We start from the raw sequence: 57,168 nt of genomic DNA, 5'->3' as shown, positions 1-57,168 counted from the left end.
CGACGTGGAAGCCGACGGCACCTACACATCGCCCATCGAGAACCCGAACCGTCGGTTCTTCACGATGCTGGGCACGCTCATCCGTGGCCGGGTGAGCGTGGCCGCCACCGCAGGCGCCGCCGGCCGCAAGGCGCTGACCCTGGCCGGCCGGTACGGACTGATCCGCAAACAGTTCGAGGCACCCGATGCCGACAACGAGATCCTCGTGATGGACTATCTCGGCCATCAGCGAAAGCTGTTGCCGCTCATAGCGAAATCGTACGCGATAGCCTTCGCGCAGAACGAGCTCACCGAAGAGCTGCACGAGCTGCAGTCGGTGCGCGACGACGCCTCAGACGACGAGGTGGACGACGGCCGGCAGCGTGAGTTGGAAAGCGCCGCAGCGGGTTTGAAGGCCTATGCGACGTGGCATGCCTCCCAGGCGATCAACGTCAGTCGCGAGGCATGCGGTGGTGCAGGCTATCTCGACGAGAACCAGATCTCACTCATCCGTGGCGACATCGATGTGTTCACCACCTTCGAGGGCGACAACACGGTGTTGACCCAGCTCGTGGCCAAGGAGTTGTTGTCGGCGTACGCCGAGGACGTGCGCGGGCTCTCGGCAGGTGGGTGGGTACGTTTCATCGCGACCATGGCCCGTGACGTCGTCGTCGAGAAGACCGCGGTGCGCCAGGTGGTGCAGACGCTTCTCGAGGGTTCCGACGAGGACACCGAGAAGTCGAATCTCACCGATCGCGGCACGCAGCTGCGACTGTTCCGCAATCGCGAGGACCATCTCATCCGGACCTGCGCCCAACGACTACGCCGCGCGAACGACGACGACAACGACCCGTTCGAGGTGTTCAACAACGCACAGGACCACCTGCTCAAGGTCGGCCGGGTCCACACCGAGCGAATCGTGCTGGAGGCATTCGTCCAGGCGATCGACGAGTGCGATTCACGGTCGGCGGCACAGCTGCTGGGCAAGGTGTGCGATCTGTTCGTGTACTCCGCACTCGAGGACGACCTCGCGTGGTTCCTGATGCATCGCCACGTATCGGTGGAGCGGGCCAAGGCGATTCGCCGGGGAGTCAACGAACTGTGCCTCGAATTGCGCCCTCATCTGCGCAGCCTGGTCGATGCGTTCGGCATCCCGGAAGAGCTCTTGGCCGCGCCGATGCTCGAACACGGCTGACCTGTCACCGGCGACCGCATCGGGACCGTCGATCGTGCGTGCGACGGTCGGCGGGTGCGGTCGCCGACGCTCAGCTGTCGCGGTTGATGTGGGCGGCGAGATGGGCTTCGGAGAGTTCGGTGCGGAACCGGTCGACATTGCGGGCCCATGCCTGGGCCAACGTCCCGTCGACCATCTTCACGCCGACACCCTTGCGTCGCCGGGGAACGGCGGGCAGCTCACCGAGGGCCCGGGCACTCTCCCACTTCTCCGGTTCGGCACCGTTGTTGACCGGATAGATCTCGGCGATCTTCTCCAGCGGAACACTACGGGTGCCCTGATGCAACGTCGTCTCGGTGAGCCGCACGCTCACGTGCGTGCGCGCCGCGAAGACCTGGACGAGTGAGAAGCCGATCAGGATGACCGCGAAGATGATCAGCACCGGCCAGTGCACCTGTCCGGGTCCGGCGATCTCCAGCGCGAGCACCGCACCGATCAGCACGGGCCCGATCGCGACCACCCACCAGCTCCCACCGGGCTCGTAGAACAGGACCTCCCCCTCGTCGACGGGCTCGTCCTGCGCATCGTCGGCCGCATCGTCGGTGGTCTCGTCGTCGGCCGCATCGTCGTCGGCCGTTTCGTCGGTGGTCTTCTCGACGTCGGTCGTCTCGTCGGCCGCTGTTGTGGCGTCCGGGGTCGTGACGTCCGGCGCGTCGTCGGACAGATTCTGGTCCGCGGCATCGCCCGTGTCGGAGGAGTCGGAATCAGCGGCGTCGGAATCACTGGCGTCGGGTTCAGCGGTGTCGGGGGTTGCCGCGGCCTCCGATGCTGCCGCGGTGCCCGACGTGTCGTCGGCGGCCACCGCCGTCTCCTCCTCGGGACGTAGATCGTCGGTCATCGCGAACGACGCACCTGGTCGCCGTCGTGGCCGGTGTACCAGGTCTCCGATTCGGGACGGAATGCCAGCAGCGAGCCGAGCAGTCCGATCAACGACACCAGCAGCGCCAACGCGAGGATCGGGATGAAGAAGCTGCAGATCAGCAGCATGATCACCACGACGAGTGTGAGCGCCGCGAGCGACGAGCGCCAGCGCGCGTCGCCGACGAAGGACTTGCTGCCCAACAGGATGTAGGCCGCGCCGACCACCGCGACGATGAATCCGACCCCGACGGGACCCAGCGTGGAGCCCGACAGGACGAGTCCCAGCACGATGAACAGCACTCCGAGAGCGACGAGCAGCACGCCCGATGCGGTCCAGCAGCGGTAGGCCCAGACGACGAGTTTCGGTCGCTGCGCAGGATCAGGACTCACCACGTGATTCGTTTCCTTCATTCGGGCGGGTGCGGTCGGGGCCCTGGGCCCCCGGTGGAGACTGCTGACCGACACCATACGGCCAATTCGGCGCGTTGCCGGGTCCGTATCCCGAGCCCGGCCCGGGGAACGGCCCACCGGGCGGTGGACCGGGTGGGAATCGTGGTCGCCGACGATGCTCGGCCATCGCGCGACAGTATTGCTCCGACTCGCGTCGCAACAGCAGGACCGATGAGCCGATGGCGGCGACACCGCTGAGCACCATCGGGATCATCACCCACTGAGGTGAGACGTCACCGAACAAGGTGAACACGAGATTCACGGCGAGGAACACACCGACGGCCGCGATGATCACGCGTGCCCAGTTGTGGCCGTTGCGGGTGAGCAGGACCAGCATGACCGAGACGGCCGTCAGAGCCAGGCCGAGGAGGGCGAGGACCGTGATGAGCGTTCCCGACGACGTGAGGAGGTCGACCTCTTCGCGAGGTGTGTCCTCGGGCAGCGAGCGGACCTGACGATCCCAGGAGTCCCGCAGCGCGGGGTACTGCCCGATCAATGCGACGATCTGACCGAGAATCACCACCACCCACAACTCGGTGGCGATGGATATCGCGTCGGGACGTTTGGGCCGCTCGCCACGGTCGGTCTGGACACCGGGCTGCGGTGCCGGGTGGATCGGTGCGGACATGATTCCAGCCTAATGAATCATCGGCGGCCTGGTCGGCGCGAGTTCGCGTGGCCCATCCGCCGACGGTCGGCGCGAGCCCACCGATGACCTCGGTGGTCCGCCGACAGGGCCTATGCCAACCGGTCGGCCACTTCTGTAGCCCAATACGTGAGGATGATCGAGGCGCCGGCGCGCTTGATCGATGTGAGGGATTCGAGGATGGCGGCGTCACGGTCGATCCAGCCGCGTTCGGCGGCCGCCGTGATCATCGCGTACTCACCACTGATCTGATACGCCGCGACGGGCACATCGGCGATCTCGGCGGCGTCACGCACGATGTCGAGATAGCTCATCGCGGGCTTCACCATCACCAGATCGGCGCCCTCCTCGAGGTCCAACCGGATCTCACGGAGTGCCTCGATCCGATTGGACGCGTCCTGCTGGTAGGTACGCCGGTCCCCCTCCAGCGACGACCCGACCGCCTCGCGGAACGGCCCGTAGAACGCCGACGCGTACTTGGCCGCGTAGGCGAGAATGCCGGTGTCGGTGAATCCTTCGGCGTCGAGTCCAGCCCGGATGGCGGCCACCTGGCCGTCCATCATGCCGCTCGGTCCGAGCAGGTGGGCGCCCGCGCGGGCCTGGGCCAACGACATGGACACGTACCGGTCCAGCGTCGCGTCGTTGTCGATGCGGCCCTGGCCGTCGACGACTCCGCAGTGCCCGTGATCGGTGAACTCGTCGAGGCAGGTGTCGGCCATCAGGACCGTCTGGTCGCCGAGGTCGTCGCGCAGCAGTCGCAACGCACGATTCAGCACCCCGTCGTCGGCATCGGCGCCCGAGCCGACGGCATCCTTGTCCTCCGGGGTCGGCACGCCGAACAACATCAGCCCACCGACACCCGCACGCACCGCCTCCTCGGCCGCCGCGCGCAGCGAGTCCGACGTGTGCTGCACGACACCCGGCATCGACGAGATCGGCCGCGGCTCGTCGATGCCGTCCGCGACGAACATCGGCAACACCAGATCTTGCGGTGCGACCACGGTTTCGGCCACCAGTCGGCGCATCGCGCGAGTCGACCTCAGGCGGCGTGGGCGGATCACCGGAGCCATGGCAGTAATCTCCTTCGCTTGATCGCCCCTCGCGACCCCGCCGGTTTCTCGCGGGTGCTCAGGGAGCGGTGGTGAAGCTCGATGATCGCAGCTCCTCAGCGGTGATGGATCTCGTTGCGTCACAGGGGCCGGCGAACCGGGCCTTGCGGGGACCGGCAGTGAGCGCCACTCGATCGTCGCGGTCGACGAACGTGTGGATGCTCACCTGTCGGACACCCGTTCTCACGACCGCGAGCGGCGAGACTTCTTCCGCGGTGGCGGCAGCGCACCTTCGGCGCGCAGTCGCGCAGCGTGTTCGGCGAGAGCATCGATCAGCTCCGGCACCGAGGCGTTCTCCGGCTGCACGTCCACCCGCAGGCCGAACTCCGTTGCGGTCTCGGCGGTCTTGGGCCCGATGCACGCAACGATGGTGCGCGCGTGCGGTTTCCCGGCGATACCGACCAGGTTGCGCACCGTGGAGCTCGAGGTGAAGCAGACCGCGTCGAAACCGCCGGTCTTGATCATCTCGCGGGTCTCGGCGGGCGGCGGGGCGGCCCGCACGGTGCGGTACGCGGTCACGTCGTCGATCTCCCAGCCGCGCTCACGCAGCCCCTCGGACAGGGTCTCGGTGGCGATGTCCGCACGGGGCAACAGGATTCGGTTCACCGGGTCGAACACGTCGTCGTAGGGAGGGAAGTCCTCGAGGAGCCCGAGCGAACTCTGCTCACCCGACGGCACCAACTCCGGCTGGATACCGAGCGTGCGCACCTTGTCGGCTGTGGCCTCACCCACGCAGGCGATCTTGACACCCGAGAAGGCGCGGGCGTCGAGTCCGAACTCGGCGAACTTCTCCCACACCGCGCGCACCGCGTTGGTGGAGGTGAACACCACCCACTGGTAGCGGCCGTCTACCAAACCCTTGACGGCCCTTTCCATCTGGGCCGGGCTACGCGGAGGCTCGACGGCGATGGTCGGCACCTCCTTGGGGATGGCGCCGTGGGTGCGCAGGCGCTCACTCATGTCGCCGGCCTGGTCCTTCGTACGCGGCACCAGGACGGTCCAGCCGTAGAGTGCCCGCGATTCCCACCAGGAGAGCTTGCCGCGGTTGCTGACGACCTTGCCGATGGTCAGGATCAGCGGCCCGACCAGGGCGTTGCCCTGCTCGTTGAGAGTGGCCAATGTCGCCTCGATGGTCCGCTGCGCGCAGGTGGTGCCGTTCACGGTGATCGCGACCGGGGTCTGCGCGGCCATCCCGTGCTCGGTCAGCGCGCTCGCCGTCTCCGCGAGGTGACCGGCGGTGGCGTGCAGCACGAGGGGTCCGGGCGCAGCCGCCAGGGCCGCCCAGTCGACGCCCTCTGCACGGACATCGGCCTCGGTGTGGCTGGCGCCGAGCGGCATGCCCGCGTAGCTCGGCACCACCGACGCCGAGGGCAGACCGGGCAGCACCTCGAACTGGATCGACGACCGGGCCACCGCATTGACCTCGGTGAGCACCGAGTCGGTGGTCAGCGGATCACCGGAGACCACACGGACCACGTCGGTGCCGTTCTTGGCGGCGGCGACGAGGGTCTTGGCCACCTCGGCCGGATCGCCGAGCGCCGGATGTACGACGGATGTCTCGGACTCCTCCTCGGCGGGCTTGTCCGCGGGAGTCGTGTCGGCGTCCTGGGCAGCGGTGTCCTTGGCTGCCGGGGAGCTCTTCTTGTTGCGCGCCGCCTTCTCGGCCGCCTCGCGACCGGCCGCGCCGATCATCGCGACGACGCCGGCCGGGACGTCGGGATCGATGTAGGCCATCTCGGCCCCTTCGATCACGTTGCGGGCACGCACGGTCAACAGGTCGGGGTCACCCGGACCCGACCCCACGAACAGGATCCGTCCCGGATTGACCTTCTTCGTACGGCTCATGAGTTCGCACTCTCCTGCCCCGTTCGGGGCTGCAGTTCCTTCTGCTACCGGAGTTGCGAATGAGTGGGCCCGTGGATCCGCGACCCGCTCACCAGCGACGCCCGCGGCGCCGCTAGGCTTGCGAACCGCGGCCGACGAGCGCGCCCGCTCCCAGCTCCAGCAGTTCGGCGGCGAGATCCTTACCGAGTTGCTCCGCACGTTCGACGGGTCCCACCACCGAAGCGCGGATCACGTCCGATCCGTCCTCGGCCGCCACCGCCGCGCGCAGCGACAGTTCGGCGAAGATGCGTCCGTCGTCGTCGATCGACTCGACCACCTCGGCGATCGCACCGACCGGGGCGGTGCACCCGGCCTCCAGGGCCGCGAGCACTCCGCGTTCGGCGTCGATCGACGCCCGGGTGGACGGGTCGTCCAACTCGGCGAGTATTCTCACCAGTTCGGCATCGTCGGAGCGGCACTCCACGGCCAAGGCCCCCTGCGCCGGCGCCGGTAACAGCACCACCGGGTCGAATGCCTCGGTGACGGCATCGGCCCTGCCGATGCGTACCAGACCGGCCCTGGCGACCACGACTGCGTCGAGTTCACCGCTGGCGACTTTGCCCAACCGAGAGTCAAGGTTGCCTCTTAGGGGGCGGATTTCCAAACCGAGACCTAATGCTCTAAGCTGTGCCGCCCTGCGTGGGGCGGAAGTCCCCACCGTGGACCCCGGCGGCAGCTCGCCGAGCACCATGTCACCCCTGCTGACCAGCGCATCTCGCGGATCCTCGCGCGGCGGGACCGCGGGGATGACCAGGCCCGGCTCGGGTGCGGTGGGCAGATCCTTGTAGGAGTGGATCGCGACGTCGACCTCGTTGTTGGTCAACGCCTGCCGGATCGCGGTGGTGAACACCCCGACCCCGATCTCGGCCACCGGCTTCTGGGATGCGTCCCCGGCCGTCTTGATGATGACCAACTCGGCGGGATGCCCGGCCTGTGTCAGGGCGTCCGCGACGGTCTGTGCCTGTGTCCGCGCCAGCAGCGATCCGCGCGTGCCGATGCGGATCACGTTGTCCGGGGCGCTCACTTCTCGACGCCGTCGGCCGCAGGGCCACCGAGCCCGGACACTTCGGGAGCCGAAACCGATTCGGTGGCGCCGGGCTTGAGTTCGAAGAGTTCTCGGAGCGCTTCGGCGTAGTGGTCGCCGTTGGGTGTCGACGCCAACTGCTTGACGCGCACCGTCGGCGCATGCAGCAGCTTGTCGACGACCCGGCGCACCGTCTTGGCGACCTCGTCGCGCTGCGGATCGTCGAGATCGGGCAGTCGGGTCTCCAGCCGCAGGATCTCCGCCTCGACCACGTCGGCCGCGCGCTGGCGCAGCGCGGCGACGGTCGGGGTGACCTCGGCCTGACGCTGGTGGGTCAGATAGTCGGCCAGCTCGCCGGCGACGATGGTCCGGGCCGCGATGGCATCGTTCTCCGCGGCCTGGGTCTCCGAATCGCCGCGCAGACCCTCGATGTCGACGACGTGCACGTCGGGCAGGCGTCCGGCGGCAGCATCGACGTTGCGCGGCAGACCGAGATCACAGATCACCAGCGGACGGCCGTTGGTGCGGGCGGCCAGTGCCGAGTGCACATCCCCCACACCCACGACGACGCCGACCGAACCGGTGCAGCTCACCACCACGTCGGCGGCGGCCATCACCGCAGGCAGTTCGTCGAGTCCGGCGCCACGCACCCGGATACCGTGATTCGCGGCGATGTTGGTCGCCAGATGTTCGGCATTGGCCACCGTGCGGTTCACCACGACGAGATCGGTGACGCCCTCACGGGCGAGCTGAGCCGTTGCCAGGCCGCCCATGGCGCCCGCGCCGACGACGACCGCCGACCGCAGGCGCGCGTCCCCGCCCGCCGAGGTCAGCACTGACTGTGCGCGATGGAGCGCGACCGACACCACGGACGCACCGGCGCGATCGATCCCGGTCTCCGTGTGGACCCGCTTGCCCACCCGCAGCGCCTGCTGAGCGAGTTCGTGCAGGACACGTCCGGCCGACTGGTTCGCGTCCGCGTCGAGGTAGGCGTTGCGCAGCTGACCGAGGATCTGCTGTTCACCGACGACGAGGGAGTCCAGACCTGCCGCGACGGTGAACAGATGCTCGACGGCCGCCTCCGAGTAACGCACGTAGGCGTGCCGGGTCATCTCGTTGACGGTCATTCCCGAGTGATCGCCGAGAACGGCTCCGACGGCTTCGAGAGCGGGGTGGAAGGCGTCGACGACGGCGTAGATCTCGACCCGGTTGCACGTCGACACGAGCATCGCCTCGGAGACCGACCGCGACGACAACAGCTTGTCGATGATCTTGGGTCGATCGTGATCGGACACCGCCAACCGTTCGAGCACCTCAACGGGTGCGCTCCGGTGCGAGACCCCGAACAACAAAACACTCACGCCGTCACCGTTTCCTCACCCGTTCGAGACCATCGTCGGGCCCATCGCGGGTTCTCTGTTTGTCCCTCGCGTGGCTGCGACACTCGCGGCCGAGGCCGTCGAAACACGCGAACGCGAGGCATTGAACGCCAACACCTGTAGCTCCAAGGCTAGATCAACCTGTCTGACGAAGACATCGGAGTCCGTCCGCAAGGTCGTCGGCGTGATGTTCAGCAGCTGTTTGACACCGACCGAGACGAACGCGTCGCAGGCTGCCTGTGCGTCCGCATCGTCGGTGGCGATGACTCCGATCTGGATCGGTGTCATGCCTTTCCCGCCACATACGTCGACGATGTCGCGGAGCGCGGCGATCGCGGGCGCATCGGGCTCGATACGGGTTCCGACCAGCGTGTCGTCGGCGTCGAACATGGCGACGACGCGGATGCCGCGCCCGAATCCGGTGTGCGTGAGCAGGGCTTGGCCCAGTCGGCCTGCACCGGCCAGCGCAACCGTGTGGATGGTGTCGGTGTGCAGCGCGAGCGAGATCTTGGCGGTGAGGCGGCCGACGTCGTAGCCGACGCCGCGCACACCGTTGGCACCGATGTGGGACAGATCCTTGCGCAGTATGGCCGGGTTGACGCCGGCTGCGGTGGCGAGTTGGCCGCTGGAGGCCACCAGGATGCCCCGCTCGCTGAAGGACCGCAGGACGTGCAGATAGGTGGCCAGTCGGGTCACTGTGGGGGCAGGGATGTCGGTTGCGTCCGCCGCGGGCGGTGGCAGGGCGGCGGCGGGAGGCTCGGCGTCGCCCGACATCTGACGATCGGCGGCCACACTCACCTCCAGTTTCGTTCACACGACGATCATTCGAGGATATAGCCACCCTGTGAAACTGTTCACAGGGCCCCTCGGGATTCGCGGGCCTGTTCGGTCAGACTGTTGCGGCATCTGTGGCGGCGGCGATCACGCCTGGCCACCCGCACCGGCGTGCGCTGCGGGTGGCCTCTGGCTTCGCACCGTGGTCAGGCGACGGCCGTACGGATCGCGACGGCGAGATCGCGCAGCGTCGTCGTCGTGGCGGAGCCGCGCGTGTCTGTCGTGGCGGAGCCGCGCGTGTCTGTCGTGGCGGAGGCGGTCAGGGTGTGGATCACCGAATCGAGGACGTCGACGGGCAGGAACGATCCGACATTGCCGCGAAACTTCTCGACCACCTCGTCGACGGTCAAAGCCGAATCCGGGTTGCCGCGTGCGTTGCGGACCTCGGCGGTGAAGTTCCCGGACACGGTCCGGACGGTGACCCGAGACGGACGGTTGGTCGGCAGCTCGGCGCTGAAGTCGGGAACCTCGCGCAGGTGCACACGATCGATCAGCACGCCGATCTCGGGCCGGTCGAATTGCTCGGGGAGAAATCCGTCGGCGTCCAGGCGGCCGTCGAGCACCACCGAGGCGACGCAGCGCGGAATCGAGAAGCGGGCGTGCAGATCCGACTCGGCGCCTGCGGTGTCGAGGGATGCCGCGAACGCGAACGTGCCGATGTCGATCGCGACGATGTCCGACGGCGCGGGATCGCCGGCGGCGGCCAGCGCCGGCCGCAGGGCGTCGAGGGTCGGGTGCACCCACCGGGCGCACGCGTACGGCTTGAGGTAGCTGTCGCGCAATCGCCACCGCTCCCCCAGCTGCCCGGTGATCTCGTCGACGTCGACGTCGGTGGTGACGACCCCGTCATAGAGGGTCTCGAGCAGACCGTCGTCGACCGTTCCGGCCGCGGCGTTCGCGGCGGCGAGCGCCCCGTAGTACGACCCGAGGCCGGTCCACAGGTTGCGCACGGTGCCGCCGTGCATGGGGACGGCCAGCGTGGCGGCCAGCGGTACCGAACCGCCCAGTCCGATCGCTCGTGTCGACCGCTCTGCGTCGGCGCCGACGAACGCACACATGGTGACGGCAGCCGCGATCGGACCGTGGATGCCGTGCGGGTGCAGACCCGGGCGCAACGACGTCCCGACGCCGAACCGCAGTCCCACCTCACACCCGAGGACGAAGGCTGCGATCGCGGTGTCGTCGTCGACGGCTCCGGCCGTGAGCGCGTGCAGCAGCGCAGGTAACACGTGGGGCGCGGGATGGGCGGTCGGGACGGGTGGGAGCCGGGCACCTGCCGGGTGGAACGAACCGCCGGAGTCGGCGTCGAGCCAGGTGGCGGCCGAGCCCAGGGTCGTCGTCCAGGCGAACGGCACGCCATCGGTCTGCTCGACGGCGATCTGCAGGTTCTCGCCCAGCTGCTGCACCGCCGGATATCGCAGGCCGCCGATCAGCGCGCCGAGTGAGTCCAGCAGGAGCAGACGACCGAACGTCCAGATCTCCTCGGGGATGTCGCGGCGACCGGTCTCGGCGACGAAACGGCCCAGTGCGGGCAGATCGAGCACCACATCGGTCATCTGTTCATCTCCCTGGAGGCCAGCCCGGCGCGCACCGCCGAGACGGTGGCGGCCAGACGGTCTTCGATGCCGGCGGTGGCGCCCGCGAGGACGACACCGTCGACGCCGAGATCGGCGAGCGGACGCAAGCGTGCGGCGATCTCGTCTGCCGAACCGGTGAGCAGGAAACGGTCGCGGATCAGCGCGTGCGCCCGCTCGTCGGAGCCCTGCATCGCGGACGCGTCGGCGGTGCCGTGTTTGCGGTAGTCGTGTGCAGCGGCGACGGCCGCCACCCGGTCGACCAGGTCGTCGGCTATGTCGTACCACTGCGGCGACCGGGCCAGGCGGCTCGCGCACGAGCCGAGGATCGGCGCGGCGGCTTCGCGCGCCTGCTCGTCGTCGGCGGTGACGACCCCGCGCAGGAACAGCCAGCACGCGGCGTCCGGGCGGGCCGCTCGTGCGGTGGCCACCGCACGTTCGACGACGGTCGTCGAGGCGCCGACGTCGAGCAGGACGCCGCCCACAGCCTGAGCGTTGACCTCGATGGTGCGGGGTCCCGACCCTGCGCCGAGCACCGGTCCGGTCCGGGGCGCCAGGTCGTCGAGTCGCGCACGGAACTCCGCGATCAGGCTCTGGTAGGTCGTCTGTGACGGGACGGGCAGGCCCTCGTTGACCAGTGAGCTCTCCCCGCGGGCGACGACGGTCAGCACGCGGCCGGGGAACCGGTCGGCGAGAGTCGCGCACGATTGCGCGACGACACTCGGATGGTGCAGGCCGAGGCCCATCACGCACGGGCCCGAGAGGGCCGCGTCGGTGGCGGCGAGGACGCTCGCGGCGGTCAGGAACGGCTCCGGAAACAGTCGCGGGTTGTCGGCGAAGCCGACGCCGTCGACACCGTCGCGCACGGCGCGTTCTGCGGCGACCAGCGGGTCCTGCACGCTGCGTGGCCGCGCGAGGTTGAGCAGGATCGGCGGCACCGTCACGAGATGTCCGCGGTCGGGACGGCGCGCCCGGCGGCCGCCGACAGCGTGTGCGCGACGCTTCCGGGCATCGGCGTGATCGCGTCGGCGGGCAGCGCCGCGGCCAGCCATCCGGACGCGGCGGCGTGTCCGGCGGTCCAGCCGTGGGTCGACGCGTGCTCGGCGTCGGGGACGAACAGCTGGAGGCTCGCGGCGAGGTCGAGAACGTCTACGAGGTCGGCGCCCTCGGCAGGACCCGCGAGCGACGCCGCGGTCGCAGCGGCGAGCGTCGCCAGCGTCGGGTAGGCGACGGGATCGGCACCGAGGAGTTCGGTCGCGTCGTCCAGCACCGCCTCGCCCGCGATCACCGCCCGACCGACGCGCACCGGATCGGCGTCGGCGGCTGCTGCGGCGACGGCCGCCAGCAGCGGCGCCCACTGCCGTCCGGGGGCGGCGGCTGCGAGCCGGGCGCCGTTCCACATCAGTGCCGGGTAGGTGGGCGCGGTGCGGGTCGTGCCCAGCAGCGGGGAGCCACCGTCGGCGGCGATCAGGCCGGCCCACGTCGCGGCGCCGTCCGACTCGGCCGGGGCGAGCTCGGACGGCAGTGTCTCGGCCAGGGCGGCGGCCGCGGCATCGTCGACGATCCCCGACGAGTAGACACTCAGCGCGTGTTCGGCAAGACGCGCGGTGACCGCCGGTGACGGCCCGCTCAGCTCGGTGGCCGTCACCGGTCGCGCTCCACCACGGTGCTCTCACCGATCAGATAGAACTTGAAATCAGTGCGGCCGGCGGGGCCGCGCTCGGCGGGCAGCGGGTTCTCGTCGAACCAGGCGCGGTACGCGAGATAGGCGTCGTGGTCGGCGAAGTGCATCTCGGCGATCCGGTAGAGATCAAGACTCGGCGGGATCTCCGCAGTGCCGCCGGACGCCGAGGTCACCGGGTACAAGATCTTGTTGAAGATGATCCGGTCGACGTTCGGGTTCGCGAGCAGGTCGGGTGCGTGGACGTCGAAAAGCCAGCGCTCGTATTCCTCCTCGCTGACTCCGTCGACGATGGTGTATCCGAGAAGCGCCTTGATCATCTCCGGTGGTCCCTTCACTGCGAACTGTGGTCATGGGTGGGCAGGTCGAAGGCCTGTGCGCCCTCGCCGAAGCCCTCGACGCGTATCCGGATCGGTGTCACCCGGACGCCGCGCATGGTCGCGTCGATCTCCGCGCGCCCGCGCCGCGGGGCCTTTTCGTGTCCGGCGGCGCGCAGGCGTTCCGTGTGGCGGTGGTAGACGTCCCACGTCTCGTCGGCGTCGAGGAGCCGCGCGGTGCCGCGGAGAAACACGACGCGCGGAATGGTCAGCCCGAGGTCGAAGGTCCAGGGTGAGTCGTTCACCGAGTCGGGCGACGGGGCGCCGGCCCAGGTGACGAGGACCCGCGGATCGCGTTCGAGCTGAGCGTTGCGCCGGTGCACGCGCCGCTGGACCATCTCGACGGTCCAGTCGTCGGCGAGGAACGCGCTGGTGGTGCGCCCGACGGCCTCACCAGTCCGATCGAACGTCACCACCTGTGCGAAACCGGCCTCACGCTGCACGAACTCCCGCGCAGCCCGCTCGACGTCGGTCAGGTCAGCCATTCGCGACGACAGTCGCGGCGAGGTAGGCCAGTCCGAAGGCCGGCATCAGGCCGTTGCCGGCCAGGTATCCGCCGGCACCGTGGCCGGAGACGCCGGCGGCGGCACCGCCGGACGCGTACAGCCCCGGGATCGGGGTGTCGTCGTCGTCGACGACGCGGGCCTTCTCGTCGACGAGGAGGCCGCCCTGGGTGTGGAACAGCGCAGGCACCACGCGGACTGCGGCGTACGGCGCCGCCAGCGGCGCCTCGTATTCGCGACCGAAGCGATCCTCGATCTCCCCGCGCGCGGCGCGTGCCGACTCCTCGATCTCGGCGACGACGGCGTCGACCGGCAGCCCGGTGACCTCGGCGAGGCCTGCGGCGTCGTCTGCCCAGACCTCGGCGCCCGACTCGACCGTCTGCCGAAAGTCGGTGAACGGCAGGCACAGGTCGTGGACGCGACGGTCGAAGACCACCCAACCAGTCGCACCGGGGCGCTGGGCGAGGTACGGACCGAACTCGGAGTAGCCGCTCGTCTCCTTCGCGAAACGATGGCCGGTGGTGTCGAGCATGATCGCGCCGTGCATGATCGTCGCCCAGCCCAACAGCGTTGCCGATTTCGCGGCCAGCGCGCCATGTCCCTGGTAGGCGTCGAGGTACGCCGAGGCGGCGCCGAGCTTCGTGCCGATCCGCAGCGCGTCGCCCCGCGAGGTCTCGCTGCCGTGGTAGGTGGCCGATGCGATCTCGGGCATGTGCTTGTCGACCATCGCGTGGTCGGCGCCGAAACCGTTCGTGGCCAGCAGCACTGCCGGGGTCTCGATGCGCTCGGCGGCGCCCGACGGGTCGGCGACGACGACGGCGCAGACCTTGCCCTCGTCGTCGAGTTCCACGTCGGTGAGGCGCGCGGGCACCAGGAAGTCGATGTTCGGGTGATCGCGGGCGGTCCGCGCCAGGTGGTCGATCAGCGCGTTGCCGTGCCGCTCCGGGATGGTGTGGCAGCGGTCCACCGAGTGGCCCGGGTAGTGCATGTCGGTCATCAGCGAGATCTCCAGCCCGACCTCGTCGGCCAACCACTCGACCATCTCGCCGCTCACGCCTGCGAGGGTCCGGGCAAGTCGCTGATCCCCGGTGCCCTTGGTCTTGCGGTCGACGTCGGCGGCGAAGATGTCCGCCGAGTCGGAGATGCCGAGCTCTTTCTGGAACCGGCTACCGACGCCCGGGATCATCGCGGTGCACATCGATGTGTTGTTGCCGCGGGTGAAGTGCTCGCTGGCCTCGACCACCAGCACGTCCAGGCCGAGCTGCGCGGCGCGTAGCGCGGCGATCAGTCCGCCGCCGGCACCGGCAACGACGAGGTCGGGTCCGTCGGCGCTCACGCCTTGCCTCCCGCCGCGACGAGTTCGAGGGCCCGGATCACCGGGTCGACCACCGGGACGGCGGACGGGTGATCGGGGTCGACGTCGACGGCCGAGCAGCCGTTGAGCAGCGACCGCACGCCGCGCGGCGCGAGGGACGCCGCGGCGTTGTCGAGCTGGGCCTGCCACTCGGGGCCCTCGCTGACTGCGTCGAACGGCAGGTCGAGGATCTCCACGTCGGTCAGCCACCGCGACCAGCCGTAGACATCGGCGACGCGCCGCATCTCGGCGGCGATCGCGTCGTTGCGGACGACGCCGCCGGTCGGGGCGCCGAGTGCCGCCGCGTAGGCGAGGTTCACGCGCAGGATGCCGATCACCGGACGGTCGAGCTCGTCCTGTAGCCGCGCGACGGCCGGGTCCAGGACGCAGTCGGGCATCACCGCGTCGAACTCGGCGGGCGCACCTGCGAGCGCGGCGTGCACGTACTCATCCGAACGTGCGATGTCGTCGGCCGAATCGAGGCTGGTCGGGGCGCCCTCGGGCAGGTCGTGCAGCGTGACGGTGACGCCCTCCGGCGCGATGGTGTCGTACCGCTTCTGACGGCGCCCGAGTTCGTCGGCGCCGACGTGAAGCGGAGTGGTCGCGAAGATCTTCATGGGGGGACTCCTCCGGTCAGGGATTGGTCAGGGTGTGCAGCACCGCGCGAACGCCGCGCGCGTCGGGCAGCGACGACGCCGCGTCCAGGACGCGGGCCAGGGTGTCGCCGTCACCGAGCAGATCGCGCAGCAGCGTGACGGTGCGCTCGTGGTCGAACGGTTCGCGGGCCGCGTCACCGATCGGGTTGGCCGCCTCTTCCCGCAGCACCCGGCCGTCGGCGAGGGTGATCTCGACGGCGGCACCGCGAGCATCGGGCAGCCGGTCGTCGAACATCGGATCGGCGACCACCGCCACGCGGTCGGCCAGAGCCAGGAACTCCGCGGCCGACGACGAGTCGAAACCGTCGGGTGTCACACGTCCGTGCAGAAGCGCGGTCGCCACGACGTAGGGAACGGAGAACATCGCGGCGAGCCGGTTGTTCCACCGGGTGCGCTGCAGGTTCGCCGCCGCCGAGTAGGTCGAGACCCGGATGCCGGTGATCTCGTCGACCCCCGCCTCGCCGAGTTGCTCGCGCAGCACGAGGGTCGCGTCGACGGTCGGGTGGGTGAATGCACAGGACGCATGCCGCTTGAAGTAGCCGAGGCCGATGTCCCAGCGCTTCCCCAGCTCCTCGAGCAGGACTGTCGGGTCGAACGTGCCGAGCAGCCGGCCGAGGCTGTGCGCGACGATGCCGGTCGGGTTCGCCATCCCGGCCTTCGCCAGCCGGGCCGCGGCGAGACCCGACATGTTGCAGGCGCCCATCCACTCGTTGCGGACCGGATTGCCGTCGAGCGCTGCGGAGAACGGTCCGGCGATCGGCATGCCGCTCGCCGCGTCGACGGCCGCGGTGATGCCCACGGCGTCGAGGCCCATCAGCTTCGCGCAGCCTGCGGCCGCCCCGGCGAAGCCCCAGTTGCCGTGCGGATGCAAGCCGGGAACCGCGGTGGACGCGCGGCCGTAGCGTGCCCCGACCTCGTAGGCGACGAGCAGCGCTGCTGCCGTCGACGGGCCGTCGGAGTCGAGCTGCGCAGCGAGGGCGAGGACCGCCGGGAAGCTGTGCGCGGCGGGGTGACCGCCCGCGAACTTGTTGCCCTCGTCCATCTCCAGGCTCACCAGCGCCGTCGCGTTCAGCCATGCAGCGATCTCCGGCGACGTCGTCACCCCAGCGCCGATCAGCGGCGCGTCGCCCGCCCCGGGCGCCCATGCGTCGACGAGACCGGCACGTTCGGGCAGCCGTGCGCCGAGCATCGTGACGCCGAGCGTGTCCAGCAGCACCAACCGCAGCCGGTCGCGTACCGGCGCCGGTGTCGACTCCCACCTCAGATCGGCCGCCCACGTCGACAGGGCCGTCGCCGCGGACAGGGCTGCCTGCTGCGCGTCGTCGAGAGCCGCCGTCGTCTGATCACTCATAGTCCGAGATAGGCCTTCCGCACTCGCTCGTCACCGGCCAGTTCCTTGCCCGGCCCCTCCAGCACCACGCTGCCGCTCTCCAGGACGTACGCCCGGTCGGAGATGGCGAGCGCCTGTGCCGCGTTCTGCTCGACGAGCAGCACGCCGATGCCGGTCTCGCGGATCGCCGCGGCAGCGTTCAGGACGTCCCAGGTGAGCTTCGGCGACAGACCGGTCGACGGTTCGTCGAGCATGAGGAGCTTCGGCTGCGCCATCAGGGCGCGACCGATGGCCACCATCTGCTGCTGACCGCCGGACATGGTCTGGGCCACCTGCTTGCGCCGTTCCTTGAGGATCGGGAACAGGTCGAAGACCTTCCCCATCTCATCGTCGACGGCGCTCTTGTCCCGGGACCACGCGCCGAGCACCAGGTTCTGCTCGACTGTCATCGGACCGAACAGGTCACGGTCCTCGGACACCTGGATCACCCGGTGGCGCACCACCTGGTGCGGCTTGAGCCCGGAGATCCTCTCGCCCTCATACCGGATCTCCCCGGTGCGGGTCTCGATGAGTCCGCTGATCGCGCGCAGCATGGTGCTCTTGCCCGCACCGTTGGCGCCGACCACCGACACGAGCTCGCCCGCGTCGACGTGAATGCTGAGGTCGTGCAGGATCTGCAGCTTGCCGTACCCGGCCGTGATGTTGTCGAGCTCAAGCATCGGCGATCTCCGTTCCCAAGTACGCTTCCTGGACGGTCGGGTCGGCCACGACCGCCGCGGGATCACCGGACGCGATCACGCGACCGCGGTCGAAGACGACGACCGAGTCGGACAGGCGCATGACGGCGGCCATGATGTGTTCGATGAAGACCATGCTCAGGCCCTCCCGTTCACGCAGGTCGGCGAGCAGTTCGACGACCGGCGTCCGCTCGGAGGGGACGAGGCCGGCGAGCACCTCGTCGAGCAGCAGCAGCTTGGGCGAGCGGGCCAGCACCCGGGCCAGCTCCAGTCGCTTGAGCGCGGCGGTGTGCATCGAATCGGACACCATGTCGGCCCACTCGGCCATGCCGGTCGCCTCGATGACCTCGTCGGCCCGCTTCCGCGCGGCACTGTGCGAGCCGCCGTTGGTCAGGGCCGCGGTGATCACGTTCTCCCGCGCGGTCATCGATCCGAACGGTCGCATCAATTGGAAGGTGCGACCGACGCCGGCGTGGGCGATGCGGTGCGGCGCGAGTCCCGTCCGGTCCTCACCGAATATCCGCACCGAACCGGTGTCGGGGGTGAGGGCGCCGGTGATGCAGTTGAAGAATGTCGTCTTGCCTGCACCGTTGGGGCCGATCACACCGACGATCGAACCCTCCGGGACATCGAGTTCGACGTCGGCGAGCGCGTGGACGCCTTTGAACGACTTGCTCAGGTCCCGTACTTCGAGAACGTTGGTCATCGTTGTCTCCACCAGTTCTTGATCGTCCCGACAATTCCCTTCGGCAGCACCAGCACGATGATGATGAGCAGGATCGAGTAGACGACCACGTCCAGTCCGCTGCGGCCGGCGAGGAAGTCCAGGAACGCCGGCGGGGTGCGGCCCCATTCGGCGGTCAGCTCGTTGAGCGGACCGATGATCAGGGCGCCGACGATCGGGCCGGCGATGGTCGCGATTCCGCCGATGACGGCCGGGGTGATGGCCTGCACCGACTGGACGCTGCCGAACGCGATGTCCGGGTCGACGAAGATGTAGTACTGCGTGTAGAAGACCCCGGCGACCGCGGTGATCGCGGCCGAGAGCGCCATCGTGGTCAGCTTGACGCGCATCACGTCGACGCCCAGCGAGTCGGCGGCCTCCTCGTTGTCGCGGATGGCGACGGTGTAGATGCCCGGCCGCGAGCGCAGGTACCACATCGTGACCAACACGCAGATGACCAGCAGGGCCAGGCCGATGTAGAAGTATTGCGGCGCATTGGCGTCGAACTGCAGCATCCACCACGAGTCGTTCGTGAGCAACGGGACGTGCAGTCCGGCGGTGCCGTTGAGGAATTCGGTGTTGGTGGCCAGCAGGCGGAGCATCTCGGCGAACGCGAATGTCGCGAGGGCGAAGTACGCGGCGCGCAGGTTGTAGCGGAATGCGACATAGCCGATGACCATCGCGACCAGCGCCGCCAACGCCGCACCGATGAACAGCGAGATCCACGGTGAGATCCCGAAGTGGACGATCAGATAGGCATCGGTGTACGCACCGATACCGAAGAACGCTGCGTGGCCGAAGCTGAACATGCCGCCGTAACCGCTCATCAGGTTCCAGCCGGTCGCCATCATCGCGATGATGAGGACGTTGATGGCCACGGCCTGACGGGCCTCGGGAAGGACGAGCGGGGTGAACGCCGAGACGACCACGACGATCGCCAGGAACACCAGCGGACGGGTCCAGTTGCGCGAGCCGTCCGCGCCGACCGGCGACTTGGGCAGCATGCGGGTGAGCACGGTGGTCATTGGCTCGAACCTCCGAACAGGCCCTGCGGACGGATCAACAGGATCAGCAGGAACAGGATGAAGACGCCGAGCAGGGGGCTCTGACCGACGATCGCGACACCGCCGAGCTGCTCGACGAGGCCCACGATCAGACCACCGATGAGGGCGCCCATCACGTTGCCCAGCCCACCCATGACGACCACGACGAAGGCCAGGATGTTGAACTGCTCGCCTGCGGTCGGGGAGATGGTGGTGAACGGCGCGATGAGCATGCCCGCCGCACCGGCGCACGCGGCACCCAGACCGAACGTGACCGCGTAGACCGAGCGGACGTTGATACCGACCAGGCCTGCGCCCTGCGGGCTGGCGGCGACGGCGCGGATCGCGCGACCGTACGAGGTGCGGTTGAGTAACAGGTACAGCAGACCGGCGAGGACCAACGCACCGACGAACGCGATGATGTGCGAGCGCGTGACCACCGCACCGAAGATGTCCACGCCCGGATCGGACGACAGGTTCACCGACAGCGGATCGCCGCGGAAGATCATCAACAGCACGTTCGCAATGAGCAACGACAGGCCGATGGTGATCAGCAGCTGACTCTCCAGCGAGCCCATGGCCCGGCGCAGGAGCAGAGCCTGCACTCCCATGCCGATGATGAACAGCGCCGCGATGGCGATCGGCAACGCGATGTACGGGTTCAATCCCGTCCACTCGACGAACTGGTAGGTGACGAACAGTCCGACCGTCAAGAACGCGCCGTGGGCGAAGTTGACGATGTCCAGGACCCCGAAGATCAATGTCAGGCCCATGGCCAGCAAGCTGTAGACGCCGCCGGTGACGATGCCGGTGAGCACCGCCTGCCAGGTGATGGCCAGACTGCCCGAGCGCAGGAACGCCCCGACGAACAGCGCGACGAGGATCGCCAGCATCACTGCCAGCGGGACCGACGACTTGACGCCGGCGATCGCCCGTGCCGCGATGTTCGGGGTGGCCTCGTCCGAGCCGAGCTCCGCACTCGCTTGCGTCGGCGGCGCGCTCATCGACCCGGTCCTGCCGGGAAGACGATCGGCTTGACCGCGAACTGAGTCGGGTAGACGACGTGCGGAGCACCGTCGAGGACCTGGGTGAGAATGGGGAGGGTCGACAGGTTCTCACCGGCCTCGTCGAACCGCACTGGACCGTCGGACAGGACCACCGGGGTCACGTCAGTCTTGCCCATTGCGTCACGGACGGCCTTCGGGTCGTCGGAGCCGGACTTCTCCAGCGCTGCGGCGATCACCATCACCGAGTCGTAGGCCAGGGCCGCTCCGGTACGAGGCGTGTCGTGGAATTCCTCTGCATACGATTTCACGAAGTCCTGACCTTTCTTGCTCTTGTCGTTGATGTGGTAGTTCACGTCGAAGTAGCCGTTGCCCGCGGCGCCGGCGTCCTTCGGGAACTGTGGCTGGTCGAACGCGCCGTTCGCCGCACCGATCACTGCGTCGAGCTGCGGCTTCACGGTGGCGACCGCCTTGGCCGCCAGGACGCCGTCCCGGTAGTAGCCGGAGACGACGAGGATGTTGGCACCGCTGGCCTTGACCCGCGCGATCTGGGTGGTGAGATCGGAGACGCTCGCCGCGTCGTAGGCGATCTCCGGGCCCATCGGCAGACCGAGCTCGGCGGCCCGCCTCTTGAACGACTCCGCCACGCCGATGCCGAAGGCGGTGTTCTCGCGCAGGTAGGCAACCTTGGTGACCTCGGTGCCGGCCTGCTCGGTGACCTCCTTGACGTAGTCAGCCGTGCTCGCGCCGAACCGCTTGTTCGGTGGCTGCATGCGGAAGGTGTACTCGTACCCGTTCTCGAGGATCGCGTCGTCTCCGCAGATGTCCATCAGATAGGGCACTTCGTTGCGCTCGGCGACAACGGCGACATTCGCGCACACCGCGCTCTGGTAGCTGCCGATCATCGCGACGACGCCGTTGCTGACGAGGCGTTGCGCCTCACTCTGCCCGGTCTTGGCCGACCCTTTGGTGTCGCCCGGAGCGATCACGAGTTTCTTACCGCCCAGCGACTTGATGCCGCCTGCTGCGTTGACGGCCTCGACGGCGAGCTTCGCGCCGTTCTCCAGCTGCGCGCCGTCGCCGGCGTTGACACCGGTGAGCGGGTGCAGGGTGCCGATCGCGATCTCGTCGTCGCCCGCCACCCCACTGGCGCAGCCCGCGATCAGGACCGCGCCGAGTACGGCAGCGAGTGCCGGCACCAGCCTTCTTCTTGTCATTCCGTGCGCTCCTGACGTGGTGTCCATTCCTACCCGGGACTCCGATCCAAACCCGCCCCATTGCGTTCCGCTACACGGAACACAATTTGCAATGGATCTCAACCTAACATGTGACACCACTCACCTCAAGTGTGTGCCTTGGGTTACTCTCTACCAGTGGAAAAGGATGCGCTACGCCTATTTCGTTCCGACGTTCGGAGGACCGGGGACTGCGTATGAGCTCGGCAGAGCTCGGAGACAACTGTTCCGATGACAGAAACAGTGTCGTCGAACCCCATCTCCGGCATGCGGCGATGACCCTCGGGACACTGGCAGCACGTGTCCGGCCCGGGCACATCGCACCGCTCGTCGCCGACCGCGCGGTCGCCGTCACCCTCGACGTCCTGGCCGCCGCCGTGTCCGGCCTCGCCCACGCCGACGTTGCGGCGTTGCGCGTCGCCGTCGGTCCCGGCGGCGACGGTCCGGCGTCGGTGGTCGGTCGACGAGCGGGCGCCTGCGCGGCGCTCGCCGCGTATCTCAACGCGGCGCCCATCGCCCGTGAACAGTGGCAGGACGGGCACCGCCGGGCACGCGGACATCCGGCCTCGCATGTGGTGCCCGCGGTCCTGGCCGTCGCGGAGAGCGTCGACGCCTCCGGCCAGGCGGCACTCGCGGCGGTCCTCGCCGGCTATGAGACCGGGGTGCGGATCGGCGTCGCGATGGACGGCACGTCGCCCGGTGTGCACGACATCGGTACGTGGGCCGGTGTCGGTGCGACGGTCGGTGTCACCCATCTACTGACGGACGGCGACCCCGCCGCGCTCGCCCGCGCGGTCGACGTCGCCGCCGCCCTCGCCCTCCTCCCGGACGCGGCGACAGTGTTCGGCGGCCACACCGCGCAGAACCTGCTGCTGCCGACCTCGGTGGCCCAGGCCGTCACCAACGGTCAGGCGGCAGCCGCGGGTCTGCAGGCCTCGCCCGGCGCTCTCGAACGGCACTTCGCCGCCGTCGCCGCCCGGGATCCCGACGGCTTCGTCACGCGCCTGATGGGCCTCATCGATTTCCGGACAGAGGATCCCGGCGACTGGATGGTCCTCGACGGATATCTGAAGCGTCATCCCACCTGCGCGTTGTTGCACGGGGTGAACGATGCCGTGGAAGACCTCGTCGTCGCCGAACCGCTCTGCGCCGACGAGATCTGCGCCGACGAGATCGTCTCGATCCGGGTGCGTACCTATGCGGCCGCCGCCGCGTTCGACGAGCCGGCTCCGCAGAACGAGCTCCATGCGCGATTCAGCATCCCGTGGACCGTGGCCGCCGGTACTGTGCTCGGCGGACTGTCGGAGGCGTTCAGTCCGCGCGCCCTCGCCGATCCGTCGCTGCTCGCACTCGCCGCCCGCGTCTACGTCGAGCACGACGCCGCACTCGACCCCGGCTACCCTGCCGGCCGGCCGGCCGTGGTCTCGGTACACCTGCGTGACGGCCGGGTGGTCAGCGCCGCATCGCGCGGCGCGCCCCGGGGGGACGGACCGTCCGCGCTCGACGATCCGACCATCGCGGCCAAGCCTGTCACGCTACTGTCAGTCGGCGGCGCCGACTGGGCCGACGAGGCTATTGCCGCCGTGTCGGCGCTCACCGACGGCGGAAGCGCGCGTGACCTGGGTGAGGTGCTGCGGCGCGCCGACGTCGCACCGAGCCCGGGACGGACTCGCCGATGGCGGTAACGGCAGGCCGGCAGCGACGCCGAGCGAACGACCACAGCAGCACCGTCGGCACCACCCGTCGGCAGTCACCGGCAAGAGGGAGGCCCATGATGTCAGAGACAACGCCGATCGGCACCGTCACGCCGGGCGGTACCGAAGCCGCCGACCGCGTGGCCGACGTCCTGTTGCTGTTTGCCCGGTCAGACGCCCCGCTCGGTGTCTCGGCGATCGCGCGGAGCCTGTCGTTGAGCAAGGCCGTGGTGCACCGCATCCTGCGTTCCCTGGTTGCCCGCTCGCTGCTGCAGACAGTGCCAGACACCTCTGAGTACATGCTCGGTCCGGCGGCGGCGGCGCTGTCGGCGCGCGCGTTCAGCCAGATCGACGTCCGCTCGCTGGCGGCCCCGATCCTGCGCCGACTCCGCGACGAGACACAGGAGACGACCACCCTGTCGGTGATGACCGGCAAGGAGCGCGTCTACCTCGATCAGTTCGAGTCGCCGCAGGAGGTCAAGATGGTCGTCGAGATCGGCGTCCGGCTCCCGTTGCATTCCGGTGCGTCCAGCCGCGCGATCCTGGCGTTTCTCCCGGGGTCGTTCATCGACGACGCCGTGCGCGACCGCCAGGCGATCGACCCGGAGTTCGTCGAGGACGGCTACCGGCACGAACTCGACCAGATCCGCGAGCGCGGCTACTCGATCTCGCTCGACGAACGCGGCACCGGCGCGGCGTCGATCGCCGCACCGATCTTCGACGCGGCGGGCAACGTGATGGGCTCGATCAGTTCGTCGGGCCCGGCCTTCCGGTACGACTTCGACTCGCACCAGGCGCATGGCGCACTCGTCGTCGACGCGGCCCGGGCGATCACCGAGCGCATCCGCTCCTGACGCTCTCCTCCCCTTCGTTGAAAGGACCTGTTGTGCTCCCCCGCTCGTTTCTCTACGTCCCCGCCAACAAGCCGCCGCTGTTCGACAAGGCCGCGGCAGGTCCCGCCGACGCCATCGTCCTCGATCTGGAGGATGCAGTCCCCCTCCCCGACAAGGCCACGGCCCGCGTCGCGGTCCGCGACTTCCTCAGCAAGCGTGCATCGAGCGGCGAGGGCGCACAGACGTGGGTGCGCATCGACCCGACATCCGCCGACGCCGACTGCGACGCCGTCGTGCGGCCGGGTCTGTCGGGCATCCTGCTGGCCAAATGCTCTGCGACCGCCCTCGACGTCGTCGGCGAACTGCTGGACCGGCTGGAGACCGAACGCGGCGTCGACCGGCTCCGGCTGATCGGTCTCGTCGAAGACGCCGCCGCAATCCTCGATCTGCCGACGCTGGCCCGGCATCCGCGGCTCACCACCTTCGCGGTCGGCGAGGTGGATCTGCTCGGCGATCTACGCATGGCACGCAGCGACGCGACCGCCTCCGCGGTGACGGGCCTCCGGGCACAGGTGGTGCTGAACGCGGCCGCGGCCGGCCTGCCGGCACCGGTGGCACCGACCTCCACCGACTTCCGGGACCTCGACGCATTCGCCCGCAGCACGCGTGAACTCGTCGACCTCGGTTTCCGGTCGCGCACGGCGATCCACCCGGGCCAGATTCCGGTGATCCACGCGGTGCTGGCACCGAGCGACACCGAGATCGCCGCCGCCCGCGACATCCTGGACCGCTTCGCCGCCGCCGACGGCAAAGTGACCGTGGACGCGCACGGTCGGCTCATCGACGGTGCGGTCATCCGCGCCGCGCAGGAGACCCTGCAGCGCGCGTGACACACGCTCGGCGCCGTCACCTCCTCGGCGTCCCGTCTCGGTCCGGAACAAGTGCACACGACGGGAAGGGCGCGACCGGATTCCGGTCGCGCCCTTCCTGTTCGGGTCAGACGTGGATCACGTCCAGGTGTGGATCAGGACTCGGCGCCCGAGCGGCGGACGTACTGGCCGACCGGCTCGCCGACGATCTTCTCGTCGCGGAACACACCGGTGCCGCGCAGGAAGGTGTCGGTGACCTTGGCGGTCAGGTTGAAGCCCTCGAACGGGGTGTACTCCTGAACCGACAGCGAGTCTGCGGCGCGCACCGTGTAGTCGACGGTGTCGTCGAGCAGGCAGAAGTCCGCGTCGTAGCCGACGACGATGTCGCCCTTGTTGGCCAGGCCGTAGCGGTCGGCAGGGTTCTTGCAGACGAGCTCGGCGATGCGCGGGTAGCTCAGGCCACGCTTGCGGCCCTCGCTGATCATGCCCGGGAGCAGGTACTCGGCGCCGCCGAAGCCCGACTTCTGCAGGAAGACGTCCTCGCGGGGCTCACCGAACTTGGCCTCGTCCTTGCAGCATGCGTGGTCGGAGGTGACCCACGAGAAGTTGCCGGCCAGAACGTGATCCCACAGCGCCTCGACATCGTCACGCGACCGCAGCGGCGGGTTCACCTTGCCGCCCGGGGCGGCGGTGTTGAAGTCGGCGAGGAGGTGGCCGACGGTCACCTCGCGACGGAAGTTGATGTGCGGGAACGTCTGCTGCATCATCATGGCCGCCTCGATCGCCTTACGCGACGTGAGGTGGAGCAGGTTGATGTTCGGCAGCTCGGTCTCGTGCGCCAGGTAGGAGGCGATCGTGATGGCCAGACCCTCCGAGTGCGGCGGACGCGAGGCGCTGTAGGCCTCCAGACCGGTGAGCTTGCCCTCTTCCTCCACCAGCTTGGTGTAGGCGCGCATGATCTCGGCGGTCTCGCAGTGCAGCGACAGCGAGATGTTGTCCTTGTCCTTCGCGAAACGCGGGTCGCGACGGGCCTTTTCGATGCCGCGCATGACGAACTCGAAGTGCGCGACGTCGTAGCTCTGGTCCTCCGGCAGCATCAGGAACGACGCCTGGTTGGCCGAACGACCGTGCAGGCCGTGCGCACCGTAGAACATGAAGATCTTGAATGACGGGACGCCGAACTTGCCGATGAGATCGGGGATCTCGTCGATGTGCTCCTTCATGATCGGAGCGATGTGGAACGCGTAGTCGGTGTACGCGCGACCCTCGGTGGCCGCCAGGACCTCCGGGAAGATCTCGTTGTACGGACCGGTCTTGTTCATGTAGTACGCACCGGTGCGCATGTAGGTGATGCCGCTGGTGACACCGCCCTGTGCAGACGCCTTCGACTCGGTGGTCGCGTCCTCGGACAGTGTGTTGTAGATGCCCCAGTGCTGGTGGACGTCGACGACGCCCGGGAACAGGTGCTTCCCGGTTCCATCGACGACCTCGGCGGCGCGGGCGGCGTCGATGTTCGCCTCCACCGCGGCGAACTTGCCGCCGGAGACGGCGACGTCGAGCAGCTCGGGTGCCTCGCTGCCGGGACGCACCACCTGCGCGCCCTTGATGACCAGATCGAATTCAGCCATTGTTCTCTTGCTCCTTGACGTCGGCTATCAGTCGTGGTGGGGCCCGCTAGTGCGAGCCGGGGTCGGTGCGTCGATACCGGTGAGCGGAGCCAGCAGGCCTCGCAGGTCGGCGCAGTCGTCCAGTCGGCGACATGTGTCGGCCAACTGGTCCGCTTCGTCGATCGACAGCACCCGCAGGGCGTTGTCCCGGAACTTCGCGGTCAATTCTTCGAAGGACAGCGGCCGTGCGGGCCCGCCCCGTGTCGTGAGCACTTCGGTCACGACTTCCCGGCCGTCGGTCAGCCGCGCGGTCAAGACCGCGGGGAACTGCTCCGGGAAGATCTCTGTGCAGCGGGCGTCGGCGACGACGTCCACCTTGGCCATGATCTCGCGGCGACGCGGATCGACGGCCAGCTCGTCGGTGTAGTCGTCCAGGCCGGCGCCGAGGCCGCCGCCGCCGAGGAGACCGATGGCCACCGCATACGGTCCGCTGAACTGTGCCATGTAACCGGTCTCCGGCGTGCGCTTGACCTCGATCGGCTCACCGATGGTGCGCTTGTTCTGCTCGGGAACGCCCAGGATCAGCTCGGCGACATCGTCGGCGCCGATGCCCTGCTCGCGCAGCTCCGCGGCCGCGTCGACGGCGGCATGGGTGAAGTGGTTTGCCGGGTACGGCTTGAAGAAGATACCCGGCACGGCCCACTGCGTGCCGAGTCCGTCGGTGATCTCCGCGGCGTCGAACGTGCCGTGCAGCCAGGCCTCGAAAAAGCCGAAGCGGCCTTCGAGGACGGTCGGCGGACCGGTCAGTCCGAGGCCGACGAGTTCGGCGGCACTGATCGCGGCGTGCGCGGCCCACCCGCAGTGGATGCGCTTGACGGTGCCGCCGGTGCGGTTGGCTTCGATGATGCCCGCGGCCATCGACGCAGTCACGCCGAGCGTGTCGACGATGCGCTTCTCGTCGGCGCCGCCGAGCAGGGCGGCGGCGACCGCGGCGCCCATCGCACCGCAGATCGACGTGGCGTGCTGGCCGTGCTCGAAGAAGGTCGAGTTGCCGGCCTCACGGTCGTAACCGGCCATGCCGATCCGAACGCACACCTCGAGTCCCACGGCGATCGCGCGGATCACCGCACGGCCGCCGGCGCCGGCCCGCTCGGCGGCGGCGAGCGCGGCCGGGACGACCGAGGCGCTCGGGTGCAGGACCGACGGGAGGTGGGTGTCGTCGTAGTCGAGGGAATGCGCGAGCACGCCGTTGACGAAGGCGGCCTGTGCGGCGGGCAGCGGCTCGGGAACGCCGATGCCCGACGCGGCATAGCCGTCCCGTGCGACGCCCTGGCGGCGTGCCCATTCACGGGCGGCGCGGCTGGTCTCCAGGGTGCAGGCGGCGGTCGCGATGCCGAGCGTGTCGAGCACCCGCATCTTGACGCTCTCCACCACGTCGGCGGGCAGCGTCTCGTACGACGTGCCGACCGCGAACTTCGCGAGCTGCTGCGCGAGGGTCAGTTCGGTCATCGGCTGCGCACCGCCAGCGGACGGACCGGCGAACCGGTGGCGCCGAAGATCGGCATCGGGACGAGGACGAAGGTGAACTCGCCCCAGCCTGCGGCCGCGATCTTCTCCAGGTCGATGGCCTCGATGATGTAGATGCCACTCTCGACGAGCAGGACGCGGTGTGCGGGCAGCAGGGCGTGACCCTCACCCGGCGCAAGCCGCTCGAAGGCGATGGTGTCGGCACCGGCCGCGTGGACCCGACGCTCGGCGAGCCAGCGGGCACCGGCCTCGCTGACGCCGGGGACACCGGTCGGGCCGCCGACGTACGGAGCGCCGTCGGGGAACTTGCTGCCCCAGCCGCTGCGGATCAGGACGACGTCACCCTCGCCGACGCTGACCTCGGCGGCGGCTTCGGCGGCTTCCAGGTCGGCGACGGTGATCTCGGTGCCGCCCTCCAGACACTCCACGCCCTTGAGCCCGGCGACGTCGAGGAGGACGCCGCGGCGGATCATCGGCTCGATGGTGTGTACCCCGAGTTCGACGTACTTGCCGCCGACACCGGCTTGCATGGCGTCGACGTCGCCGTACATCTTGCCGTCGTGCGAGACGTGGGCGAGCGCGTCGATGTGGGTGCCGACGTGGGTGCCCATGGTGATCATGTCGTTGGCCGCGCTGCCGCCGTCGGCGCGGGTCATGTCACCGTGGCGGCGTGGCAGGGTGTGCCAGAACTGGGGGTGGTTCGGCGACTGCGGCATGCCGACGCGCAGTTCTCGGCCCAGGTCTATGACGTCGGTGCCCTGCTGGACCGCATTGAGCAATGCATCGGTCATCGGATGACCCCACTCTCCTTCAGTTCGGTGATCTCGTCGGCGGTCACTCCGACGTCCGTCAGTACTTCGTCGGTGTTCTCACCCAGGTCGCGCCCGGTGAACCGGATCGCCCCCGGGGACTTGCCCATGCGCCACATCACGTTGTGCTGCAGCACCGGACCGAGGTCTTTGTCATCGACCTCGACGAGCATCTCTGTCTCGCGGATGTGCGGGTCTTCGACGATGTCCTTCGCGTCGTAGACCGGTCCGATCGCGGCGCCGGCCTCGGTGAACGCGGCGATGACCTCGTCGCGGGTGCGCTGCGCGATCCAGCCGCCGACGTAGTCGTCGAGCATGTCGACGTGCTCGGCGCGGCCGCCGCCGGTGGCGAACCACGGCTCGTCGATGACCTCGGGATGTCCCACGAGCTCCAGCACGCGTTCCGCGATGCGCTGGGCGCTGGTCGAGACGGCGACCCAGCCGTCGTCGCTGGTGCGGTAGATGTTGCGCGGCGCATTGTTGGTGGACCGGTTGCCGTGACGCTGCCCGATCTCGCCGAGCTGCTGATAGACGGTCGGGCCGGGGCCGACGGCCGCCATGATCGGCTCGAGCAGGCTCATGTCGATGACCTGACCCTCACCGGTCTTGTCGCGATGGCGCAGCGCCATCGTGATCGCGCTCGATGCGGCGATGCCACAGATGCTGTCGGCGAGGCCGAACGCCGGGAGGGTCGGCGGGCCGTCGGGCTGGCCGGTGGCCGCCGCGAAGCCGCTCATCGCCTCGACGAGCGTGCCGAACCCGGCGCGCGAGGCGTAGGGACCCGTCTGACCGAAGCCGGTCAGACGGACCATCACGAGGCCGGGATTCTCCTCGATCAGCACATCGGGACCAAGCCCCCACCGCTCGAAGGTGCCGGGACGGAAGTTCTCGACGATGACGTCGGCGGTCTTCGCGAGCTTGCGAAAGATCTCACCGCCACGCGGATCCTTGAGATCGAGCGCGACAGTGCGCTTGTTGCGGCTGATCTCCTTCCACCAGATCGGCACGCCGTCCTTGCTGCGGCCGTGGCCGCGCATGTTGTCGCCGTACTTCGGGTGCTCGATCTTGATGACGTCGGCACCGAAGTCACCGAGGATCTGGCAGGCCAGCGGACCGGCCAGGATCGTCGAGACGTCGAGGACCCGAACGCCGTCGAGCGGTGCTGGTGAAGCCACATCAACTCCGTTCCTTTAGGAGAAACGCCGGGGCGCCTTCTTTGCGGCGACCGTACCACAAACTCCTGTGACCGGAACCACCAATACGGATCGAATGACCGTTCAAAGTGCCGTCTTACGGTAAAACGCCTCGGGAACCAACCTCGATCTAGTGTTCCGTTCAGAGAAACATTGAGCGAAGTCCGACTTGCTACGGACGTCCGACTTCCGGCGACGTGCCGTCCCGGCATCCGGAGCGGTATGGAGACCGGGCGGCTCGATCACGGGACCTGACGCATCGGCCGGCGCGCAGTATGTTTCGCCACGGAATCAGTCCGCAGCGACAGTGACATGTGTCGATGGCCGATCGGCTTTCGAGACCGGACACCTCGACGAACGACGACCGGTCAGACGGACACGAGACGAGGTCGTGAACCCACCCGACGCTTCGGCCTCGGCGGAATCGGCACGCCATGGTCGGCCGCGGCGGCGCCGGCCGCACCGCTGTTCGCGAACCGAATGATGAGCACACCCGGCCCGCGGCGATGGCGGATCGGTGCGGACCGGATCGTGCGGGGAGTCGTCAGCGCCGCCGTGCGAGATCGGCACGCAGACGCGGTTCGTCAACCTCCCAGTAACTGTGTTCGTCACCGTCGAGCAGGACGACCGGCAATCGATCGCCGTATTCGGCGCGCAGCGCCGGATCGCCGTCGGTGGCCACGACGTCGACGTCGACCTCGTCGAAGCCGACACCGAAGTCGTCGCAGATACGGGTCAGCTCGGTGCGCGCGGTGGCACACAGCGAGCAGCCCGCCCGCGTGAGCAGTGTCAACATCTCGGTCCTCCCGTCGTCGGTGCAGCATGTGGCCGTGGGCCACCTCACCCCGATCAGTGTGTCATCTGTCGCATCCACGACGCCGGGACGGCACAGCCGCCTCGACTACCCTGTTCGGTGTCTACTGTTGCGCTTGGACGTCGCAGAATCGTGGGAGGTGACCGGTGAGCGAACCGCCGCGCGGACCGGATCAGTCCGAGCCCGTGGATGCGGGCAGGTCGACCGACGAGGCCGCCCGGGAGGGCGATCTCGAGACGGCCGCCCGCTCGGACTCCGCTGTCGACCAGGGTGTCGATTCCCCTGAGGCCGAATCCCGTGAGACCGGTTCCGGCGAGACCGCGGCGGCCTCCGACGCCAACGACTGGGAGCGCCACGCCGCCACAGTCGATCCGGACGGTTGCGACGACGATCTCGACGAGTCCGATGCCGACACCCTCGACGACGACGAGGATGCCTCCCGCGTCACCGCGTGGATCACCGAAAGGGCCCGCGCGACGAGTGGTCGGTTCCGACAGACCGCCCAGGAACTGCGTCAGGCACTCGCCGGCGAGGCGAGCGCCCGCGTCGCCGTCGACAACCTGCACGCCCGCCCACCGACCGAGAAGCCGCCGACACAGGCGCCACGCGACCTCACCGCCGCCGCGTTCTTCGACGTCGACAACACTCTCGTGCAGGGTGCGTCGATCATCCACTTCGCGCGCGGACTGGCCGCCCACAAGTACTTCTCCTACGGCGACATCCTCGACTTCGCGTGGACACAGGCGAAGTTCCGGATCACCGGCAAGGAGAACGCCGACGACGTCGCCGAAGGCCGCGAGAAAGCGCTCTCGTTCATCGCCGGTCGCGAGACCTCCGAGCTGATCGCCCTCGGCGAGGAGATCTACGACGAGTACATCGCCGACAAGATCTGGCCTGGCACAAGGGCTTTGGCGCAGCGGCATCTCGACGCCGGACAGCAGGTGTGGCTGGTCACGGCGACACCGGTCGAGCTGGCTCAGACCATCGCCGAACGCCTTGGACTCACCGGCGCGCTGGGCACCGTCGCCGAGAGCGTCGACGGCGTGTTCACCGGCCGCCTCGTCGGCGACATCCTGCACGGCCCCGGCAAGGCGCACGCGGTGCGCGCACTCGCCATCCGAGAAGGCCTGAACCTCAAGCGCTGCACGGCGTATTCGGATTCACACAACGACGTCCCCATGTTGTCGTTGGTGGGCACTGCGGTGGCGATCAACCCCGACGCAGACCTCCGAGAGGTCGCCAAGGTACGAGGCTGGGAGATGTACGACTTCCGTACCGCCCGCAAGGCGGCGAAGTACGGCGCCGGCACCGCGTTGGCACTCGGCGCCGCCGGGGCCGGAGCCGCCACCGCGAGTCGACTGCTACGCCAATACCGCGGCTGAGTCCGCTCGCCGCGACGCCGTCGGTGGCGACTCCCGTCGTTCATCCTCCGCGCAGCACCCTCGCACCCCGGCGGTCTCGCAGCCCCGCAGCCTCGCCTGACAGCCTCCTCGCCGCCTGGCACCCTCGATGACTCGTTGCCTGGTCGACCGTCGCACAACCTCCCGCGACAGCAACCACAATTCCGCCGACAGCAACCAACTTTCAGCCGACAGCAACCTCCTGCTCGCCGACAGCAACCGGAGTTTCGCCGAGAGCAACCAAGATCGCGGTGAGAGCAACCACACCCTGATCGACGGAATCCGATCGACGAGCCCCGGGAACCACGGCGCCGCCGGCGCACATCATGAATCGCCGGTTCCGGGTTGAAGCTGCCGTCGGCAAGTGGATCGTCGCCCTCCGCTGGACGGACGGTGCTGTCGAACAGTGTCCGGTTGCTGTCGCGGAGTTCTTGGTTGCCGTCGGCGATCGAGAAGTTGCTGCGCGCGGAAGTCCTGTCGCTGCCCGCGTATGAGACGCTGCTGCCGACGGAGTTGCGGTTGCTGCCGACGGGTTTCCGGTTGCCGTCAGCGAGCGGAGGGTTGCTGTCGCGGGGTTTCCGGTTGCTGTCGGCGGATTTCCGGTTGCTGTCGCGGGGTTTCGAGTTGCTGCCGACGGATTTCCGGTTGCTGTCGCGACGTTTCGGGTTGCTGTCGCGGGGCCGGGGCCCGGGGTCGGGTCAAGTGGCCATGCGTTGACGATCGCGCGACGCCCGCCGGTGCGGGGGTGTCGTCCGGCCCACGCATCTCGGCCCAGACCTCGTCGAGCGACAGACCGAGGACACCCGCGATCGCGGCGATGGTCGAGAAGGCAGGCGTCGCGACACGGCCCGATTCGATCTTGCGCAACGTCTCCGGTGAGACTCGGGCATCCAGCGCTGTGTCGAGCATCGAACGGTCCCCACGCGCGCGACGCAGCAGGGCGCCGAGACGCTGTCCACGTCGAACCTCTTCCGGGGTGAGCGGCAACCTGACCATGGACCCGATTCTAATACCGGGATAATATGGCCGGGATAGTTATTGGAAACGCCGGAAAGGTGCCGCATGATCGAGATCCTGGACCGTAGCGACGTGGACAAGGCAAGGGTCACCGGGGCCCTGGTGGGCGAGATCCTGCAGACCCTGCGGCGTCGCAGCACCGTCGGCACCAATCTCCTCGACATCGACCGCTGGACCGCGGAGATGATCGTCGCGGCCGGTGCGGAGTCCTGTTACGTCGACTATGCGCCGTCGTTCGGTCGTGGACCGTTCGGTCACTACATCTGCACGGGCGTCAACGACGCCGTGCTGCACGGTCGGCCCACCGACCAGGTGCTCGCCGACGGTGATCTGTTGTCGCTCGATCTCGCCATCTCCAAGGACGGGATCGCGGCCGACGCGGCCATCAGCTTCATCGTCGGCGATGCCGGACCCGCGGAGAGCGTCGCGCTGATCGACGCCACCGAGCGGGCACTGGCCGCGGGGATCGCGGTCGCGGCGCCGGGCGCCCGGATCGGCGACATCTCGCACGCCATCGGTACCGTCCTCGGCGACGCCGGGTACTCGATCAACACCGAGTTCGGCGGTCACGGAATCGGATCGACGATGCACCAGGACCCACACATCTCGAACACCGGACGGCCCGGCCGCGGATACACGTTACGACCGGGCCTCATGCTGGCGCTCGAGCCGTGGGTCATGACCGACACCGCGCGACTGATCACCGACTCCGACGGCTGGACGCTACGCAGCGCGACCGGCTGCCGGACGGCCCACAGCGAGCACACGATCGCCATCACCGACGATGGGGCCGAGATCCTCACCCTGCCGCGATAGGCCGGTGCGCCGACGACGGGTTCAGATGGGTTCAGAGGGTGGCGACGGTACTCGTCGGATCGATGAGCACCTTGGCGTGCGTTTCGGCGGCGCCGAGGGCATCGAAGGCCGCACGCACACCACCGAGCCCGACGGTCCCGGTGATCAGCGGTCCGGGATCCACCTTGCCGTCGGCGATCATGTGCAGGGTGTCGCGGAACTCCCCCGGGTCGTACGCGAAGACGAACCTGAGTTCGATCTCCTTGTTGATCGACATCGCGGGCCGAAAGGTGTCCGGCTGCATGCACACACCCACGACGACGACCCGCGACCGGAACGGTGCATGCGACACGATGTCCTCGATGATGCCCGGCACGCCGACGCATTCGAACACCACGGGCCCCTGAGGCGTCGCACCGACTCGTTCGGCCACGCGCATCAACCGCCACCACGGAACACCCGGGATACGCTGGAGATCATGCATCGCGTCGAACGCGGTACCGAACAGGTCGCTCGCACGCGTGAGATACCGACGGCGAGAGGTGCACGCCTCCCACGGCGACTCGACGGTCGGGTCGACGACCGCGTCGGCGCCACATCTGCGGGCCAGCTGTCGGCGTCCGGCCGACAGGTCGGAGGCGACCACCGAGCGCACCCCGGATGCCTTGAGCATCAGGATCACCGCCAGTCCGATCGGACCGCAGCCGATCACCACCGCGACGTCGCGCTTGCCGACCTCGCCGCGGCGCACCGCGTGATGGGCGACGGCGAGCGGCTCGGTGAGTGCGGCGTGGTCGGCGCTGACACCCTCGGGTACCGGCATGGTGAGATCCTCGGAGACCAGCAGCAGATCCGCGTACGCACCCGGCGCCTGCGCCGACAATCCGGTCAGGTGTGCGTCGTCGCCGTGTTTGATCATCGGGACCGACACCACCGGGGTCCCCGGAGCCCAGCGCTTGCGGCAGCCGGGACCGTAGGAGACGACGTCGCCGGTGAACTCGTGCCCCATCACGACGGATTCGGACGAACGCATGAACGAGTCGTAGCCGACCTCGGACGCGACGTCGGCGGTGGCGTCGCCCTGGGTCCGGGCGTGCAGATCCGATCCGCAGATGCCGGCACGGGTGACGCGGATGAGCACCTGGCCACGGCCCGGTGTCGGGGTGGGCAGATCGACGACGTCGAGTTCACCGCCCTGACAGGCGACCGCTTTCACTGCTGGTGCCACCTTCCCTGACCGCGATCGGAGACTCCGGGGCGGGATCTCCGTCAGCCGAAGTAGACGCTACCGCGACGACTGAGCATCCGGAACAACGTCTGCTGGATTTCCTCGCGGACGTGATCGGTGAGGTCGAAGACGACCATCGGGTCGTCGGCGGACGCTTCGTCGTAGCCGCCGGTCTCGATCGGACGCCCGAAATGGATGTGCCACTTGGACGGCAACGGCACCACGCCGAGCGGGCCGAGCCACGGGAAGATCGGAGTGACCGGGAAGTACGGCAGACCAAGGATTTTGGCGAGAGGTTTGAGGTCGGCGAGCATCGGGTAGATCTCTTCGGATCCGACGATGGAGACCGGGACGATGGGAGCCGCGTTGCGCAGCGCGGTGGTCACGAAGCCACCGCGACCGAACCGCTGCAACTTGTAGCGGTCCTTGTACAACTTGCCGATGCCCTTGTATCCCTCGGGCCACACCGCGGTGAGTTCGCCGGCTCGCAGCAGCCGGTCGGCGTCGTTGGTGCAGGCGAGCGTGGCGCCGATACGGCGGGCGACCTCACCGACCGCCGGAGCGTCAAAAGCCATGTCGGCGGCCAGAACTCGCAGGTACCGCTGGTTCGGGTGATTGTCACGGACCGCCAACGAGGTCATGATCGCGTCCACCGGGATGGTCCCGGCATGGTTGGCCACGAGCAGCGCCCCGCCTTCGAGCGGCAGGTTCTCGACCCCGGTGACCTCGACCCGGAACCACTTCTCGTACAGCTGCCGCACCGCGGGGAACCAGACCGATTCGGTGAAGTGCGGATCGAAGCCGAACTCGTCGACCTCGTATTCGCCTGTCATCCGTTCACGGATGAAACCGGCCGTCGCGGTCAGCGAGTCGGCGACCGCACCGCGGATACCCGACAACGAGAACAAGGGACTCGAGCGAGTCGGACCGAGGTGTTCGACTCCCGGCGTCTCCGCGATCTCGACGTCGTCGGTGATCGGCGTGACCGCTGCGGGCGGACGACCGAAACCGTCGGTGTTGGGATGGCCGAGAGGAGCCTTCGGCCGTGACTTCTGTTGCGCGGGTGCAGCTTTCGAAGGAGCGGTTTGTTGACTGGGATGCCTGCCCTGCGCCTGGTCGCGTGTGGTGCGACGCCGACCACCTGGCGGATCGAGAGATTCCCGAGGGGTTGCGTAGAGCTGGATGACCTTCGCGGTACGTGCGTCGGTCGCGCCGCCACCTGCCAAGCTTCTCACCCCTGCATCCCGATTCGTACGATCAACTCCGAGATCTGCATCGGCGATCAACCGATATGTTACGCGCATCACGGAGTGGGTCTGACGACCAAGTCTAAGGCCTCATGAGTGCTCATGCAGACTTGTGCTCGATCTCACGCAGACGACCCGCCACCCATGGTTCACCGCATTGCATTTCATTGCAACTGATGCGCGGCCGCCACCATGCGTCGCTCGAGATCTCGCCACGAATCCGGTTCGATGATCGCCGAACTGCGGCCTCTCTCGATGAAGTCGTCGACGGTCTCTATCGTCGAAAACCGTGGCGCGAAGCCAAGTTCCGAACGCATCCGGGTGGTGTCGAGGACTCGGCCGTACGTCAGGTACTCGGTTTGACTCGACCGTAATTTAGCCGAACGAAGGTCTTGGAAGACCCCGGTGATCGGAGCGAGCAGACTGCTAGGCACCGGCAACTCGATGTGTCCGATCCGCCGGATCGCCTGCGTCAGCGTGACCACACCCTCACCCGAGACGTTGAAGGTGCCCGTCTTGCCGCCGAGCGCCACGTGCTCCATCGCCGCGAGCGCGTCCTCCTCGTGCAGGAATTGCAGTCGCGGCTGATACCCGATCACGGTCGGGACGATCGGTAGCGACAGGTACGAGCCCATCCGGGTGTTGATCCGCGGTCCGAGGATCGCCTGCGGACGGACGATCGTGACGTCGATGTCCTGGCGACGTCGAGCCAGACCACGCACGTAGCCCTCGATGTCGAGGAGATCGCGTCCGTAACCGCGCTTCGGTTCGCGCCGCGCCGGGGTCTCCTCGGAAAAGTGCGACGGATCGTGGGCGCTGGCTCCGTAGACCATGGCCGTCGACCGCAGGATCAATCGTTTGACCGAGGGACTGCGCTGACAGGCCGCGCACACCTGCATCGCGCCGACGAGATTGAACTCCTTGATCGCCGTCGAGTGCGGTGCCGTCTCCATGATCGACGTGGCCGCGTGCACCACGGTGTCCACCCCGTAACTCGCGATGGCCTTGGCGATCGCCGGTCGCCGGATGTCGAGCCGCAGGAACTCCGCGCGGCCCATCCGACGCATCAGATCCTTGCGCGGCAATCGGGAATCGACCGCGAGTACCCGCTCGATCGACGGATTGGCCGCGAGACGCGCAACGAGGTAGCCGCCGAGAAAGGTGGATGCCCCGGTGACCAGGACCGTACGCGGGGGCGCGGGTGTCGCGTCTGACATGCTCCCCAGGCTAAGGCATGCCGTCGGATTCCTCTTGCGAGAGATCCGCGGCATCAGCAGGACGACAACCCGGGACTTGCTCCCTGGGCGACCGAGCCTGAATCGGCGCACCGAGTTCAGGCGACGCCGGTAAGCGGCGAGCACCGATCGCCAGACATCGGTGACATCTCGAAGAGGGACGCCTCGACCAGGGATGTCTCAAACACGAAGAACCCGCCTCGTGGCGGGTTCTTCTCGGCGGTGTCGCCGGCAGTCGACTATTTGCCGAGTTTGCGACGCTGCACCCGGGTTCGCCGCAGCAGCTTGCGGTGCTTCTTCTTCGACATGCGCTTGCGGCGCTTCTTGATCACAGAACCCATTGGGGTGCTTCCTCACGGTTGACGCGGTTTTCTCGGACATCTGGTGCGCCCGGCCGCCGCTGGGCACGGCACGTGGGCATCAGCACGAACTGCCACTTTACCGGCCGCTGTCGATCAGGCGAAATCCGGTCTCGATACACGACTCCCCCGGCGGGCCGCTCGTGATGAACGGACCGTCCGGGGGAGGACACTCTCGTGGTGGCGCGGGCGAAAACCCTAACCCACGTCGAAGTACGAGGTCTCCAGGTAGTCGTGCACTGCCTTGGCATGCACACGGAACGAGCGGCCGACGCGCACCGCCGGCAACTCACCGCTGTGGACCAGCCGGTAGACCGTCATCTTCGAAACACGCATCAGGGATGCGACCTCGGCGACCGTGAGGAACTGCGACCCGGAGGTCGCGTTTCCCACCGCCGGAGTCCTGTCAGGCTTCTCTGCAGGTGCCATGAATCACTCATACCTCCGGTGCACGCGTCGCGGCCGCCGGCTTCCCCTCCGGCGGACATCAGACACGCACGTGCTTAGAGGAGCTTAGCGTGGCTGATGTGAAAAAAGCGACGTAAGTTGTGTGGATTTTGTGCCGTTTTCGCGGAGGACCCCTACATCCTGGGGTTTCTCTGACGATCGACCCCAGATCATGGGGCGTCGATGTCGGTTCGACCGCTGTTCTGGCCGCCCAAACCCTCAACGTCGGGTCGATGTCCGGCCTTGGCGCTCGTAGCCGCGCACGCCCTCGTCGCCTCGTAGACACCGTGGCGGAAACCGTTCGCCTCGAACTCGCGGATCGCCGACGCGGTGGTACCGCCCGGCGATGTCACGGCGGCCCGCAGATCGACCGGCGACAGGCCCGACTCGCTCAACAGGAGCCCCGCACCGCGAATCGTCTGGACCGTCAACTCGCTCGCCTGGACACGACTCAAACCCAGCGCCACACCCGCGTCGATCATGGCCTCGGCCATCAAGAACACGTACGCCGGACCCGAACCCGACACCGCGGTGACCGCGTCCATGTGCTTCTCCGGCACCACCACCACCTTGCCGACCGCCTCGAGCAGGCGCACCACGGCGGCGAGTTGCTCCTCGCCTGCGTAGCGACCGGGCGCGACCGCCGACATGGCCTCGTTGACCAGCATCGGGGTGTTGGGCATCACCCGGATCACCGGCGAACCGGCCTGCAACGCATTCTCGTAGCGCTGGATCGGCAGCCCGGCCACCAGGGTGACGATCACGCGTTCGTTGTCGGCGCTGTCCTCGGCCCGTGCGACTTCGCGCAGCACGTCGTCGACCGCATCGGGCTTGATCGCCAGGAACACGTACTCGGCACCTTCGACAGCGGTGGTCACGTCGGTCACCAGGACGCCGTATTCCGCGGCGATCTCGTCGGCCCGGCTGGCCATCTTCTCCGCGACGACCAGATCCTTGGTCGGCTTGCCCGATTGGATCAAACCGGCCAGCAGCGCTTCGCCGATCTTTCCGCCACCGATGATGGCGATGCGTTCGGTCACGAGTGTTTGCCTTCCTGACGTGGGTCGGGCCCGCCGATGCAGCGCGGCACCTGTCGTTGTCTATGCACCCTGCGGGATGAGGGCGAGTTGTCGGGTCTGCACGATCACGGCTCCGGTCGAGTCCACCACGAGATGGTCTTCTTCGAACATGCCGGGTCCGACCTCGGTGCTGGTCGCGGCGAACCGCAGCCAGCCCGGCGCCGGATACCGCCGTACATAGGTGGTCAGCTGGACCGTCGGCGCCCATCCCAGCAGACCGAGATTCATCACCACGGGCACCGAGATGTCGCCGATGAGGATGCCGAACTCGGCGTCGGGTTCACCGCCCTTGGGGCGCGCCCATCCCCTCACCACGGGATCGCCCTTCTCACCGCGGACCATCGGGACGGTGACCGGGTCGAGTGCAAGCTCCAGTGCCGGACCGAGATGATTCACCTCTTCGAGCGGCGAACCGTCGAGCCAGAGCGCCGTGCGCGTCGGTTCCACGGGCATCAGGTCCAGCAGATTCGGCGCCGAATACCGCGGCGCGCCGACGTCCGGACGGGCACAGGTGACCGACGACGCGACCATGGTCCGTCCGCCCTGCACGATGTCGACGGTCAGGACCGTCACCGTGCGCCCGGTCTTGCGGACCGTCACCTCGATGTCCACCTCGGCGGGATCCGGTGCCGAGAGGTAGTCGCTGGAGATCGCCACCGGATACTTCTGTTCGGCGGCCTCCCCGACCGGCACGAGTGCGTCGAGCGCCGACCTCGCGGCGCGGGCGACCACCATCTGGACCGATCCCCCGTGCACCTTGGGACCGATCGTGAAGACCGGGTCGATGACGGTCCGGTAGGTGATGCGGCCGTCGCCGTCGCGGCCTGCCTCGGTCAGATCACGGATCTGATCCAGCTTCTCGGTCATCTGTGTTGCTCTCTCATCGGGTCCGGCCCTCGCGGGGCACTGCCCGATCAGACATGTTCGGACCCGACGCGCCCCGGGGATTCGCTGGGCATCGCGCGATCGAGATGCCGCCGCGCAAAATCTAGCGAACGGGCCAGCAGCGCACTGCGCTCGGGTTTGGTCCGCGCCGAACTGGTCGTGACCTCCAACACAACCGAGCCTGCGAAATCGCTCGCGGCCAGTCGACGGCACACCTCGGCGCAGGGTTGGCGCCCCTCGCCGGGTAGCAGATGTTCGTCGGTGGCAGCGCCGTCGCCGTCCGCGAGATGCAGATGCGTGAGCCGGCCCCCCATCCGCTCGTACATCGCGAGGGCGTCCACCCCGGCGGTCGCGGTGTGGGACAGATCGAGGGTGTAGTGCGCATAGCCGTCGTCGGTCGGATCGATGGACTTCCCGAACGCCGAGACCGCGGGGCCGGGCAGCCCTCCACGATCGGCCAGTCGCCGCGCCGAGCGCTCGCCCGCCCCGAACAACCGATCGGCCCGCATCGGGAACATGTTCTCCACGGCGATCGCGATACCGCTGTCGGACTCGAGTTCGGCGACCATGTCGTCGAAGGCCTCGACGTAGGAGCGCTGCCAGCGGAACGGCGGATGCACCACCACGGTCTGGGCACCCAGATCCTCGGCGGCCTGCACCGAGCGGGCGAGCTTCACCAACGGGTCACGACCCCAGACGCGTTGCGAAATGAGCAGACACGGCGCGTGTACCGAGAGCACCGGCACCTGATAGCGCTCGGACAGATACTCCACGTGGCCGATGTCCTGGCTGACCGCTTCACCCCAGACCATGAGCTCGACACCGTCGTAGCCGAGTTCGGCGGCGTAGGCGAAGGCAGCCTCGGTGTTCTGCGGATACACCGACGCCGTCGACAACCCGATCGGGATGTCGCGGACCTCAGGTCGCTGCGGATCGGTCACGGTGTCGTCGACGACGGGCTCGGTGCGGGACGTGTCACGTGGTGCCGCTCTCGGATCGCATCAGGTCGCCAGCAGCACGAGCGGACCGATCGTGACGATCAGTCCGACTCCGAGAGCGAGCAGGGTGGTGGTCAGATCCTTGGTACGACGCACGAGGTGCGCGAAGGTGACGATGCCGAAGATCACGAGCACCGCCAGCACGAGCGCGAAGTAGACGTTCCACTTCCACAGTTCGGTGAACCCCCAGAAGAGGCCGACGCCGACCGCCAACCCGGCCACCGCTTGGCCGATGACCGACAGCCACGCCAGGACCGGTGAGACCTCACGTTTGTCATCGGCGCCGGTTTCGTCGGCCCCGGTGTCGTCGTGGGACTCGGTCGCCACGACACCGGCGGCCGGCGGGGTCACGACCGTGTCGTCGTGATCGGAATCGGAGAGCAGGTGATCGGCATCCGAGGGCTCGGCCGCAAACGGATCTGCCACGGACGGATCGACACCGTCGTGGTCGGCGTGCTCGTCGGCGGCATCCTGGTCTGTGTCGTCACCGAACCACACGTCGGAGGCCGGTGCGGCGACCGTCGGCGCGTCGTCGGCGTCGGGTTCCGGTGCGTCGTCGACTTCCGGCTGCATGGGCGCGGCGAATGTCTGGCCGAGATTGAGCGTCGGCGCGGATTCCTGCGTCTCGTCGACGCCGGGCGTCTCGGACGTGTCCTCGTCCCACAGGTCGACATCGTCGTGCGAGGTGTCCGGTGCGCTCGGAGCGACTGCCGGTTGCTCGTCCTCACGGGCGCGGGCGGCCGCGGGGCGTGCGGAGCGGTCGACCGTCTTGCGCTTGAGCCTGCCCAACAGACCGCGCCGCTGCTTGGGTTCCTCGTCCTCCTCGACGTCGGCGAAGGCACGGTAGGCATCGAAGTCGTCGACCGGCTCGTCGAAACCGGACCGCGCCGGGTCCGTGTCGACCACCTCGGTCTCGGTGTCGAACAGTTCTCCGCCGTCGAGGTCGTCGTGCTCGGCGACGTGGACGTCGTCACGTTCGGTCTCGACGATCGGGATGATGCCGGTCACCGCATTCGCGTTCTCGTCGTCACGGTCGGTGCGCTGCGAACCGAATCGCTGCGCGACTGCCTCGGCACTGAAATCGCGCGTGGCAGGGGCCGCCGGGGCGGTCGGCTCGGTGAACGGTCGGTCGAACGACCTCGTCGGCGCGGGGGCCGGGTCGGCGGGGCGGTCGGCACCGACGGCGTTCGGCACCGAGGGACGATCGGCGACGGCCGCATCGTCGGCGCGGCGCCGGGCGACCGGATTCTCCGAACGCGGGAACGGACCGGTCTCGGCACGGCGGGCCGCGCGCCCGCTCGGCGGCGAGTCGGATTCCGGGGCCTCGTCACCGATCTTCGGGATCTCACCGGTCAGTTCGGACACCGACACCGAACCCTCGCGGCCGACGCGGCGTCGGCCACGCCCCTCCCGGGACGGGCTGTAGGTCGAGTCGCCCGATTCGCGACTACGTGCCAGCAGCTCCGACACCGAGATCGGCCGCGACGGCGTGTCGTCGGGATGGTCCGGTTCGTTGGCCATGAAGTGCGCTCTCCGTCCTCGAGATCAACCCGCCCCCACGCGGGACGTCGTTCTACGTGTGTTTGCGGTGCCGTTCGGCTCCGCGAATCATCACCCGGTCATGCAACGCCGTGGCCTGCTCCCCTGGTTCCCACGGTTGCGATGGTCTCCGCGATCTGCGCCGGCTCGGCGTCGAGCCGCCGCAGGATGACACCCTCGCGCAGCGCCCACGGACAGATCTCGAGTGTATCGACCGAGAGCGCACGCATGGCTGCCTCCGCAACAAGTGCGCCGGCGACCAGCTGTCCGGCCCGGTCGGCGCTCACACCCTCCAATTCCGCACGATCGTCGCGGGTCATGCGAGAGATGAATGCGATGAGTTGACGCAGCCCGTTGGCGGTGAGCTGTCGCGTCACCCGCGGTCCGGCACTCGACGGCGCGGCGCCGGTCAACCGTGCCAGGCTGCGGAAGGTCTTCGACGTGCCCACCGCGAGGTCGGCGACGCCCGGCGTGACCAGCTCTTTGGCCACCGGCCGCAGTTCTGCATCCAGCCAGTCGCGCAGCACCCCGATCCGCCGACGATCCGGCGGATCTCCCGGCAACCATTCTCGGGTGACCCGACCCGCACCGAGCGGCAACGACAGCGCCACGTCGGGTTCTTCGTCGACGCCGTTGGACAGTTCCAGCGATCCCCCGCCGATGTCGAGGGCGAGAATCCGTCCGGCGCTCCAGCCGTACCAGCGTCGGACGGCGAGCGCGGTGAGCCGCGCCTCGTCGTGTCCGGACAGCACCTTGACCTGCACACCCGTCTTCTGGGCGACCTCGGCGAGCACCTCGTCGCTGTTGTTGGCGTCCCGGACCGCCGACGTCGCGAACGCCATGATCTGTTCACAGCCCGACGTCGAGGCGATGTGGGTGAACTCGTCGATCGACTCGACGAGTTTGGTGGCAGCACGATTCGACAGACAGCCTTGGTCGTCGATCTGCTCGGCGAGGCGCAACACCGTCTTGGTGGAACTCATCGGCGTTGGGTGACCACCGCGATGAGCGTCGACAACCAGCAGGTGGACCGTATTGCTGCCCACGTCGAGCACTCCTAGACGCACGTCGCCCTACCCTACTTGCTCCTCGGCGATATCCCACCATCCGGTGGCGGGAATCGCGGGTGGGGCGCCTACGCCGTGCGAAGTCGTCGGGGACGGTTACCGTTGGGGATGTGGCCCTCACCGAAACATCGACGCGCATGAAACCTGCGCCCGAGGTCGAGCTCGATTTTCCCCGCGAGTGGTACGAGTTCGCTGATCCCGAGAACCCCGAACACGTGATCAAGGCCGACCTGACCTGGCTGCTCTCGCACTGGACGTGTGTGTTCGGCACACCCGCCTGTCAGGGCATCATCGAAGGTCGCGAGGACGACGGGTGCTGCACCCACGGTGCCTACCTGTCGGACAAGGCCGATCGTAAGAAGTTGGCCAGGTCGATGGCCATGCTGACCGAGGGCGACTGGCAGAACTACAAGAAGGGCACCGGCAAGGACCCGCTCGGTCCGCGGGGCTACCTCGAAGAGGGCGACCTCGACGACGAGCCCGCCCTCAAGACGCGAAAGTACAAGGGCGCCTGCATTTTCCTCAATCGTGCCGGTTTCCCCGGCGGCGCGGGATGCGCTCTGCACTCGATGGCGCTGCGCCGTGGGATCGAGCCGCTGACGGTCAAACCCGAGGTGTGCTGGCAGTTGCCGATGCGACGCGAGGAGGAATGGGTCGATCGGCCCGACGGCACGCAGGTGTTGCGCACCACGCTCACCGAGTTCGACCGCCGCGGCTGGGGCGAAGGCGGACACGATCTGAAGTGGTACTGCTCGGGATCACCCGACGCGCACGTCGGTGCCACGCAGGTGTGGGAGTCCTACGGCCCCGAGCTGATCGAGCTCATCGGCCGGCCCGCCTACGACGTGCTCGCGGCCGCCTGCCGTCGGCGCAACGGCTTGGGCTTGATCGCCGTGCACCCGGCCACCACTGCCGCCACCAGTCGGCGCACCACCGACATCAAGTACGAACTCCTCGACGACTGACGCCCGGGCACCTGCCCGGACCGACCCCGCCCCCGCCCCTCGGACTCACCGACGGTCGTACCTCGTCCGCTCGTCCGCGACAGCAACCTGTTTTTCGCCGACAGCAACCGGTTTCTCGCTGACGGCAACCGGTTTCTCGCTGACAGCACCCACGCGAGCACATCCCGCCGGGCGGGTGCGCGCCTCTCCGGCGTGCTGTCGACGGGAACTCTGGTTGGCATCGGCGAGATACCGGTTTCGGTCGACGAACTCTGGCTGCCGTCAGCGAGACGCCGGCAGTCGCCGTCGACGAACGCTGGTTGCCTCGGCGAGATGCCGACGGTTGCCGTCTGCTGATGGCTGGTTGCTGTCGGAGGGATTCCGGTTGCCGTCAGCGATTTGCGGGTTGCTGTCGGCGGAAAACAGGTTGCTGTCACCGATGTAGAGGTTGCCCTCGGCGGAAAACAGGTTGCTGTCACCGAGACAGGCGTTGCTGTCGGCGAGGTACCGGTTGCTGTGGCGGGATCGGGATCCCGGACGCTGTCGGGCGCGGACGATGGGCCGGGCCGTCAGGTGGTCGGGCTCACGGCTCGAACTTGTAGCCCAGTCCGCGGACGGTCACCAGGTGCTTGGGGTTACCCGGATCCGGTTCGATCTTGGAGCGCAGACGCTTGACGTGCACGTCGAGTGTCTTGGTGTCGCCGACGTAGTCGGCCCCCCAGACCCGATCGATCAACTGGCCACGGGTGAGCACGCGACCCGCGTTGCGCAGCAGATACTCGAGCAGATCGAACTCCTTGAGCGGCAACGTGACCCCGTCGCCGTTGACCGAGACGATATGCCGGTCGACGTCCATCCGGACCGGGCCGGCCTCGAGGATGCCGACGGACAGGTCCTCTTCGCCGACGTCTCCCCCACGGCGGAGCACCGCCCGGATGCGGGCGATGAGTTCACGCGCCGAGTAGGGCTTGGTCACATAGTCGTCGGCACCGAGTTCGAGCCCGACGACCTTGTCGATCTCGCTGTCGCGGGCGGTCACCATGATCACCGGCACACTCGACCGGGCCCGCAACACCTTGCAGATCTCTGTGCCCGACATGCCGGGAAGCATCAGGTCGAGCAAAACGATGTCGGGGCTCACGCGCTCGAAGGTGGGGAGTGCCTGGGAGCCGTCGTTGACGATGCTGGCCTCGAACCCCTCCTTGCGGAGCAGGAAGGCCAATGGATCGGCCAGCGATTCCTCGTCCTCGACGATCAGTACGTGCGTCACCGATGTGAATCCTTTGTTGTTACGGGCAGGGTCGATTGTTGCGGTCGATGGTTGTGCGGGTCCGGGGTCCCGGCCGGCCGCAGGGCGCTGGTGCACGATCGGAACCGACGACGCCCTCACGGCAGATCCGCAGCCGGCTGGGTCAGCGCGTCCAACCCGCGTCCATTGTCCTCCGCCTCGACGGCGTCGTCCGCGAGCCCGGGCGTCAGATCCTGCGGGATGCAGAGGGTGAACGTCGAACCGGTGCCGAGTTTGCTCCACAGGCCGATCGTGCCTCCGTGGTTGGCGGCGACATGTTTGACGATGGCCAGGCCGAGTCCGGTGCCACCGGTCAGCCGCGATCGGGCCTTGTCGACGCGGAAGAACCGTTCGAACACGCGCTCCTGGTCGTGGGGGGCGATGCCGATGCCACGGTCGGTGACGGCGATCGCGACCATCGGCCTGCCGTCGACCTGGGTGAGGCGCCGACTGATCGACACGGTGGTCTGGTTCGGCGAATAGTGGATCGCGTTGACCACCAGGTTCGAGATCGCGGTGAGCAGCAACAAACGGTCGCCACGCACAACGAGGCCTGCGGACGTGTCGGATTTGAGCGTGATGCCCGCGGCTTCGGCGCTCACGGTGGCCGTGTCGATGGCGTGATCGATCAACTCGTCGACGTCGACGGTCGCGAACTCCGGCGTCTCGCCGCCCTGCAGACGCGACAACGCGATGAGTTCGCTGACCATGTTGCCCATCCGGTCGGCCTCCGTCTGGACGCGACGGCCGAAGTACTCGACGGAGTCGGGGTCGTCGGACGACTCCAGCAACGCCTCCGCGAGCAGACCGATCGCCCCGACCGGCGTCTTGAGTTCGTGGGACACGTTGGCGACGAAGTCGCGACGAGTGGCCTCGACGCGGCTGTGCTCGGTGTCGTCGGTGCCGTAGACGACGGCGTACCGCTCCTCCTCGTGTGCCACCAACCGAGCCAGGCACCGCACCGACTCGACGGTCCGCGGGGCGGCACGCCCGGTCGAGAGGAACCCGAGCGTGGACGTCGGCGGAGTGAACTCGAACCGGAGTTCGGCCTCGGTGTCGAGCACCTCCTTGGCCGCATCCCAGACCGGATCTGCGAGCAGACGATCCCGCACCACGCCGAGTTCCACGGCCTGTTGGTTGTAGAGCACCACGTCACGGAACCGGTCGACCACGGCGACCGCATTCTCACTGTTGCGCACGATCAGACTGAGCAGTCCGGCCTTCGTCATCCGGCCGTCGTCGGTGGTCACGGGCACATCGGAGTCGCGCAACCGAGCAGCGTCGGAGACCTCGCGGGGAGCGTGCGCCGCGATCATCCGGGGAGCGACCAGTGTGGTGTCGGAATCACTCGAGGTCGAGTCGCCGGGGACCGAGGCCCGACGGGCCCGGCCCGCGAGTCCGAGACGCCCGGAGATGGCGCGCCAGCCGAGTCCGAGACACACACCGCAGACCACTGCCAGCGCGAGCGCCGCGACTACCAATGCAACGGTCACAATCGCAGCTTACGGCGCGACGAACGCCCGAAGCACATTCGTTGCCATTGTTCCGATGCTGTTCACGCGGTGTTCGTTCGTGTCCGCACGGCACACCGTCGAAGGTGCTACTTCCGACGCGGTGAGCCGGTCACTGCGGAACCGGTACCGCCATGTCGCTGTACTCGGGGTGTCTGCCGATGAACGACTGGACGTACGAACAGACCGGGACGACCTGCTTGCCGGACTTCCGGATGTCGTCGAGAACCGTCCGCACCAGCTCCGCGGCATAGCCGTGACCACTGTATTGCTCGTGGATCACGGTGTGTGTGAGCACCACCTGATAGGGCTCCGAGACGTAGTCGAGATACCCCACGGTCACGTCGTCGGCATTCCAGTCGCCAGATGGGTCGTGGCCCAACACAGCCTCGTACCGCTCCTGAGCAGGGGAATGAATGATCCTCAAACTCCCAGCGTCCGCCATGGCATCCAATGTAGCGCGCGTCACATCGCTGACACCATGACGATTTCGTTACAGCTGCGGTCTCACTTCTGTCCCTGCGCTGCGACAGCTGCGGCGCCGGCCGCGGCCGCCTCGGGATCCAGGTAGGTGCCGCCGGGGTTGAGCGGCTTGAGGTCGTCGCCGAGGTCGTAGCGCAGCGGGTTGCCGGTGGGGATGTTGAGGCCCGCGATGTCGGCGTCGGAGATGTCGTCGAGGTACTTGACCAACGCCCGCAACGAGTTGCCGTGGGCCGCAACGAGCACGGTCCGACCGGCCTTGATGTCGGCGGCGATCGTCTCGGTGAAGTACGGGATCATCCGCGCGACGACGTCCTTGAGGCATTCGGTCAGCGGCACCTCGGCCAGGTCCGCATACCGCGGGTCATGCGTCTGGCTGTACTCGGCGTCCGGATCGATCGCCGGCGGCGGGGTGTCGTAGCTGCGGCGCCAGAGCATGAACTGCTCCTGGCCGTATTTCTCCAAGGTGTCGGCCTTGTTGAGCCCTTGCAGCGCACCGTAGTGACGTTCGTTGAGACGCCAGTCCCGCGTCACCGGAATCCAATGCCGATCAGCCTTGTCGAGGGCGATCTCCGCGGTCTGGATGGCCCGCCGGAGCACCGACGTGTACAGGACGTCGGGCAACAGGTCGTGCTCGACGAGGAGCTCTCCCGCGCGCACCGCCTCGCCCCGCCCCTTCTCGGTGAGCGCCACGTCCACCCAGCCGGTGAATTGGTTGGACGCGTTCCATTCACTCTCGCCGTGCCGCATCAGAATCAAGGTGCCGTTGCTCATGCGATGAGTTTCCCATACCTGTTCGCACGGATCTCGCCGGTCACCCGACCGGCCGCCGCGCAGGCGACCCGTCGGCGCCGACACCACGCAACGACCACACGGTGAGGTAGGCGAGCCCGAAGAACGCGGCGACGGCAATCGCGACGCCCGTCGATTCGACCTGCGCGAACGGCGAACGCACCCACTCGAGAGTCGATGCCACCACCGCATCGGGCCTGGTCACCAGGTCCCATGAGTTCCAACGCTGGAAGCGGCCGATGACGATCCCGATGCCGCACATCCCCACCGAGAACACCACGCCGAGCCACCCGGCCGCGACACCGAACTCGCGCTCGACCCGATCGTGCACCACCACCATCGACACGACGCCCAGCATGATGCCGGTCCACGCCGCGAAGCCGTACTGCAGGACGTGCCGCCACAGCTCGACCCCCTCGCCGAGATGCACGAGGTCGGTGACCAGATAGGGCGCGTTCGGCAGGAAAGCCAGCCAGCCCAGGCCCAACGGGATCAACCAGCCCCGACGACGCACCGTCGCGAACCCGACGGCGAACACCATCGGAATCCACGCCAGGAAGAGGTTCCAGACCAGGAACCGGGTCGGGTAGTACAGCGGTGCAGCGGGATCGGTCATCCCGAGACCGACCGTCAACGCGGTGGTCGCCACCAACGAACCTGCGAGCACGAAGCGGTGCACGGACATCATCGGACCAGTCTGCCCGGACGACGACATCGCCTCAGGTCGGCAACGATCAGGTCACCCGATCCACCAACCCGGACAAATCCGACACAACGAGCCTAATGTCACTGCATGACCGTCAGCGCGGAGGCCGGCGCGACCGGTGCCGACCAACCTCCCCAACCGGCACTCAGACGCGTCCTCGGCTGGAAGTTGCTGCTGCTCTTCATCGTCGGCGACATTCTCGGGACCGGCGTCTACGCACTGACCGGCCAGGTCGCGGGCGAGGTCGGCGGAGCGGCCTGGGTGCCGTTCCTGGTCGCCTTCGTGGTGGCCACCCTGACCGCGTTCTCCTACCTCGAACTCGTGACGAAGTACCCGCAGGCTGCGGGCGCCGCGCTCTACGTGCACAAGGCCTTCGGCATCCACTTCGTGACCTTCATCGTGTTGTTCACGGTGATGTGTTCGGGCATCACGTCGGCCACCACGGCGTCGCGGGCCTTCGCGGTCAACATGGTGACCGCGTTGAACGGCGGCGACTCGCCGTCCGCGACGAATCCGGCCTTGCTGTTCGTGGCGGTCGCCTTTCTGCTCTTGGTCATGTTCATCAACTTCCGCGGGGTCGCCGAGGGCGTCGGCACCAACGTGGTGCTCACCCTGGTCGAATTGTCCGGCCTGCTGATGGTGATCTTCATCGGCTTCTGGTTCATCGTCGGACACGACGCGAACTGGGATGCGGTCGTCGCCTTCGACACCCCCGAGGACAAGAACGTGTTCGTCGCGGTCACCGCCGCGACATCTCTCGCGTTCTTCGCGATGGTGGGCTTCGAGGATTCGGTGAACATGGCCGAGGAATGCAAGGACCCGGTCCGGATCTTCCCGAAGGTGATGCTCAGCGGACTCGGCATCACCGCGGCCATCTATGTGCTGATCGCGATCTGCGCGGTCGCGATCGTGCCCGTCGGAGTGCTTGCCGAGAGCGAGGTGCCGCTCGTCGACGTCGTCGAGACCGCCGCTCCGGATTTCCCGATCTCCCAACTACTTCCATGGATCTCGATGTTCGCCGTGGCCAACTCGGCGTTGATCAACATGATGATGGCGAGCCGACTGCTCTACGGCATGTCGAAGCAGGGGGTGCTGCCCGCGTTCCTCTCCTACGTGCATCCCGGACGCCGCACCCCGTTCGCCGCGATCGTGTTCACCACCGTCATCGCACTGTGCCTGCTCGTCTACGTCAGCGCCGATCCGCAGGGCTCCATCGTCGGACTGCTCGGCGGCACCACGGCGCTGCTCCTGCTGGCGGTCTTCACCGTCGTCAACATCGCGGTTCTGGTCCTACGTCGGGACAAGGTGGCGCACAAGCATTTCCGCACACGTGTGGGCATCGCCCTGGCCGGCGCGATCACCTGCGGATATCTCACGCTCCCGATCACCGGGCGCGACCCCGAGCAGTACGCCATCGCCGGATGGCTCCTGCTGTTCGGCGTCATCCTGTGGGCGATCACGTACTGGTACAACAAGCGCACGCGTGCCACACGCCATGCAGCCTACGACGACATCCCGCCGCACGGGATCGGCTGACGAAACGAGTTCGGCCCCATGTCCGTCCACGCGATATGCGTGAGCGCACCATGGGGCCGGACCCGGTTCAGGACAGGCTAGGAGCGGAGGTCCTTGCGCAGGATCTTGCCCGACGCCGACTTCGGGATCGCGTCGATGAACTCGACCGCGCGAACCTTCTTGTGCGGGGCGACCTTTGCCGCGACGAAGTCGATGACCTCGACCTCGGTGAGTTCGACATCGGGTTGACGCACCACGAACGCCTTGGGGATCTCCTCCCCGCTCTCGGGCTCCAGGACCCCGATGACGGCGGTGTCGGCGATCTTCGGGTGGGTCAGCAGCAGCGCCTCGAGTTCGGCAGGCGGCACCTGGTAGCCCTTGTACTTGATGAGCTCCTTGAGCCGGTCGACGATGTAGACGCAGCCGGTGGGGTCGACCTGCGCCATGTCGCCGGTGTGCAGATACCCGTCGGCGTCGAGGGTGTCCGCGGTGGCCTGCTCGTTGTTGAGGTAGCCGAGCATCACGTTGGGGCCCTTCACCCACAGCTCACCGGGCTCCGACAGTCCTTCGGCCGGTAGCGGGATCTCGTCGCCGGTTGCCGGGTCGACGATCTTGTTCTCCGAGTTGGGGATCGCCCAACCGGTCGACGACAACGGCGGCTCGTCGAGACCGAGCGCCGCCTTGGTGTCGATGGGGATCAGATGGCTGACGGGCGACAACTCACTCATCCCGTAACCCTGGAGCATGTGCAGGTCGAGACGCTTGGCCACCGCCTTGCCCAGTTCGTCGTCGAGCGGTGCGGCACCCGACATCATCGTCTGCAACGAACCGAGATCGTAGTTGTCGACGATCGGATGCTTCGCGAGGGCGACGGCCACCGGCGGCGCGATGTAGGCGCTGGTCACCTTGTAGTTCTGGATGTTCTCCAGGAACTCGACCAGATCGAACCGCGGCATGATGACCAGGCTGCCCCGGTTGTAGAGCGCCGCGTTGAGGAGCACGGTCATGCCGTAGATGTGGAAGAACGGCAGCACGGCGATCACGACGTCATCGGACGTCATCCCCTGGAGCGGCTTGATCTGCGCGACGTTGGCGACGAGATTTCGGTGACTGAGCTTGACGCCCTTGGGGTTTCCTGTCGTCCCCGAGCTGTAGGGCAGCGCGGCGACGTGCGTGGCGGGATCGAACTCGACGTCGGGTGCGGGCAGATTCGGCCCCAGCAGGTCGGCCGCGTTGGGATGGCCGGACTCCGCCACACCTGCGCCGTCGAGGATGATGAGATTCTCGTCGGCGATGCCCACCTCGGCGGCCGCCGCGGCGGCTTGCTCGGCCATCGGCGAGATGGTTACGAGCATCTTCGCCTGCGCGTCCCGCAACTGCTTGGCGATCTCGGGGGCGGTGAACAGAGCGTTGATCGTCGTCGCGGTGGCGCCGGCCCGGAGGATGCCGTGGAAGACGGTGGCGAACGCCGGGATGTTCGGCGACAGGATCCCAACCACGTCGCCGACACCGACACCACGGGCGGCGAGCGCACCGGCAGCGGCGTTGATCTGGCCGACAAGCTGACCGTACGTCGTGGTCGCGCCGGACTTCGGGTCGATCAGGGCGGTCCGTCCGAGATCCTCGTCGGTGATGGAACCGAAAAGGAAGTCGTACAGACTCACATCGGGGATCTCGACATCGGGATAGGGACTCGTGAAGCTCATGGCACCTCCGTTGGTGGGTCTGGGCGCCATCGTAACAACACACGTTGTCAGGGTCCCCCGATGACCCGTTGTCCGTATCGTCCGATTTCGACGCCGCCATGCCTGCGTGGCAGCACAACTCTACGACGACCGGGACGACGCCGGGTCAGTCCTCGTCGATCGGTGCGGAAGCATCGCCCGGCCGCTCCCCGAGTCCGTCGAGCGAGCGCACCGGAGACTGCTCCCCCGGTAGCGGCTGCCCCGGTTCCGGCAGCGACTCCTTGTCGATGAGGTGCTCGAATGCGAGCAGGTTGCGCAGAGATTCCCGGCGCGACACCCGCCAGGCCCACTCCCGCTGGATGGATTTCGCGAACCCGATCTCGAGCAGCGTGTTGAAGTCGCCGTCGGCGGCCTCGAGGACCTGTCCGAGGACTCGGTCGAGCTCGTCGGCGCTGAGGGCATCACCGGAGATGCGGCCGACGAGATAGATGTCGCCGATGTTGTCGATGGTGTACGCGACCCCGTAGAGCCTGCGGTTGCGTTTGAGCAGGTAGCGATAGACCTTCTCGTGGTTCTCGTCGGCGTGGCGGCAGACGAACGCCTCGAGCCGGAGACCGTGCGGCCCAGCGGTGAGCAGCACCGTCGTCTTGAGCTTGTGCTCGCCGGGCAGTTCGAGCACCAGGTGATCGGCCTGCGCGCCCCCGGAGTCCTTACGGCTGAACTCGATCTCGCGATCGGTCAGCGCCGATTCGAGCAACTCGACGATCTCGGTCTGATTCACGCGCTCATCCTTGTCCGACTGCCAGTTTCGTCCGACGCCAGCGCCGACGTCGGGTTCCACGCCGCACCGACGCGGCGCCGACCGTGGCCGGGTTGCGGGCCGCGAACGACTGCATCGCCGCGGAGTAGCTCGAGAGCAGTTGTGTCGCAGTGTGATCCCAGGAGAACTGCTCGGCATGGGAGCGAGCGTTGCGCCGCATCAGGTCGAGTCGGTCCGGTGTGGCGAGTAGCCCGTCGATGGCCGTGGTCCAGTCCTCGATGTCGTGTCCGCCGACGAGCAGGCCGGTACGCCCATCGGCCACCGCCACACTCAGACCACCCACATCCGCGGCGATCACCGGAGTACCGCACGCCTGCGCTTCGATGGCGACCAGTCCGAAACTCTCCGAATAACTGGGCACCGCAACCAGATCGGCCGCCCGGTAGACCTGGGCGAGACGATCCGACGGTTGCGGCGGCAGGAACGTGACAGCGTCGCCGATGCCGAGATCGTCGGCGAGATCGATCAGCGACGACGGCTGTTCGAGCCCGCTGCCCGACGGTCCGCCGACGATGAGCACCCGCACCGGACGAGCACTCCCGCGCGATCGGCGGATCAGCGGCGCCGCCGCGGCGAGCAGCACGTCGGGCGCCTTCAACGGCTGGATCCGCCCCACGAAGGCCAGCACCGTGTCGTCCTGCGCGATGCCGAGTTCCGTGCGTGCGAGCTCCCGAGAACCCGGCGAGTAGACGTCGAGGTCGGCGCCCGGGGTGACCACGTCGATCCGCGCCCGATCGGCGTTGTACATCGAAACGAGTTCGGCCGCTTCGGTTTCGGTGTTGACCACCATCCGATCGGCTTCGTCGACGACCTGCTGCTCACCGATCACCCGCAACATCGGCTCGGCGGTGTCCCCTTTGGCCAGGGCAGCGTTCTTGACCGCCGCCAGCGTGTGCGCGGTGTGCACCAGCGGCACGCCCCACCGGTCCCTGGCCAACCAGCCGACCTGACCCGACAGCCAGTAGTGCGAGTGGATCAGGTCGTAGTAGCCCGGCTTCTGCATGGCCTCGGCACGCAACACACCGGCGGTGAACGCACACAGCTGGGCAGGCAGATCACGCTTGTCGAGTCCCTCGAAGGGGCCGGCGACCACGTTGCGGACGGTCACCCCCGGCGCGGCGGCGACGAGCGGAGCATCGGCCGAGGACGTCGCTCGGGTGAAGATCTCGACCTCGATGCCACGCCGGGCCAGCCGGGTGGCGGTCTGCCACACGTACACGTTCATCCCACCCGCGTCGCCGGTCCCCGGCTGTGCGAGCGGCGAGGTGTGCACGGAGATGAGTGCGACGCGCCGCGGCAACGGGGGGCTGGTCATCTCTTCAGCTTAGAGAAGAGTTCCCCGCCGAGTCGGCGCCCGCCCCGTCGACCGTGCACCCGCGCCGGTCGCGTGGGCGCGTCGCGGATTCGAGCGGACGCGATCCACCGATTGACACATCTGAGAATGTGTCTCAGTATCGGGACATGTCAACTGATGTGTCCGAGCGTGCGTCGTTCCAACTCCGGTCTGGCGCCACGTGGGCGGACCCGTATCCGATGTATGCGGCGCTTCGTGAGCACTCACCCGTCCATCGGGTCGCGGCGCCCGATGGCGAGTACTGGGTGCTCACCCGACATGCCGACGTGCTGGCTGCCGCGAACGACGCGCAGACGTACTCGTCGGCGCAGGGCCTCACCGTCACTTATGGAGAACTCGATGCGATCGGCATGGCCGAGCATCCACCGATGGTCATGCAGGACCCGCCGTCACACACCGAGTTCCGCAAGCTCGTGGCGCGTGGGTTCACCCCGCGTCAGGTCGTCGAGATCGAGCCACGCGTACGCGAGTTCGTCTCCGACCGACTCGACCGACTCGACGGCGAGGGTCCGGCCGACATCGTCGGCGAGTTGTTCAAACCGCTGCCCAGCATGGTTGTCGCGCACTATCTCGGGGTACCTGAGCGCGATTGGTCCCGGTTCGACGGCTGGACGCAGGCGGTGGTGGGTGCCACCTCGGGCGTCGGCGGCATGGCCGCGGCCGCCGAGTCGGCGGGCGCGGCGACGATGGAGATGCTGGGTTATTTCTCCGAGCTGGTCGAGTTCCGCAAACAGCATCCGGGCGAGGACACCGTCTCCCAGCTGGTCGCGGCCGGCCTCGCCGACGATCCGGACGATCCGGGTGGTCTGCTGTCGATCCTGGCGTTCACCTTCACCATGGTCGCGGGTGGCAACGACACCACCACCGGCATGCTCGGTGGCAGCGTCGACCTCCTCCACCGCTTTCCCGATCAGCGGCGCCGCCTCGTCGACGACCCCGATCTGATCGGCGGGGCGGTCGACGAACTCCTGCGCCTCACCTCCCCGGTCCAGGGGCTCGCTCGCACCACTACGCGCGATGCGACCTTCCCGGACACCCCGGAGGGGCCGGTGACGATCCCGGCCGGTCGCAAGGTGCTGTTGTGTTACGGCTCGGCCAACCGCGACGCCGCCATCTACGGGCCCGATGCCGACGCCCTCGACGTCACACGACGACCACGCAACATCCTGACGTTCAGCCACGGCAACCACCACTGCCTCGGCGCTGCCGCGGCTCGGATGCAGGCGCGCGTAGCCCTCACCGAGCTGCTCGCCCGCCACCCGGATTTCACCGTCGACGCCGAGGGCATCGAGTGGGCGGAGGGCAACTACGTCCGTCGGCCGACATACGTCCCGTTCCATGTCTGATCCGACGACCCGTGCCGCAGACTGGTTCGCCCCCGACCGGACCGAACTCGCAGCCCAACGCATTCTCGACGTCGCGGAGGAGATGTTCGTCGAACAGGGCGTGCCCGCGGTGACGATGCGTGGCCTCGCCGAGGCCGTCGGCTGCTCGCGGGCCACGCTGTACCGCTACTACCCCGGCAAGTCGGAAGTGCTTGCCGCCTATGTCGATCGGGCTGCCACCGAACTCGGCAACGCGGTCACGGCTGCCACTCGCCACGAGACGGATCCGGCCGAGCGACTGGTCGCAGCGGTCACGACGGCCGTGGCCGGGGTGCGTGCGAATCCTGCGCTGTCGGCGTGGTTCACACCGGATGCGTCCGGCGGATCGTCGAATCTGGCACTTCTGTCGCCGGCCATCGAGGCCATGGCGGTGGAGTTCCTGGGCGACATCACGCCCCGCGTGGAAGCATCGACCCGCCGGGAGCGGG

Annotated in this window: 55 protein-coding genes and 1 pseudogene (2 of these 56 running past the window's edge); 11 read left to right on the top strand and 45 right to left on the bottom strand. The window is 68.0% G+C overall.

The features are described from left to right. Positions 1–1,174, top strand: the 3' portion of a protein-coding gene (locus tag AAFP35_RS15935; RefSeq protein ID WP_419222611.1) for an acyl-CoA dehydrogenase. It extends 875 nt beyond the left edge of the window; only the last 1,174 of its 2,049 coding nucleotides appear in the window; the start codon falls outside the window, past its left edge; it ends in the stop codon at positions 1,172–1,174. 70 nt (positions 1,175–1,244) lie between these two features. On the opposite strand, the gene AAFP35_RS15930 is transcribed toward AAFP35_RS15935, so the two are convergent. From AAFP35_RS15930 to AAFP35_RS15830, 21 genes are all read right to left on the bottom strand, one after another. After that, positions 1,245–2,051, bottom strand: coding sequence for a hypothetical protein (locus AAFP35_RS15930; protein WP_419222610.1), 807 nt, complete (start codon positions 2,049–2,051; stop codon positions 1,245–1,247). Beyond that, positions 2,048–2,467 (bottom strand): hypothetical protein, encoded by a 420-nt coding sequence (locus tag AAFP35_RS15925; RefSeq protein ID WP_419222609.1) that lies wholly within the window; start codon positions 2,465–2,467, stop codon positions 2,048–2,050. The genes AAFP35_RS15930 and AAFP35_RS15925 overlap by 4 nt, the downstream gene beginning before the upstream one ends. After that, entirely contained in the window at positions 2,454–3,152 is a 699-nt protein-coding gene (locus AAFP35_RS15920; protein WP_419222608.1) for a hypothetical protein, read from the bottom strand. Before AAFP35_RS15920 ends, AAFP35_RS15925 begins: the two co-directional genes overlap by 14 nt. Positions 3,153–3,262: 110 nt before the next feature. Further along, positions 3,263–4,240, bottom strand: coding sequence for a porphobilinogen synthase (hemB, locus tag AAFP35_RS15915; protein WP_419222607.1), 978 nt, complete (start codon positions 4,238–4,240; stop codon positions 3,263–3,265). Between the two features lie 222 nt (positions 4,241–4,462). Continuing rightward, positions 4,463–6,124, bottom strand: a complete 1,662-nt coding sequence (locus AAFP35_RS15910; RefSeq protein ID WP_419222606.1) for a uroporphyrinogen-III synthase — start codon at positions 6,122–6,124, stop codon at positions 4,463–4,465. A 112-nt stretch (positions 6,125–6,236) separates the two neighbouring features. Then, positions 6,237–7,187 (bottom strand): hydroxymethylbilane synthase, encoded by a 951-nt coding sequence (hemC, locus tag AAFP35_RS15905; RefSeq protein WP_419222605.1) that lies wholly within the window; start codon positions 7,185–7,187, stop codon positions 6,237–6,239. Further along, positions 7,184–8,548, bottom strand: a complete 1,365-nt coding sequence (locus AAFP35_RS15900; protein ID WP_419222604.1) for a glutamyl-tRNA reductase — start codon at positions 8,546–8,548, stop codon at positions 7,184–7,186. Before AAFP35_RS15900 ends, hemC begins: the two co-directional genes overlap by 4 nt. 15 nt (positions 8,549–8,563) lie before the next feature. Continuing rightward, on the bottom strand, positions 8,564–9,364 hold the full coding sequence (locus AAFP35_RS15895; RefSeq protein ID WP_419222603.1) for a redox-sensing transcriptional repressor Rex: 801 nt from the start codon (positions 9,362–9,364) through the stop codon (positions 8,564–8,566). A 182-nt stretch (positions 9,365–9,546) separates the two neighbouring features. Further along, positions 9,547–10,956, bottom strand: coding sequence for an MmgE/PrpD family protein (locus tag AAFP35_RS15890; RefSeq protein ID WP_419222602.1), 1,410 nt, complete (start codon positions 10,954–10,956; stop codon positions 9,547–9,549). Then, positions 10,953–11,918 (bottom strand): LLM class flavin-dependent oxidoreductase, encoded by a 966-nt coding sequence (locus AAFP35_RS15885; RefSeq protein WP_419222601.1) that lies wholly within the window; start codon positions 11,916–11,918, stop codon positions 10,953–10,955. The genes AAFP35_RS15890 and AAFP35_RS15885 overlap by 4 nt, the downstream gene beginning before the upstream one ends. Then, positions 11,915–12,622, bottom strand: coding sequence for a hypothetical protein (locus AAFP35_RS15880; protein ID WP_419222600.1), 708 nt, complete (start codon positions 12,620–12,622; stop codon positions 11,915–11,917). Before AAFP35_RS15880 ends, AAFP35_RS15885 begins: the two co-directional genes overlap by 4 nt. Beyond that, on the bottom strand, positions 12,619–12,975 hold the full coding sequence (locus AAFP35_RS15875) for a hypothetical protein (protein ID WP_419222599.1): 357 nt from the start codon (positions 12,973–12,975) through the stop codon (positions 12,619–12,621). The genes AAFP35_RS15880 and AAFP35_RS15875 overlap by 4 nt, the downstream gene beginning before the upstream one ends. 14 nt (positions 12,976–12,989) lie before the next feature. Next, positions 12,990–13,517, bottom strand: coding sequence for a hypothetical protein (locus tag AAFP35_RS15870; protein WP_419222598.1), 528 nt, complete (start codon positions 13,515–13,517; stop codon positions 12,990–12,992). Further along, complete coding sequence (locus AAFP35_RS15865) at positions 13,510–14,871, bottom strand: FAD-binding protein (protein WP_419222597.1); 1,362 nt, start codon at positions 14,869–14,871, stop codon at positions 13,510–13,512. Before AAFP35_RS15865 ends, AAFP35_RS15870 begins: the two co-directional genes overlap by 8 nt. Continuing rightward, positions 14,868–15,506, bottom strand: a complete 639-nt coding sequence (locus AAFP35_RS15860) for an aspartate/glutamate racemase family protein (RefSeq protein WP_419222596.1) — start codon at positions 15,504–15,506, stop codon at positions 14,868–14,870. The genes AAFP35_RS15865 and AAFP35_RS15860 overlap by 4 nt, the downstream gene beginning before the upstream one ends. Before the next feature lie 16 nt (positions 15,507–15,522). Continuing rightward, a complete protein-coding gene (locus AAFP35_RS15855) occupies positions 15,523–16,896 on the bottom strand; it encodes an MmgE/PrpD family protein (protein ID WP_419222595.1) in 1,374 nt (457 codons plus the stop codon). Beyond that, positions 16,893–17,594, bottom strand: coding sequence for an ABC transporter ATP-binding protein (locus AAFP35_RS15850; protein ID WP_419222594.1), 702 nt, complete (start codon positions 17,592–17,594; stop codon positions 16,893–16,895). The genes AAFP35_RS15855 and AAFP35_RS15850 overlap by 4 nt, the downstream gene beginning before the upstream one ends. Then, on the bottom strand, positions 17,587–18,318 hold the full coding sequence (locus AAFP35_RS15845; protein ID WP_419222593.1) for an ABC transporter ATP-binding protein: 732 nt from the start codon (positions 18,316–18,318) through the stop codon (positions 17,587–17,589). The genes AAFP35_RS15850 and AAFP35_RS15845 overlap by 8 nt, the downstream gene beginning before the upstream one ends. Then, a complete protein-coding gene (locus tag AAFP35_RS15840; RefSeq protein WP_419222592.1) occupies positions 18,315–19,361 on the bottom strand; it encodes a branched-chain amino acid ABC transporter permease in 1,047 nt (348 codons plus the stop codon). The genes AAFP35_RS15845 and AAFP35_RS15840 overlap by 4 nt, the downstream gene beginning before the upstream one ends. Then, complete coding sequence (locus AAFP35_RS15835; RefSeq protein ID WP_419222591.1) at positions 19,358–20,383, bottom strand: branched-chain amino acid ABC transporter permease; 1,026 nt, start codon at positions 20,381–20,383, stop codon at positions 19,358–19,360. The genes AAFP35_RS15840 and AAFP35_RS15835 overlap by 4 nt, the downstream gene beginning before the upstream one ends. After that, the gene (locus AAFP35_RS15830) at positions 20,380–21,600 is read right to left on the bottom strand and encodes an ABC transporter substrate-binding protein (protein ID WP_419222590.1); all 1,221 of its coding nucleotides are present in this window, start codon (positions 21,598–21,600) and stop codon (positions 20,380–20,382) included. Before AAFP35_RS15830 ends, AAFP35_RS15835 begins: the two co-directional genes overlap by 4 nt. Before the next feature lie 293 nt (positions 21,601–21,893). Here AAFP35_RS15830 and AAFP35_RS15825 point away from each other — a divergent pair, with 293 nt between their 5' ends. The 3 genes from AAFP35_RS15825 to AAFP35_RS15815 all read left to right on the top strand — a co-directional run bounded on the left by AAFP35_RS15825 (position 21,894) and on the right by AAFP35_RS15815 (position 25,035). After that, positions 21,894–23,303 carry an MmgE/PrpD family protein gene (locus tag AAFP35_RS15825; protein ID WP_419222589.1) on the top strand — a complete coding sequence of 470 codons (1,410 nt, stop codon included), beginning with the start codon at positions 21,894–21,896 and terminating at the stop codon, positions 23,301–23,303. An 89-nt stretch (positions 23,304–23,392) separates the two neighbouring features. Next, positions 23,393–24,166, top strand: coding sequence for an IclR family transcriptional regulator (locus tag AAFP35_RS15820; protein WP_419222588.1), 774 nt, complete (start codon positions 23,393–23,395; stop codon positions 24,164–24,166). Between the two features lie 32 nt (positions 24,167–24,198). Then, on the top strand, positions 24,199–25,035 hold the full coding sequence (locus AAFP35_RS15815) for an HpcH/HpaI aldolase/citrate lyase family protein (RefSeq protein WP_419222587.1): 837 nt from the start codon (positions 24,199–24,201) through the stop codon (positions 25,033–25,035). Between the two features lie 134 nt (positions 25,036–25,169). Here the strand turns inward: AAFP35_RS15815 and AAFP35_RS15810 are convergent, their stop codons facing one another. The 5 genes from AAFP35_RS15810 to AAFP35_RS15790 form a co-directional block, all read right to left on the bottom strand. Next, on the bottom strand, positions 25,170–26,642 hold the full coding sequence (locus AAFP35_RS15810; RefSeq protein WP_419222586.1) for a dihydroorotase: 1,473 nt from the start codon (positions 26,640–26,642) through the stop codon (positions 25,170–25,172). Between the two features lie 27 nt (positions 26,643–26,669). Further along, positions 26,670–28,130, bottom strand: coding sequence for an MmgE/PrpD family protein (locus AAFP35_RS15805; protein ID WP_419222585.1), 1,461 nt, complete (start codon positions 28,128–28,130; stop codon positions 26,670–26,672). Next, positions 28,127–28,939 (bottom strand): cyclase family protein, encoded by an 813-nt coding sequence (locus tag AAFP35_RS15800; RefSeq protein ID WP_419222584.1) that lies wholly within the window; start codon positions 28,937–28,939, stop codon positions 28,127–28,129. The genes AAFP35_RS15805 and AAFP35_RS15800 overlap by 4 nt, the downstream gene beginning before the upstream one ends. Next, complete coding sequence (locus AAFP35_RS15795) at positions 28,936–30,132, bottom strand: CaiB/BaiF CoA transferase family protein (protein ID WP_419222583.1); 1,197 nt, start codon at positions 30,130–30,132, stop codon at positions 28,936–28,938. Before AAFP35_RS15795 ends, AAFP35_RS15800 begins: the two co-directional genes overlap by 4 nt. A gap of 562 nt (positions 30,133–30,694) precedes the next feature. Then, a complete protein-coding gene (locus tag AAFP35_RS15790) occupies positions 30,695–30,946 on the bottom strand; it encodes a glutaredoxin family protein (protein ID WP_419222582.1) in 252 nt (83 codons plus the stop codon). Positions 30,947–31,110: 164 nt separating this feature from the next. Here AAFP35_RS15790 and AAFP35_RS15785 point away from each other — a divergent pair, with 164 nt between their 5' ends. Together AAFP35_RS15785 and AAFP35_RS15780 are read left to right on the top strand one after the other, a co-directional pair. Then, positions 31,111–32,346 carry an HAD family hydrolase gene (locus tag AAFP35_RS15785; RefSeq protein WP_419222581.1) on the top strand — a complete coding sequence of 412 codons (1,236 nt, stop codon included), beginning with the start codon at positions 31,111–31,113 and terminating at the stop codon, positions 32,344–32,346. A 411-nt stretch (positions 32,347–32,757) separates the two neighbouring features. After that, positions 32,758–33,081: a hypothetical protein gene (locus tag AAFP35_RS15780; protein WP_419222730.1), complete on the top strand. Its 324-nt coding sequence runs from the start codon at positions 32,758–32,760 to the stop codon at positions 33,079–33,081. A 36-nt stretch (positions 33,082–33,117) separates the two neighbouring features. Here the strand turns inward: AAFP35_RS15780 and AAFP35_RS15775 are convergent. Beyond that, positions 33,118–33,360: pseudogene (locus AAFP35_RS15775) on the bottom strand (helix-turn-helix domain-containing protein); the annotation flags it as partial. A gap of 66 nt (positions 33,361–33,426) precedes the next feature. Here AAFP35_RS15775 and map point away from each other — a divergent pair. After that, on the top strand, positions 33,427–34,197 hold the full coding sequence (map, locus tag AAFP35_RS15770; protein ID WP_419222580.1) for a type I methionyl aminopeptidase: 771 nt from the start codon (positions 33,427–33,429) through the stop codon (positions 34,195–34,197). A gap of 31 nt (positions 34,198–34,228) precedes the next feature. Here the strand turns inward: map and AAFP35_RS15765 are convergent, their stop codons facing one another. The 10 genes from AAFP35_RS15765 to AAFP35_RS15720 form a co-directional block, all read right to left on the bottom strand. After that, entirely contained in the window at positions 34,229–35,392 is a 1,164-nt protein-coding gene (locus AAFP35_RS15765) for a zinc-binding dehydrogenase (RefSeq protein ID WP_419222721.1), read from the bottom strand. Positions 35,393–35,445: 53 nt separating this feature from the next. Next, positions 35,446–36,639, bottom strand: a complete 1,194-nt coding sequence (locus AAFP35_RS15760) for a lysophospholipid acyltransferase family protein (protein WP_419222579.1) — start codon at positions 36,637–36,639, stop codon at positions 35,446–35,448. Between the two features lie 176 nt (positions 36,640–36,815). Then, complete coding sequence (locus tag AAFP35_RS15755; protein ID WP_419222578.1) at positions 36,816–37,868, bottom strand: NAD-dependent epimerase/dehydratase family protein; 1,053 nt, start codon at positions 37,866–37,868, stop codon at positions 36,816–36,818. Positions 37,869–38,125: 257 nt separating this feature from the next. Continuing rightward, entirely contained in the window at positions 38,126–38,227 is a 102-nt protein-coding gene (locus AAFP35_RS15750) for a 30S ribosomal protein bS22 (protein WP_003402602.1), read from the bottom strand. A gap of 216 nt (positions 38,228–38,443) precedes the next feature. Beyond that, positions 38,444–38,674 (bottom strand): helix-turn-helix domain-containing protein, encoded by a 231-nt coding sequence (locus tag AAFP35_RS15745; RefSeq protein ID WP_419222577.1) that lies wholly within the window; start codon positions 38,672–38,674, stop codon positions 38,444–38,446. Positions 38,675–38,862: 188 nt separating this feature from the next. Beyond that, positions 38,863–39,732: a pyrroline-5-carboxylate reductase gene (proC, locus tag AAFP35_RS15740; RefSeq protein ID WP_419222576.1), complete on the bottom strand. Its 870-nt coding sequence runs from the start codon at positions 39,730–39,732 to the stop codon at positions 38,863–38,865. Positions 39,733–39,792: 60 nt separating this feature from the next. Then, positions 39,793–40,638 (bottom strand): thioesterase family protein, encoded by an 846-nt coding sequence (locus tag AAFP35_RS15735; protein ID WP_419222575.1) that lies wholly within the window; start codon positions 40,636–40,638, stop codon positions 39,793–39,795. 47 nt (positions 40,639–40,685) lie between these two features. Continuing rightward, positions 40,686–41,597 (bottom strand): sugar phosphate isomerase/epimerase family protein, encoded by a 912-nt coding sequence (locus AAFP35_RS15730; protein ID WP_419222574.1) that lies wholly within the window; start codon positions 41,595–41,597, stop codon positions 40,686–40,688. 60 nt (positions 41,598–41,657) lie between these two features. Further along, positions 41,658–43,175, bottom strand: a complete 1,518-nt coding sequence (locus AAFP35_RS15725) for a hypothetical protein (RefSeq protein WP_419222573.1) — start codon at positions 43,173–43,175, stop codon at positions 41,658–41,660. Positions 43,176–43,273: 98 nt separating this feature from the next. Then, on the bottom strand, positions 43,274–44,260 hold the full coding sequence (locus tag AAFP35_RS15720) for a hypothetical protein (RefSeq protein WP_419222572.1): 987 nt from the start codon (positions 44,258–44,260) through the stop codon (positions 43,274–43,276). Between the two features lie 137 nt (positions 44,261–44,397). Here AAFP35_RS15720 and AAFP35_RS15715 point away from each other — a divergent pair, with 137 nt between their 5' ends. Next, complete coding sequence (locus tag AAFP35_RS15715; RefSeq protein ID WP_419222720.1) at positions 44,398–45,225, top strand: hypothetical protein; 828 nt, start codon at positions 44,398–44,400, stop codon at positions 45,223–45,225. A 562-nt stretch (positions 45,226–45,787) separates the two neighbouring features. On the opposite strand, the gene AAFP35_RS15710 is transcribed toward AAFP35_RS15715, so the two are convergent. The 5 genes from AAFP35_RS15710 to AAFP35_RS15690 all read right to left on the bottom strand — a co-directional run bounded on the left by AAFP35_RS15710 (position 45,788) and on the right by AAFP35_RS15690 (position 49,963). After that, a complete protein-coding gene (locus tag AAFP35_RS15710; protein ID WP_419222571.1) occupies positions 45,788–46,474 on the bottom strand; it encodes a winged helix-turn-helix domain-containing protein in 687 nt (228 codons plus the stop codon). A 116-nt stretch (positions 46,475–46,590) separates the two neighbouring features. Continuing rightward, positions 46,591–47,985 (bottom strand): sensor histidine kinase, encoded by a 1,395-nt coding sequence (locus AAFP35_RS15705; protein WP_419222570.1) that lies wholly within the window; start codon positions 47,983–47,985, stop codon positions 46,591–46,593. Positions 47,986–48,115: 130 nt separating this feature from the next. Further along, positions 48,116–48,448: a GNAT family N-acetyltransferase gene (locus AAFP35_RS15700; RefSeq protein ID WP_419222569.1), complete on the bottom strand. Its 333-nt coding sequence runs from the start codon at positions 48,446–48,448 to the stop codon at positions 48,116–48,118. A gap of 62 nt (positions 48,449–48,510) precedes the next feature. Beyond that, positions 48,511–49,257 carry a phosphoglyceromutase gene (locus AAFP35_RS15695; protein ID WP_419222568.1) on the bottom strand — a complete coding sequence of 249 codons (747 nt, stop codon included), beginning with the start codon at positions 49,255–49,257 and terminating at the stop codon, positions 48,511–48,513. Between the two features lie 40 nt (positions 49,258–49,297). Beyond that, positions 49,298–49,963: a DUF1361 domain-containing protein gene (locus AAFP35_RS15690; RefSeq protein ID WP_419222567.1), complete on the bottom strand. Its 666-nt coding sequence runs from the start codon at positions 49,961–49,963 to the stop codon at positions 49,298–49,300. Positions 49,964–50,068: 105 nt separating this feature from the next. Here AAFP35_RS15690 and AAFP35_RS15685 point away from each other — a divergent pair, with 105 nt between their 5' ends. Continuing rightward, positions 50,069–51,517, top strand: a complete 1,449-nt coding sequence (locus tag AAFP35_RS15685) for an APC family permease (protein ID WP_419222566.1) — start codon at positions 50,069–50,071, stop codon at positions 51,515–51,517. A gap of 77 nt (positions 51,518–51,594) precedes the next feature. Here AAFP35_RS15685 and AAFP35_RS15680 read toward each other — a convergent pair whose 3' ends face one another. From AAFP35_RS15680 to mshA, 3 genes are all read right to left on the bottom strand, one after another. Next, positions 51,595–53,202 (bottom strand): AMP-binding protein, encoded by a 1,608-nt coding sequence (locus AAFP35_RS15680; protein WP_419222565.1) that lies wholly within the window; start codon positions 53,200–53,202, stop codon positions 51,595–51,597. Positions 53,203–53,347: 145 nt separating this feature from the next. Further along, positions 53,348–53,962 (bottom strand): YbjN domain-containing protein, encoded by a 615-nt coding sequence (locus AAFP35_RS15675; protein ID WP_419222564.1) that lies wholly within the window; start codon positions 53,960–53,962, stop codon positions 53,348–53,350. A gap of 4 nt (positions 53,963–53,966) precedes the next feature. After that, on the bottom strand, positions 53,967–55,316 hold the full coding sequence (gene mshA, locus AAFP35_RS15670; RefSeq protein WP_419222563.1) for a D-inositol-3-phosphate glycosyltransferase: 1,350 nt from the start codon (positions 55,314–55,316) through the stop codon (positions 53,967–53,969). A gap of 146 nt (positions 55,317–55,462) precedes the next feature. Here mshA and AAFP35_RS15665 point away from each other — a divergent pair, with 146 nt between their 5' ends. Together AAFP35_RS15665 and AAFP35_RS15660 are read left to right on the top strand one after the other, a co-directional pair. Next, positions 55,463–56,701, top strand: coding sequence for a cytochrome P450 (locus AAFP35_RS15665; protein WP_419222562.1), 1,239 nt, complete (start codon positions 55,463–55,465; stop codon positions 56,699–56,701). After that, a protein-coding gene (locus tag AAFP35_RS15660) for a TetR/AcrR family transcriptional regulator (RefSeq protein ID WP_419222561.1) crosses the window boundary here: on the top strand, positions 56,694–57,168 show its 5' portion. It continues 110 nt past the right edge of the window; 475 of the gene's 585 nt are visible here — the first part of the coding sequence; it begins with the start codon at positions 56,694–56,696; its stop codon lies beyond the right edge, outside the window. Before AAFP35_RS15665 ends, AAFP35_RS15660 begins: the two co-directional genes overlap by 8 nt.

This window comes from Gordonia sp. CPCC 206044 (assembly GCF_048537895.1).
In the GTDB taxonomy this organism is placed as follows: Bacteria; Actinomycetota; Actinomycetes; order Mycobacteriales; family Mycobacteriaceae; genus Gordonia.
The sequence above is the reverse complement of the archived record's forward strand: the minus strand, read 5'-3'. Positions and strand labels throughout refer to the sequence as shown.

What these genes read in the sequence shown, in the direction of transcription:
- AAFP35_RS15930 (WP_419222610.1), bottom strand. Translation starts at nt 2,051, where the DNA reads ATGACCGACGATCTACGTCCCGAGGAGGAGACGGCGGTGGCCGCCGAC.
- AAFP35_RS15920 (WP_419222608.1), bottom strand. Translation starts at nt 3,152, where the DNA reads ATGTCCGCACCGATCCACCCGGCACCGCAGCCCGGTGTCCAGACCGAC.
- hemB (WP_419222607.1), bottom strand. Translation starts at nt 4,240, where the DNA reads ATGGCTCCGGTGATCCGCCCACGCCGCCTGAGGTCGACTCGCGCGATG.
- AAFP35_RS15910 (WP_419222606.1), bottom strand. Translation starts at nt 6,124, where the DNA reads ATGAGCCGTACGAAGAAGGTCAATCCGGGACGGATCCTGTTCGTGGGG.
- AAFP35_RS15890 (WP_419222602.1), bottom strand. Translation starts at nt 10,956, where the DNA reads ATGACCGATGTGGTGCTCGATCTGCCCGCACTGGGCCGTTTCGTCGCC.
- AAFP35_RS15875 (WP_419222599.1), bottom strand. Translation starts at nt 12,975, where the DNA reads ATGATCAAGGCGCTTCTCGGATACACCATCGTCGACGGAGTCAGCGAG.
- AAFP35_RS15870 (WP_419222598.1), bottom strand. Translation starts at nt 13,517, where the DNA reads ATGGCTGACCTGACCGACGTCGAGCGGGCTGCGCGGGAGTTCGTGCAG.
- AAFP35_RS15860 (WP_419222596.1), bottom strand. Translation starts at nt 15,506, where the DNA reads ATGAAGATCTTCGCGACCACTCCGCTTCACGTCGGCGCCGACGAACTC.
- AAFP35_RS15855 (WP_419222595.1), bottom strand. Translation starts at nt 16,896, where the DNA reads ATGAGTGATCAGACGACGGCGGCTCTCGACGACGCGCAGCAGGCAGCC.
- AAFP35_RS15850 (WP_419222594.1), bottom strand. Translation starts at nt 17,594, where the DNA reads ATGCTTGAGCTCGACAACATCACGGCCGGGTACGGCAAGCTGCAGATC.
- AAFP35_RS15845 (WP_419222593.1), bottom strand. Translation starts at nt 18,318, where the DNA reads ATGACCAACGTTCTCGAAGTACGGGACCTGAGCAAGTCGTTCAAAGGC.
- AAFP35_RS15840 (WP_419222592.1), bottom strand. Translation starts at nt 19,361, where the DNA reads ATGACCACCGTGCTCACCCGCATGCTGCCCAAGTCGCCGGTCGGCGCG.
- AAFP35_RS15835 (WP_419222591.1), bottom strand. Translation starts at nt 20,383, where the DNA reads ATGAGCGCGCCGCCGACGCAAGCGAGTGCGGAGCTCGGCTCGGACGAG.
- AAFP35_RS15830 (WP_419222590.1), bottom strand. Translation starts at nt 21,600, where the DNA reads ATGACAAGAAGAAGGCTGGTGCCGGCACTCGCTGCCGTACTCGGCGCG.
- AAFP35_RS15825 (WP_419222589.1), top strand. Translation starts at nt 21,894, where the DNA reads ATGACCCTCGGGACACTGGCAGCACGTGTCCGGCCCGGGCACATCGCA.
- AAFP35_RS15820 (WP_419222588.1), top strand. Translation starts at nt 23,393, where the DNA reads ATGTCAGAGACAACGCCGATCGGCACCGTCACGCCGGGCGGTACCGAA.
- AAFP35_RS15810 (WP_419222586.1), bottom strand. Translation starts at nt 26,642, where the DNA reads ATGGCTGAATTCGATCTGGTCATCAAGGGCGCGCAGGTGGTGCGTCCC.
- AAFP35_RS15805 (WP_419222585.1), bottom strand. Translation starts at nt 28,130, where the DNA reads ATGACCGAACTGACCCTCGCGCAGCAGCTCGCGAAGTTCGCGGTCGGC.
- AAFP35_RS15800 (WP_419222584.1), bottom strand. Translation starts at nt 28,939, where the DNA reads ATGACCGATGCATTGCTCAATGCGGTCCAGCAGGGCACCGACGTCATA.
- AAFP35_RS15790 (WP_419222582.1), bottom strand. Translation starts at nt 30,946, where the DNA reads ATGTTGACACTGCTCACGCGGGCGGGCTGCTCGCTGTGTGCCACCGCG.
- map (WP_419222580.1), top strand. Translation starts at nt 33,427, where the DNA reads ATGATCGAGATCCTGGACCGTAGCGACGTGGACAAGGCAAGGGTCACC.
- AAFP35_RS15755 (WP_419222578.1), bottom strand. Translation starts at nt 37,868, where the DNA reads ATGTCAGACGCGACACCCGCGCCCCCGCGTACGGTCCTGGTCACCGGG.
- AAFP35_RS15750 (WP_003402602.1), bottom strand. Translation starts at nt 38,227, where the DNA reads ATGGGTTCTGTGATCAAGAAGCGCCGCAAGCGCATGTCGAAGAAGAAG.
- AAFP35_RS15745 (WP_419222577.1), bottom strand. Translation starts at nt 38,674, where the DNA reads ATGGCACCTGCAGAGAAGCCTGACAGGACTCCGGCGGTGGGAAACGCG.
- AAFP35_RS15735 (WP_419222575.1), bottom strand. Translation starts at nt 40,638, where the DNA reads ATGACCGAGAAGCTGGATCAGATCCGTGATCTGACCGAGGCAGGCCGC.
- AAFP35_RS15725 (WP_419222573.1), bottom strand. Translation starts at nt 43,175, where the DNA reads ATGGCCAACGAACCGGACCATCCCGACGACACGCCGTCGCGGCCGATC.
- AAFP35_RS15715 (WP_419222720.1), top strand. Translation starts at nt 44,398, where the DNA reads ATGAAACCTGCGCCCGAGGTCGAGCTCGATTTTCCCCGCGAGTGGTAC.
- AAFP35_RS15700 (WP_419222569.1), bottom strand. Translation starts at nt 48,448, where the DNA reads ATGGCGGACGCTGGGAGTTTGAGGATCATTCATTCCCCTGCTCAGGAG.
- AAFP35_RS15695 (WP_419222568.1), bottom strand. Translation starts at nt 49,257, where the DNA reads ATGAGCAACGGCACCTTGATTCTGATGCGGCACGGCGAGAGTGAATGG.
- AAFP35_RS15690 (WP_419222567.1), bottom strand. Translation starts at nt 49,963, where the DNA reads ATGATGTCCGTGCACCGCTTCGTGCTCGCAGGTTCGTTGGTGGCGACC.
- AAFP35_RS15685 (WP_419222566.1), top strand. Translation starts at nt 50,069, where the DNA reads ATGACCGTCAGCGCGGAGGCCGGCGCGACCGGTGCCGACCAACCTCCC.
- AAFP35_RS15680 (WP_419222565.1), bottom strand. Translation starts at nt 53,202, where the DNA reads ATGAGCTTCACGAGTCCCTATCCCGATGTCGAGATCCCCGATGTGAGT.
- mshA (WP_419222563.1), bottom strand. Translation starts at nt 55,316, where the DNA reads ATGACCAGCCCCCCGTTGCCGCGGCGCGTCGCACTCATCTCCGTGCAC.
- AAFP35_RS15665 (WP_419222562.1), top strand. Translation starts at nt 55,463, where the DNA reads ATGTCAACTGATGTGTCCGAGCGTGCGTCGTTCCAACTCCGGTCTGGC.